General features: G+C 67.2%; 39 protein-coding genes (1 of these 39 running past the window's edge). 20 read left to right on the top strand and 19 right to left on the bottom strand.

Going from position 1 to position 57,671, the window contains the following annotated elements:
• A protein-coding gene (locus ACIQ7H_RS05240) for a hypothetical protein (RefSeq protein ID WP_395789107.1) crosses the window boundary here: on the bottom strand, window positions 1–521 show its 5' portion. The gene continues 73 nt to the left of window position 1, outside the view; the window shows 521 of its 594 coding nt (coding positions 1–521); its start codon is at window positions 519–521; its stop codon lies beyond the left edge, outside the window.
• A gap of 563 nt (window positions 522–1,084) precedes the next feature.
• Between ACIQ7H_RS05240 and ACIQ7H_RS05235 the strand changes: the two genes are divergently transcribed.
• Both ACIQ7H_RS05235 and ACIQ7H_RS05230 read left to right on the top strand, forming a co-directional pair.
• Window positions 1,085–5,677: a hypothetical protein gene (locus tag ACIQ7H_RS05235; protein WP_395789105.1), complete on the top strand. Its 4,593-nt coding sequence runs from the start codon at window positions 1,085–1,087 to the stop codon at window positions 5,675–5,677.
• 58 nt (window positions 5,678–5,735) lie between these two features.
• Window positions 5,736–9,224 carry a hypothetical protein gene (locus ACIQ7H_RS05230; protein ID WP_395789103.1) on the top strand — a complete coding sequence of 1,163 codons (3,489 nt, stop codon included), beginning with the start codon at window positions 5,736–5,738 and terminating at the stop codon, window positions 9,222–9,224.
• A gap of 237 nt (window positions 9,225–9,461) precedes the next feature.
• Here ACIQ7H_RS05230 and ACIQ7H_RS05225 read toward each other — a convergent pair whose 3' ends face one another.
• Complete coding sequence (locus tag ACIQ7H_RS05225; RefSeq protein ID WP_395789101.1) at window positions 9,462–12,569, bottom strand: lamin tail domain-containing protein; 3,108 nt, start codon at window positions 12,567–12,569, stop codon at window positions 9,462–9,464.
• A 147-nt stretch (window positions 12,570–12,716) separates the two neighbouring features.
• Here ACIQ7H_RS05225 and ACIQ7H_RS05220 point away from each other — a divergent pair, with 147 nt between their 5' ends.
• The 7 genes from ACIQ7H_RS05220 to ACIQ7H_RS05190 all read left to right on the top strand — a co-directional run bounded on the left by ACIQ7H_RS05220 (window position 12,717) and on the right by ACIQ7H_RS05190 (window position 22,337).
• The gene (locus ACIQ7H_RS05220; RefSeq protein WP_395789099.1) at window positions 12,717–14,015 is read left to right on the top strand and encodes a TolB family protein; all 1,299 of its coding nucleotides are present in this window, start codon (window positions 12,717–12,719) and stop codon (window positions 14,013–14,015) included.
• A gap of 60 nt (window positions 14,016–14,075) precedes the next feature.
• Window positions 14,076–14,567 carry a hypothetical protein gene (locus ACIQ7H_RS05215; protein WP_395789097.1) on the top strand — a complete coding sequence of 164 codons (492 nt, stop codon included), beginning with the start codon at window positions 14,076–14,078 and terminating at the stop codon, window positions 14,565–14,567.
• Window positions 14,568–14,723: 156 nt separating this feature from the next.
• A complete protein-coding gene (locus tag ACIQ7H_RS05210; RefSeq protein WP_395789095.1) occupies window positions 14,724–15,581 on the top strand; it encodes an SPFH domain-containing protein in 858 nt (285 codons plus the stop codon).
• Window positions 15,582–15,589: 8 nt separating this feature from the next.
• Window positions 15,590–15,772: an Arc family DNA binding domain-containing protein gene (locus ACIQ7H_RS05205; protein WP_395789093.1), complete on the top strand. Its 183-nt coding sequence runs from the start codon at window positions 15,590–15,592 to the stop codon at window positions 15,770–15,772.
• Window positions 15,773–15,892: 120 nt separating this feature from the next.
• On the top strand, window positions 15,893–17,209 hold the full coding sequence (locus ACIQ7H_RS05200) for a uroporphyrinogen-III C-methyltransferase (RefSeq protein WP_395789091.1): 1,317 nt from the start codon (window positions 15,893–15,895) through the stop codon (window positions 17,207–17,209).
• Window positions 17,206–18,468, top strand: a complete 1,263-nt coding sequence (locus ACIQ7H_RS05195; RefSeq protein ID WP_395789089.1) for a heme biosynthesis HemY N-terminal domain-containing protein — start codon at window positions 17,206–17,208, stop codon at window positions 18,466–18,468. The genes ACIQ7H_RS05200 and ACIQ7H_RS05195 overlap by 4 nt, the downstream gene beginning before the upstream one ends.
• A 122-nt stretch (window positions 18,469–18,590) precedes the next feature.
• Window positions 18,591–22,337: a reprolysin-like metallopeptidase gene (locus ACIQ7H_RS05190; RefSeq protein ID WP_395789087.1), complete on the top strand. Its 3,747-nt coding sequence runs from the start codon at window positions 18,591–18,593 to the stop codon at window positions 22,335–22,337.
• 70 nt (window positions 22,338–22,407) lie between these two features.
• Here ACIQ7H_RS05190 and ACIQ7H_RS05185 read toward each other — a convergent pair whose 3' ends face one another.
• The 8 genes from ACIQ7H_RS05185 to ACIQ7H_RS05150 form a co-directional block, all read right to left on the bottom strand.
• Window positions 22,408–22,827, bottom strand: coding sequence for a VOC family protein (locus ACIQ7H_RS05185; protein ID WP_395789085.1), 420 nt, complete (start codon window positions 22,825–22,827; stop codon window positions 22,408–22,410).
• Window positions 22,828–23,077: 250 nt separating this feature from the next.
• Complete coding sequence (locus ACIQ7H_RS05180) at window positions 23,078–23,890, bottom strand: SDR family oxidoreductase (RefSeq protein WP_395789083.1); 813 nt, start codon at window positions 23,888–23,890, stop codon at window positions 23,078–23,080.
• Between the two features lie 229 nt (window positions 23,891–24,119).
• A complete protein-coding gene (locus ACIQ7H_RS05175; RefSeq protein WP_395789081.1) occupies window positions 24,120–27,320 on the bottom strand; it encodes a type I restriction endonuclease subunit R in 3,201 nt (1,066 codons plus the stop codon).
• Entirely contained in the window at window positions 27,320–28,339 is a 1,020-nt protein-coding gene (locus ACIQ7H_RS05170) for a Fic family protein (RefSeq protein WP_395789079.1), read from the bottom strand. The genes ACIQ7H_RS05175 and ACIQ7H_RS05170 overlap by 1 nt, the downstream gene beginning before the upstream one ends.
• Before the next feature lie 127 nt (window positions 28,340–28,466).
• Window positions 28,467–30,179, bottom strand: a complete 1,713-nt coding sequence (locus ACIQ7H_RS05165; RefSeq protein WP_395789077.1) for an ATP-dependent nuclease — start codon at window positions 30,177–30,179, stop codon at window positions 28,467–28,469.
• Window positions 30,176–31,432 (bottom strand): restriction endonuclease subunit S, encoded by a 1,257-nt coding sequence (locus tag ACIQ7H_RS05160; protein WP_395789075.1) that lies wholly within the window; start codon window positions 31,430–31,432, stop codon window positions 30,176–30,178. Before ACIQ7H_RS05160 ends, ACIQ7H_RS05165 begins: the two co-directional genes overlap by 4 nt.
• A gap of 242 nt (window positions 31,433–31,674) precedes the next feature.
• Complete coding sequence (locus ACIQ7H_RS05155) at window positions 31,675–32,202, bottom strand: Fic/DOC family protein (RefSeq protein WP_395789073.1); 528 nt, start codon at window positions 32,200–32,202, stop codon at window positions 31,675–31,677.
• 94 nt (window positions 32,203–32,296) lie between these two features.
• Window positions 32,297–34,021, bottom strand: a complete 1,725-nt coding sequence (locus ACIQ7H_RS05150) for a type I restriction-modification system subunit M (protein WP_395789071.1) — start codon at window positions 34,019–34,021, stop codon at window positions 32,297–32,299.
• Window positions 34,022–34,241: 220 nt separating this feature from the next.
• Between ACIQ7H_RS05150 and ACIQ7H_RS05145 the strand changes: the two genes are divergently transcribed.
• Genes ACIQ7H_RS05145 through ACIQ7H_RS05135 form a run of 3 tightly spaced genes read left to right on the top strand, consistent with a single transcriptional unit; the run spans window position 34,242 to window position 38,561 of the window.
• Window positions 34,242–34,901 carry an ABC transporter ATP-binding protein gene (locus ACIQ7H_RS05145; RefSeq protein WP_395789069.1) on the top strand — a complete coding sequence of 220 codons (660 nt, stop codon included), beginning with the start codon at window positions 34,242–34,244 and terminating at the stop codon, window positions 34,899–34,901.
• Between the two features lie 7 nt (window positions 34,902–34,908).
• Window positions 34,909–37,434 carry an FtsX-like permease family protein gene (locus tag ACIQ7H_RS05140; protein WP_395789067.1) on the top strand — a complete coding sequence of 842 codons (2,526 nt, stop codon included), beginning with the start codon at window positions 34,909–34,911 and terminating at the stop codon, window positions 37,432–37,434.
• Window positions 37,431–38,561, top strand: a complete 1,131-nt coding sequence (locus ACIQ7H_RS05135) for a lipocalin-like domain-containing protein (protein WP_395789065.1) — start codon at window positions 37,431–37,433, stop codon at window positions 38,559–38,561. The genes ACIQ7H_RS05140 and ACIQ7H_RS05135 overlap by 4 nt, the downstream gene beginning before the upstream one ends.
• A 171-nt stretch (window positions 38,562–38,732) precedes the next feature.
• Here the strand turns inward: ACIQ7H_RS05135 and ACIQ7H_RS05130 are convergent, their stop codons facing one another.
• On the bottom strand, window positions 38,733–39,530 hold the full coding sequence (locus ACIQ7H_RS05130) for a hypothetical protein (RefSeq protein ID WP_395789063.1): 798 nt from the start codon (window positions 39,528–39,530) through the stop codon (window positions 38,733–38,735).
• A 138-nt stretch (window positions 39,531–39,668) separates the two neighbouring features.
• Here ACIQ7H_RS05130 and ACIQ7H_RS05125 point away from each other — a divergent pair, with 138 nt between their 5' ends.
• From ACIQ7H_RS05125 to ACIQ7H_RS05110, 4 genes are all read left to right on the top strand, one after another.
• Window positions 39,669–42,557 carry a M16 family metallopeptidase gene (locus tag ACIQ7H_RS05125; protein ID WP_395789061.1) on the top strand — a complete coding sequence of 963 codons (2,889 nt, stop codon included), beginning with the start codon at window positions 39,669–39,671 and terminating at the stop codon, window positions 42,555–42,557.
• A 223-nt stretch (window positions 42,558–42,780) separates the two neighbouring features.
• The gene (locus tag ACIQ7H_RS05120) at window positions 42,781–43,824 is read left to right on the top strand and encodes a helix-turn-helix domain-containing protein (RefSeq protein ID WP_395789059.1); all 1,044 of its coding nucleotides are present in this window, start codon (window positions 42,781–42,783) and stop codon (window positions 43,822–43,824) included.
• A gap of 330 nt (window positions 43,825–44,154) precedes the next feature.
• The gene (locus ACIQ7H_RS05115) at window positions 44,155–44,649 is read left to right on the top strand and encodes a hypothetical protein (protein WP_395789057.1); all 495 of its coding nucleotides are present in this window, start codon (window positions 44,155–44,157) and stop codon (window positions 44,647–44,649) included.
• Window positions 44,646–45,128: a hypothetical protein gene (locus ACIQ7H_RS05110; RefSeq protein WP_395789055.1), complete on the top strand. Its 483-nt coding sequence runs from the start codon at window positions 44,646–44,648 to the stop codon at window positions 45,126–45,128. The genes ACIQ7H_RS05115 and ACIQ7H_RS05110 overlap by 4 nt, the downstream gene beginning before the upstream one ends.
• Window positions 45,129–45,469: 341 nt before the next feature.
• Here ACIQ7H_RS05110 and ACIQ7H_RS05105 read toward each other — a convergent pair whose 3' ends face one another.
• The 3 genes from ACIQ7H_RS05105 to ACIQ7H_RS05095 all read right to left on the bottom strand — a co-directional run bounded on the left by ACIQ7H_RS05105 (window position 45,470) and on the right by ACIQ7H_RS05095 (window position 47,344).
• On the bottom strand, window positions 45,470–46,060 hold the full coding sequence (locus ACIQ7H_RS05105; RefSeq protein WP_395789053.1) for a lysophospholipid acyltransferase family protein: 591 nt from the start codon (window positions 46,058–46,060) through the stop codon (window positions 45,470–45,472).
• Window positions 46,060–46,485, bottom strand: a complete 426-nt coding sequence (gene arfB, locus ACIQ7H_RS05100; RefSeq protein WP_395789051.1) for an alternative ribosome rescue aminoacyl-tRNA hydrolase ArfB — start codon at window positions 46,483–46,485, stop codon at window positions 46,060–46,062. The genes ACIQ7H_RS05105 and arfB overlap by 1 nt, the downstream gene beginning before the upstream one ends.
• Before the next feature lie 139 nt (window positions 46,486–46,624).
• The gene (locus ACIQ7H_RS05095; RefSeq protein WP_395789049.1) at window positions 46,625–47,344 is read right to left on the bottom strand and encodes a pseudouridine synthase; all 720 of its coding nucleotides are present in this window, start codon (window positions 47,342–47,344) and stop codon (window positions 46,625–46,627) included.
• Window positions 47,345–47,418: 74 nt separating this feature from the next.
• Here ACIQ7H_RS05095 and hemF point away from each other — a divergent pair, with 74 nt between their 5' ends.
• Complete coding sequence (gene hemF / locus ACIQ7H_RS05090; RefSeq protein WP_395789047.1) at window positions 47,419–48,357, top strand: oxygen-dependent coproporphyrinogen oxidase; 939 nt, start codon at window positions 47,419–47,421, stop codon at window positions 48,355–48,357.
• A 592-nt stretch (window positions 48,358–48,949) separates the two neighbouring features.
• Here the strand turns inward: hemF and polA are convergent.
• Window positions 48,950–51,682: a DNA polymerase I gene (gene polA / locus ACIQ7H_RS05085; protein WP_395789045.1), complete on the bottom strand. Its 2,733-nt coding sequence runs from the start codon at window positions 51,680–51,682 to the stop codon at window positions 48,950–48,952.
• Window positions 51,683–51,779: 97 nt separating this feature from the next.
• On the opposite strand from polA, the gene ACIQ7H_RS05080 reads away from it, so the two are divergent.
• From ACIQ7H_RS05080 to ACIQ7H_RS05070, 3 genes are all read left to right on the top strand, one after another.
• Window positions 51,780–52,118: a DUF2782 domain-containing protein gene (locus ACIQ7H_RS05080; protein WP_395789043.1), complete on the top strand. Its 339-nt coding sequence runs from the start codon at window positions 51,780–51,782 to the stop codon at window positions 52,116–52,118.
• Window positions 52,119–52,230: 112 nt separating this feature from the next.
• A complete protein-coding gene (locus tag ACIQ7H_RS05075) occupies window positions 52,231–52,839 on the top strand; it encodes a TRAP transporter small permease subunit (protein WP_395789041.1) in 609 nt (202 codons plus the stop codon).
• Complete coding sequence (locus ACIQ7H_RS05070) at window positions 52,836–54,209, top strand: TRAP transporter large permease subunit (protein WP_395789039.1); 1,374 nt, start codon at window positions 52,836–52,838, stop codon at window positions 54,207–54,209. Before ACIQ7H_RS05075 ends, ACIQ7H_RS05070 begins: the two co-directional genes overlap by 4 nt.
• Window positions 54,210–54,374: 165 nt before the next feature.
• Here the strand turns inward: ACIQ7H_RS05070 and ACIQ7H_RS05065 are convergent, their stop codons facing one another.
• The 4 genes from ACIQ7H_RS05065 to ACIQ7H_RS05050 all read right to left on the bottom strand — a co-directional run bounded on the left by ACIQ7H_RS05065 (window position 54,375) and on the right by ACIQ7H_RS05050 (window position 57,297).
• Complete coding sequence (locus ACIQ7H_RS05065) at window positions 54,375–55,235, bottom strand: ParB/RepB/Spo0J family partition protein (RefSeq protein ID WP_395789037.1); 861 nt, start codon at window positions 55,233–55,235, stop codon at window positions 54,375–54,377.
• Entirely contained in the window at window positions 55,232–56,038 is an 807-nt protein-coding gene (locus ACIQ7H_RS05060; RefSeq protein WP_395789035.1) for a ParA family protein, read from the bottom strand. Before ACIQ7H_RS05060 ends, ACIQ7H_RS05065 begins: the two co-directional genes overlap by 4 nt.
• Window positions 56,039–56,097: 59 nt before the next feature.
• Window positions 56,098–56,745 (bottom strand): 16S rRNA (guanine(527)-N(7))-methyltransferase RsmG, encoded by a 648-nt coding sequence (rsmG, locus tag ACIQ7H_RS05055; protein ID WP_395789034.1) that lies wholly within the window; start codon window positions 56,743–56,745, stop codon window positions 56,098–56,100.
• Between the two features lie 102 nt (window positions 56,746–56,847).
• A complete protein-coding gene (locus ACIQ7H_RS05050) occupies window positions 56,848–57,297 on the bottom strand; it encodes an SPFH domain-containing protein (RefSeq protein ID WP_395789032.1) in 450 nt (149 codons plus the stop codon).
• Window positions 57,298–57,671: the final 374 nt, after the last annotated feature.

The following is a 57,671-nucleotide window of genomic DNA, read 5'->3' as shown; positions in this document are numbered from 1 at the left end:
TCGTCATAGCGAATCACGATGCACCCAAGGCCGTTCTCTGCGCGAAGATCGACACCTGAAACTGTCGCTGTGCGCCCCCAGGGATCGCGAACTCGGCTGCCAATCGGAAGCCCCGGATCTTCTGCCTGCGGTCGACTGAAGAAAGCCTGCACTCGGCGCCAAATAATTCTCGCCGCGGGTTGTGCAGGAGATAAAGGCACTGGCGCTTCGTTGCCGTGGCGGTCGTAACCTTCCCCTTCTTCACCCACGAGTCTCGCTGATAGCAACTCCGCCACTGAGTGCATCTTGGAGATCATGGCCTTGGTCGGGTGCTTTGATTCGAGATTTCCGCTTTCCCAGGTAAGCCACGACGTGTCGGCCTCACTGGAGTCGGCGAACACCGCAAAATGCTCGCCAAGAACCGGCTCCCAGCGCAAATCAAGATCAGACTCGACCAATGAAAACCACTCGCGGAGCGCGATTTCCGGACCGCTGGGGTCCGACCAATCCTCACGACGCGTGATGTAGAGTGAATAGCCCATTTGGAATCAAACACCTGAGTTAAGCCGGGCCGCGAAGCGGCTTCGGCTTGAAGGATCGAATGGACTCCTCCCGCCTCACCGCTCGGTTTCGCTGAGCCAGACTGAGGGCCCATAGCCTTCAGTCGTCGGGATCGCACGAGGAGTCTGCCATGCAGACTACTGCCAACTGCCCAACCACCGCGAGCACACCCGCCACGCGCGTCGCGGGCCGTGCCAGTGCGGAGGCTCCAAGGGCTGGGTATGCGCAGCGGACACACGAAGTATCGAGTGGTCCGGCTACTGGGGCAGGTCACAGGCAAGTCCGAGCTACCGCATGCGGTACCTGTCAGATCCGACAGTGACCACGGATTGCGAACTGCGTCACGCTAATCGAGCAATGCAGATCCCTGAATAGTCCTATGGGTAACAGATCCAGCCTGCCCGCTCGCACGTAGCCAAGCGCCACATCAGCTCAGCCGCGCGCAGACCCTCTTTGGGATGCCGCCGCTTGGAATCGCTAGAGCCTGCCGGGCAGCTGACAACCTGCCGCTAAGGAGAGAATTCGCATAGCCGCTGATCTCCCGTTGTCGCGCAATGTCCTCGACACGTTGTTTCCAGCAGGCGTGCTGAAGACCGACACGCCTCCTACCGCAGTGCACACGTTGTTCGATCACGCCGCCGGCGATCTCGCCGCGTTGCTGCCTGCTGGCGCCGATGACGAACCGACCCGCAGCGCGATGCACGCCCTCAGCGCTTACCTGCACCGAGCCGAGGCGACGGGGGCCGACAACGCGCCGCCGCTGCGGGTGGGCGATGTGATAGCGGTGTTGCGGCGGCATCCGATCGCGAGCACCCGGCTCGACGGCGCGCGATGGAGCACCGGTCTGGAAGCGAGTCGACACATCGGACCGATCCACGATCGGCTCGGCCGCCCCCTGTGGGTCGATCTGTATCGGAGCGTGCGCCAGTTGCGCTTCGTGCGCAGCCCTGGCGGCGCGCCGTTCCTCGCGCTTCCGATCGCGCAGGTCGGCCCGGCGCTGATCAGCACGACCCTGCGCGCGGGCCAGCCGCTGCAGCTGAGCGCCGGCAGCCTGTGGTTCGCCACCGGGCTGGTCTCGACGGCACCGGCCGGCATCCATACCGGCGTTCGCATCGGCGGCGGTAGCCTCGTGTTCGGCGCGGACATCGCCCTGGGCGGCGAAGAAGTGGTGGTCCCGGCGGGGGTATCGATTGATCTGCGGGTGGAGCTCGATCCGCCTGTGCCCGCCGCTGCGACCGGTGCATTCGCCTCGACCCGGTTTGAAGCCCCGAAAGGCCTCGCGCTGTCGATCCGCGCCGCGGCGGCGACGATCGAAGTCGTCGGTAACGCCGGCCTGCGCGTGTGGGGCGACACCGTCGAACTCGCCCCCGCGCCCGGTCCAGCGCAGTACCGCGCCGATCTCAACCGTCTGATCGTGCCGATGACTGCTGTGCCGGAGGGGGCGGCGGCACCTGGTCTGGCCGTGCGCGATTCAGATTCGAAGCTGTTCATTGCGAGCGGCGAAGCCGAAATCGGGGCGGCCGGTCTGGCGCTGCCGGCGGCGAGCATCGCGCCCGCCGACCTCGGCATCGCCAGCGGCGTGGGCGCCCTGATGCTGACGCTCAGGCGCGGCCTGCACGCGCGCTGGACAGGCGAAGCCGCCAAGGCGGATCTCGGCGAAGCGGTGCTGCTGCTCGACGAATCGAGACTCGCGTTCAGCGCCGGCGCCGCCTTGGCCAACGGCCGCGCGACGCGACCCGTTCTGGTGCATGCGTCGGCGCCGGCGGAATGGGTCATGTCGCGGCGCGATCGTGCGCCAGTGCATTACTTCGCCGGTGCGGACGGGGCTGAACTGGTGATCCAGAGCGTCGACGCCGAACTGCGCCTTCCGATGCCGGTGGACGTGACCGGCAATCGGGTCGCCGCACGGCTGCCGTCGGCGCAATCGATGATCCTGTTACATGCCGACGGCAATCGCGACATGCTGATCGGCGGCCTGTGCGTCGTCGCCAAGCCGCCGCGACCGCTCGCGTTCGGTCTGACCAACGCTGTGCTGCGCGCGACCGCGCCGCTGGCGGCGGTGCTGATCGGCCGGCTCGGCGAAGACGATGCGATCGTCAACGGCCGCGCGATCCTGGCGTACGGCCTGGCCAGCGTCCTGCCGTCCCTGCCCGATCCCTATGCCGCCAATCTCGGCCTCGGCCAGCGCAGCAGCGATGGCCTGCAGGGCGTCCTGCTGAGCAACTACGGCTTCTCGCCGACCGGCGAGAAGCTGGAATTCGTTCTCCCGCCCGGCGCCGCAGTGGATCCATCAGCACTGCAGAGCGCACAGGCGGCGACCGATATCGCAGCGGCGCCGAACCGCGCGAGCGCGTTCGGCGCGGAGCGCGGAACGTCGATATCGGCGATCAACGACCGGCTCGGCGATGTGCTGGATTTCGAGCGTCAGCCGAAGATCGTGCTGCTCGATGTATCGAGCAACGCCAGCCGCTTCGGAGTGGCGATGCGTCCGCCCAACGCCGACGCGCGCGAGAGCATCGCGCAGCAGCCCTTGAAACCGACCGCGGTGCGCGACCTCGATCTGTCGGTCGACGGCCGACTGCTGGTGCTGCTGACCCTGCCCGCGGTGCAGTGGGAACCGGTGCGCTCGCAGCCGGGCCCCGAACCCTTCCCGGACGAAGTGCGCTTCGCGAACAGCGGCGTGCCGACGATCATCGATGTGCCGAGCGTGAACCTGGTGCCGATGAATCCGCTCACCGCTTACCAGACGATTGTCGACAACTTCGCGGAGGCCGCGCCACGGCCCGCGAACGCGCGCTTTACCTTGCCCTTCGGCATGCTCGCCAGGACCCGACTCGCCGCGCCGGTCGGTGGCGGTCGCGGCGCCAAGGTCGGCGAGGTGCGTCCGGTCGCCGACGATCTGTTGGGCGCGCACCAGTTGAGTCTCGAAGCGCGGCACCCCGCCCTGCCCGCCGGCGAAACCCCCGCGCTGCCCGGCTATGCGCTGCAATTGCCGGTCGCGCTGCCGACCGACGGTTCGCCGGCGACCAGCATCCTCGGCCCTTCGGTCACCATGATCTTCAATGGTTACCTCGGCCCAGGCGAACCGACCGCACTGGTCCCGGTGACCCGAATCGACCTGTCCGGACATGGCGAAAGCCTGTTCAGCGACTGGAAGAATCCGGACGACCCGGAAACCGGCGTCTCCAAGGCCGAATTCCAGGTCCTCAACGGCCGCGCCGCGCATGAGGTCGTGCAGGTCAAGAGCATCCTGCTGCCGTACTTCATCCCGGTGGTGCGCACGATCACGCTCGAACGCCGCGGCAATGCGGTGTTCACCCGTCAGGACAGCGGCTGGGTCGCGGTGCGCGACGGCGCGTACCGCGCCACCCCCGGCAGCGGCATCGCCACCCATCCGGGGCTGGTCCTGCGCGCGACCAGGATCGGCAACATCCGCGAGACCGGTACCAGTTTCAGCGTCGCCGGCGGCGAATTCGTAGCCGCCTATTTCGACACTGACCTGATCGTCGATGGCGCTGCCGCGCCGGTACCGGCGCGGCGCCAGATCGGCTACGTCAAGCTCTCGATTCCGGCGCTGACCCCGCCGATGTACGCGGCCCTGATCGAGAAGGTCGGACCGATGGGCGGCGCCATCGACGCTACGATCGCGATCGCTGGCGGGCGCCACCGCATGCGTCTGCACCGGGTCGGCATCGGCATCGCCGGGCCGGAATTCGCGATGGCGGCCTGGGGCAGTCTCGCCTTTCCGGGCGGAGGCGAATGGTCCGTGCTGGAGACAGAAAACGCGCTCGATGCGCCGGCGCCGGTCGCGGCCGACCGCGGCCTGCCGATCATCCGCCAGGGCGCCGCCGGCGCACCGGCGATCGGGCCTTACCGCTTCGCCGATCCAGAGGATTTGTTCGACGTCGCCAACCCGGGTCGCGACTACGGCATCCTGCATTCGATGGGCACCCAGCGGGCGTTCTTTCGGCGCCCGCGGATCGAAGCGGCCAGCCCGCACCGGATCGTTTCCAGCGAACGTCCGGTGATCGCCGATCCGCTGATCCTCGCCACCGCGATCGGGCCCTTCCCGCGCCAGGCCGATGCGATCCCGCTGCCTTCGGCGGCGTTCGCGCTCGAGGTGCGCCCCGACCAGTCCTGGCGGCTGGATGCGCCCGCCACTTTCCCCGCAGCGATCCCGCGGCGCACGGTCCGCAGTGCCGGCACCGTGCGCAGCGACATCGACTACAGCGGCGCGACCGTCACCTACACCTTCGACACCGCGGCGCCGGTGCCGTGGCGGTTTGCGCTGGAAAACGCGCTGAAGATCATGGCCCACACCTCGATGGGCGACCTGATGTCGATGGTCGCCAACATCGACGCGGAGGCCGGCCGCGCGACCCGCTTCGCCGATCCCGGACTGCGTCTCGGTGGCCCGTTCGACATCGTCCAGGATCTGCTGACGATCATGCAGGATCTCGGCATCCCGGCGAAACCCGATGTGCGGATGACCAACGGCTGGTCGCTCAAGGTCGGACTGAAGGTGCCGTTCGTCGATGCCATGGGAGATGACTTCGAGGTCATCCCCGGCGAACCCTTGCCGACGATCATCTTCGCCGACACCGGTGTGAAGGTCGAACTGGCGGTCGCGCCCGACGCAGACGAAGCCGAACTGGAAGTCGCCGGCTCGCCGATGTTCGGGATCAAGTCGGTGCCTGGGCTGTACGTGGTCGCGATCATCAAGTTCAAGCTCAAGCTCTCGACCAAGAGCGGCACCACCTACGGCGTGCTGATCGGGGTTGGCGTCGCCTACAAGTTCCCGAAGCTGGGTCCGATCGAGTTCAAGGCGATGTTCGCCCTGACCTTCTTTGCGGTGTTCGGCGACACGGTGCTCGGCTACGGCGTCGGCTTCCTGCTCAAGGCCTCCGCCGAAATCCCGCCGATCGTCTCGGTCGACATCTCGCTGGAAGGCAAGCTCGCACGACTCATCGTGCAGAAGGATCTGCCCGACGAGACCGTGTTCCAGATCGCCAAGCTGGCCTTTGCCGTCGAAATCTCGGTGTTCCTGATCTTCAGCATCTCGGTCGAGTACGAAACCAAGAAGATCGAAGTGATCCGGGGACCGCTGTTGGAAAGCGACGCGCCCGACGTGCTCTGAACCGCCCCGCGCACCGCTTGTCCCCTTCACCGACGCGATCCACAGAACGGAGGCTCCCATGTCACTGCCGATCCGCCTGATGCTGCTGCCCTTCCTGCAAAGCTTCGACGGGACACGTCTGAACCTGCGCCTGCTGGTCGCCCCGCAGACCGACCCGACCTCGGCGCCAGCCGCGGGGCTCGATCCCTACGCCAGCACCGATTTCGATTTCGAGCTGCGCTTCGTCGCTGATCCCTCGCAGTTGCCGACCTTCAGCTCCCCGGCGACGACGTTCGCGCAGCACTCGCCGACGCCACCGGACACGATGCGCATCTGCAAGGCGCTGAACATCGAGTTCGGCATCGACGCCAGCGTCGGCCCGATCGACGGCCGGATCGGTGCGCCGAGAATCGTCAAATACGCGCCGCCCGCCTATCGCAAGGCCACCGGCTACGGCGGCGGCAATCCGTTTCTGTTCGCCGACGACAGCTATCGCTGCGCGATCAAGGCCCCGATTGCGCCAGGCACCTCGCTGAAAGTCGAGCCGCCGGTGATGTCCTGGGGCAAGGTGCTGGCGCAGGCGCTGCGTCAACCTCTGCTGGCCGAAACCCTCGGCCTGGTCCGCGAGTTCGCGACCAAGCCACCGCCGGAGATCCTCGCCGACGGCGGCTGGCTGTACGTCACCCTCAAGCCCGGCAGCGCCTGGAGCGCACTGATCGGCACCCCCGGCGCACTGCGCGTCTATGCCGCACGGATCGCTCCGCTGGACGGCCCGCGCGCGTTGTTCAGCCCGGTGCTGTTTCCGGTGACCGCGGTCGCTGGCGGCGGCAGCGGTTGGGACGGCGTCTTCCGCGAATCGATCGAATACGACGACGGGTTCGCGAAGGCGGTGTACGGCCGCCAACCGCATCAGGCCGATCCGATCGCGGACGACGACGGCGAGCGCCCGCCCGAGGATCGCGGCATCCAGCTCGGCTGGGACGACGAACAGATCGTGAGCTGGTTCAACCGTCAAGTGGACAGCAGCGCCGGCGCGGTCGATGCGCCGCTGGGCGTCATGGGCTATCGGGTGGATGTGCGCGCAGCCGACGAAGCGAGCTGGGAATCGCTGGTGCTGGCGCGCACCGCGGTCACGCTGCAGGGCGACGCGATCGGCAATCGCGAGACCGACTGGCGGATCGAGGTCGCACCCAACCGGCTGCTCGGCGACGATTCCGGACGCAGTTGGTTGCCGAGCTATATGACCGCGTGGTCCGGACCGTCACTGATCGGCATCGACCCGCTGGTGTCGGAACTGCGCGGCCTGCCGCCTCCGGCCGGCCCGGTGCAGGGTGTCGATCCCGCGACCGCATTGCGCTATGGCCGGCGCTACGAGTTCCGCGTGCGTTTCACCGACCTCACCGGCGGCGGCCCTGACGCGGCGGCCGAGCCGCGCAACGGCGGCCCGCAGCCGGTGGCCAGCATCGACTTCCGTCGCCACGTGCGTCCGGTGGGCGTGCAGATCGATCCGCGGCTGCCGCTCGATCCCGATCCGGCCAACCCGCCCGCTTCAATCCAGGTCAGCCGCCCGCTGCTCGGCTATCCAGCCTGCCTGATGGCCGGAGGTTCGGCCGCGGAACTGCAGGCCGACATTGCTGCGGCCAAGCTTGCCGGCCGCCCGCCTGGGCTGCCTGATCCGGATGTTGATGTGCTGGAAATCGCGGTCGAAGTCGCAACGCCCGAACCGGGCGCCGCCAGTCGCTATCGCCGGCTGTACACCACCACGCGCGCCTATCCGCCCAGCGGCACGCTGACCCTCGACTTCGAGTGGAGCGATCAGGCGGACGCCACCGACACCCCAGTCGCGCCCGCCGGGCCGATCGCGCTGCCGACCTCGCGCAACGTCCGCTTGCAACTCACACCCGTCGCCGCGGCGAAAGCCGACTATTTCGCTGGCGAGGACGTGCGCCGCGGCCAGACCAGGATGGTGATGGTGCGCGCACCCGCGAGCGACGAGCGCAATCTGTTGCGTCAAGGCGGCGGTTCGTTGATCGAAGGTTTCTTCCTGCAGCCGGCCGAACCGATCTCGCCGGCGATGGTCGCCGCGCAGCGTGCTGCCGGCCAGGGTGCATTGATCGCCGAGGATCCGCTCGGTCGGCTCGCTGCCGCGCTTGATCTCGACCGCAAGGACACCATGCTCCGGGCGCGGCGCGGACGCCGGGTGATGTTCGGCGTCAATTCGCTGCTGCGCCACGTCATCGGCCCCGACGGGGCGAGCGTGAATTTCGCGACCGCCAATGAAATGACCCGGCTGTGGCTGGTCGCGACCGTGCTGGAATTGCAGCGAGACTGGAGCTGGGACGGTCTGGATCATGTGCGCATCGAACGCGACGGCCGCGAAGTCGGCCGGATCGCGGCCAGTACCAGCGCCGGTCACGAAGCCGAAGGCGACGCCGAGCGCGACAGCTCGACCCTGGTCTTCCTCGATGCGATCGATCCCAAACCCCAAGCGGGCAGCTTCCCCAGGCCGCTGCGTCCGGATTACACGATCGTTCCCGTGTTCCGGGTCGTGCCGGATTCGAAGGACGATCCGCTCGAAGCCTCGATTGTGCTGCCGGTGACCACGCCGCCCGCGCAGGTGCCGAAACTGGTCTCCGCCGGTCTCGCGCTCTCGCCCTATCGGCGCGATCCGTCCTACGCGTCGACCGAGGAACGGCGCAAGGCCGTCTGGCTGGAATTCGACCGCGCACCGGACGATCCGGAAGACCGCTACTACGCCCGCGTGCTGACCAGCGCACCCGACCCGGTGCTCACCGATGTCGTCGGCGACGTGCCGGAGATTCCAGACCTGCCGCTTCCGATCGATCCCGAACCCATCCGCCGGATCGTGCCGGGGCAAGGCGACGACCGCGCCGGCCAGGGCAGCATGCAGATGTTGCTGCCGACCTCCAGCCCGCGTCACTTCCTGCTGCCGCTGCCGCCCGGCCTGACCGACAACGCGCCGGAGCTGTTCGGATTCTTCGCCTACGAGTTCCGCGTCGGTCATTTCGGCGTCTGGAGCACCGCGCAGGGTTTCCCTGGACGCGCGCTGCGCGTGGGTGGCATCCAGCACGCGCCGCCGCCACTGAGCTGCGCGGTGACTCGCACCCGGACCCGGCTCACGGTCAGCGCCGCGTTCGCCGATCCGGTGCACGAGGGACGCTCGCTGCGTCCCGCACAACCCGTCACCGAACTGTGGGTCCTGCTCTACGCCCGCGTGCACCAGGCCGATGACGCCGACCGCCGCAACATCCTGCTCGGCCGTCGCCGCCTCGACCCGCCCCGCCGGCAAAAACCGACCCGCGGCGATCGACACGGCGCCTACGCGGGCGACGCGCAAGCGCGTGCTGACGGCAAGACCGACTGGTCGCACGCCGAAATCGTCGCGAGTCTCGCCCAGCTCACGCTGGGCCCGGATGCACCGCTGAGTTGTCTGGTGGTGGAAACCCTGCCCGGCGAGAGCCCCTATGCCGATCCGGTCGCAGGCAATCTCGGCTACGAACGCTTCCTGAGAACGTCACCGCTGACTTCAGTGCCGGATGTCTGCTGATTGTTTGCAGCGGGCATCGCAGATTGCGGTGCACTGGGTGGAGCGCGCCATCGCACAGATGCTGGTGAGACCGTGGGCGTTTTCGCTTGCGGTCTCCCCGCAGGTGCTGCTGGCTGTTGTGGAGTTCAACGGATTGCCCCGAGTACTCCAACACCACGCCTGATCAGCCATCCATGGCTTGTGCGAGGCGGCGCGGGTCCCATCGCACCGTCTCGCCTGCGCTCGGTCACTCGCGTCTCAGCGCACCTCGACCTCGAACCCGTTGCCGAAGATCGCCGGCCCGGGCACCTGCACGAGCAGGCTGCGGAACTTGGCGAAGCGGCGCTCGCTGAGTTCCTTGGCGATGGTGCCGTCGGCGTAGTAGACGGCGTCGCCGTTGTCGACCAGCAGCTGCACGCTACCGCCCTGCTCAGCCAGATCGGGATCCGCTGCGACAATCGCCTCGAAGCTGCCGCTGGCGTTCAGCGCGGACAGCTGCACCGGCAGCAGCGCCGGCGCTGCGTTGGGGTCGCCACTCCAGACGAACAGGCGGAAGTCGGATGGCGCGATCTCGGTGGCGTAGTCGGCCGGGCCAGCCACGATCAGATAGACGCCATCGCTGCCGCGTTCGATGCTGCGGATCGAACGGCCGCCCAGATCCAGAAAGATCGGCGCACCGAAGCTCGCGGCACCCTGCGGCCGCGAGCCGGGCTGGCCGTCGACCACCAGGCTGTCGAAGTTCAGCACCGGAACCAGCAGCGCGGGCGTGGCCGCACCGCGCGGACGCAGCGGCGCACGGAACGCCAGCCAGGCGGTGCTGCCGTCGGGCGCCATGCTCAGGCCTTCGACATTGAAGCCCGCGGCGGTGTCGGCTTCCACGCCGGCAGCGGTGGCAGCGGTGAAGTTCAGCGCATCGGCGCCGAGGCCGTGGCCGTTGGCGGCATCCCAGGCGATCAGGTCCTGACGCAGGAAGTCGTAGCGGTCGACAAAGCTCAGCTCGGGCTGGCCTGCCGGCAGGGTCAGCTGGGTCGCGAACACGCGGTTGCGGTTTGGCCGCAGCGCGCCGCTGCGGTTGTTGCCGAGCGAGCCGAGCCAGTACAGACGATCACCGATCCTGGCTGAGGCCTCGATGTCGACTTCATCCGGGCTGGCGCCACCGGCGAGGTCCAGGCTGCTGGTGAAATCGGAACCGCCCAGCGGCAGGCCGGAGGCGCTGCGGTCGTACAGGCGCAGATTCTGGTTTTCGTCATCGGCCACCAGCATCAACTGGCTGCCGATCGTGAGCGCGGTCGAAGCATCGCTGGCGCCGGTATGAAACACCGTGGTGGCGGGCGCGGCGGCCGCTGCCGAAGCGGCATAGCTGATCAGGTATTGCGCCTGCCCAGCGGCTGCGTTCACCACCGTGACCCGCAGCGTGCTGTAGCCGACCCCGATCGGGCTGATCCGCAGCTGCCGGATCGCGCCGCTGCCGCTCAGGCTCAGGCCCTCCGGCGGCACCACCGCCGGGTTGCTGCTGCTGACGGTGACGGTGAGCTGCTCGGGCGCGGCAAGCGCATCGCCGATCAGCAGGCCGATGCCCGTGCTTGCCGCCGGATCGCTGGGGTCATCGATCACGCCGCTGACGCTACCGCCGTTTGTGCCCAGCTGCAGGAAGGGGCTGGTGGTTTCCAGCGCCAGCACGATGGTCGGCAGCCCGGGCTGGGGCACGCAGGGATCAAAGCTGATGGCGGCACGCGTGCTGCGGCCGGGGCTGCCGATATCGCCGCCGGTCGAGGCGTATGAGCCTTCCGGATCGTTCGGCATCGCCAGCATCCAGCCCATGTGCAGGTTGGCGCCAAGCGCGTTCGGCTGCGGCCAGGCAGCAATCGCCTGCGTGCGCGGGCCGCCCAGGGTCTGATCGTCGTAGGTCAGACGGTCGACGCGGCGGTCGAAGGCGTCGTACAGGTTGATCTCGTCGGCGCGGCCGATCCCCGGCTGCGAGCCGCCGATCAGCTTCTGCCCGGCGCACAGGTTCCAGGCCTCGCGAAATGTCTCGGCCACCGATTCGGTGACCACCACGGATTCACCCGGCTGCAGCACGCCGGCGGCCGACAGATCGAAACTGCCGGGCACTCGGCCGCTGTCGTGGAAGCTCCAGCCGCTGAGGTCGGCCGGCGCGTCGCCGATGTTGCTGAACTCCATGAACTCGCCGTTGGCGCCCTGATACATGTACTCGGTCAGACGCAGCCGCGAACCGGCCTGTGGGCAGGCCTCGAACAGCACGCGCGTGCGGGTGGACGCGCCGGGGCTGGCGACAAATCCGGCCGGCGTGGTGGCGCTGCGGCTGCCTTCCTGATCGCCCGCGCTGGACAGCGTCCAGGCGACGGGATCGTTGTTGCCGAGGCCAGCAGCGTTGACCCAGGCCGAGGCGGTGTCGGTGCGCGGGCTGCCCGGGAAGGCCTGGTCGTTGTAGACCAGCTGGTCGACCCGCAGGCCGCTGGCGTCGTACAGGTTGATCGCGTCGCTGCGGCCGAGGTTCTGGGTGTTGTCGCCGATGACCTTCTGCGCCCCGCACAGGCCGAAGCGGCTGCGGAACTCGGCGGCCGGCAGCTCGGACACGATCACCGCTTCGCCGGCCGCCACCGAGCCAAACGCGGACAGGCTGAAGCTGCCCGGCAGGTTGCTGCTGTCGTCGAAGCTCCAACCGGTCAGGTCGATCGTCTGCTCGCCGACATTGGCGAACTCGACGAACTCGATGCCGCTGTAGGCGAACTCGCTGATCCGCAGGTCGGCGCGCTGCGGCCCGGCGCAGGGGTTGAAGGCCGGGCTGGCGAGGCTGCTGCGGCCGGGGCTGGCCGGATAGCCATTACTGGACACGGCCGAGGCCTCGGCGTCGCCCGGTGCCGACAGCGTCCACGCAGTCGGGCTGTTGCTGCCGACACCGGCGGCGCTGACCCAGGCGCTGGCGTTCTGCGCGCGCGGCCCGCCCAAGGTGGCGTCGTCGTAGGTGAGCCGATCGACCAGCTGCCCCTGGGCGTCGTACAGGTTGATCTCATCGGCGCGGCCGAGCGCGTGCGCACTGTTGCCACCGATCACTTTGAGCCCGGCGCACAGGCCGTACACCTCGCGGAAGGTGTCCGCGCCGCGTTCGCTGATGATCACCGACTCGCCGGCCGCCACCATGCCGAACCCGGTCAGCGGCAGGCTGCCCGGCACGCGGCTGTTGTCATCGAAGCTCCAGCCGGTGAAGTCGACCGGATTCGCGCCGAGGTTGCTCAACTCGATGAACTCCTCGCCGGAGTACATGTACTCGGTGATCCGTACCTGGGCCTGGGCCGGCAACGCGGTGAGCAGGAGAACAGCGATACAGCCATTGCGCAGCGACATGGTCAGAACTCGGGAAGGCGTCAGCCTGCAAGACTGTCGACGCGCCATTTCCGGGGCATGACGTCCACATGACGCCGGTGACACGAACCGCCAGCGCAGCGCGTTACACGCGACGAGACCAGCCCCACGCGCTGGTGGAGACGCCCCATGCACGGCACATCGCAACGCACCGCCAGCGCCCTGCTGCTGGCACTGTCGGCCGCCCTCTGTGCGCCAGCGGCGGCCGGTGATATCGGCCGGTTCCGGATCACCGGCAGCAGCGGCAACCAGGCCAACGGCGACGTGCTCGACCCGGCCGTGTCGGACTCGGCCCTGGTGCTGGCCTACTCGACCAATGCGCGCAATCTCGGTATCGATCACGGCACCGGCGCGGCGCAGATCTTCGTGCAGGATGCGCTGACCGATGCGATCGATATCGTCAGCCGCGGCGTCGGCGGTGAGTTCTCCAACGGCAACTGCTATCAGCCCAGCCTGTCGGCGGACGCGCGCTTTGTCGCCTTCATCTGCAATGGCACCAATCTGGTCGCTGGCGAGGCGCCCGGGGTGTTCGCGGTGTATCGACGGGACCGCCAGAGCGGCCTCACCCAGCGGGTCAGCAATGGCATCGGCGCGGTCATCAACGGCCAGGCGCGCTACCCGACCCTGTCGGCCGACGGCCGCTACGTCGCCTACTACTCGGCGGCCAGCATCCAGATCCCCGGTGACACCAATGGCTTCAGCGACCTGCTGCTCACCGACATGCAAACCGGCGCCAGCGAGCGGCTTTCGGTCAGTGCCACCGGCGCGCAGTCGCCGCAGGGCGCGATCGAACACTGGATGCCGGCGCTGTCGGCCGATGCGCGCTTCGCGGTGTTCGCCTCCGCCAGCACCAATCTGGTGCCCAGCCCCAGCGTCGGCAGCATCCAGGTCTATCTGCGTGACCGTCAGCTCGGCAGCACCCAGTTGCTCAGCGTGAATGCGCAGGGCCAGGCTGCCAGCAGCCAGACCGATTCGCCCTCGATCTCGGCCAATGGCCGCTACGTGGTCTACCGCAGCTTCGCTACCAATCTGGTCGCCGGTGCCACCAGCGGTGTCTATCGTCTGGATCGCAGCATCGGCAGCCTGCTGGCCCTGCCGACGCCGCCGAACGCGTTCAACTGCAGCCTGCCGACGGTCAGCAGCCGCGGCGATGTCAGCTACCTGTGTTCGGATTCCGGCAACGGCCTGCGCCAGGCCTGGCTGTTCCAGCCGCCGTCCGGGCTGTTCATGCTCAGCGAGTCGGTCACCGCCGCGGCGTCGAACGGCAGTGTCGAAACTCAGCACGCGCTGGGCGCGAACGGCAGCCTGATGGCCTTCGCCTCGACCGCCACCGATATCGTCAGCGGCGATACCAATGGCGAGACCGACACCTTCGTCGCGGTCGATGTGGGCCGGCTCAGCGGGCTGTTCGCTGACGGCTTCGAGTAGGCGTGGTCGCGGATGGGGTCATCGCAACGTGTCAGGCTGATGTCCAACCCGGAGACAGCCATGACCCGCACCGTTCTGACCCTGAGCACACTCGCTCTGCTGCTGGCCCTGCCGGCCGCCGCATTTGAACCGGCCGCCGACATGCAGAGCGAGGCCGAACGCGCCGCCGAGCAGGCGCCTGGCGTGTGGCATGGGCAATGGGAAATCAGCCGCGATCACCCGGCGCTGCGCACCCGCGGCAGCGCCCGCGCGGTGGACCTGGAGATCTGGCACGGCGACGGCAGCAGCAGCGCCCAGGTGCACTGGAGCACCGGCCCCGGAATCTGCCCGGAGATATCTATCGACGAGCCCTGCGAGTGGGTCGGCGTCGATGGCGTCAGCGAGGCCGGCATCGTCGACGGGCATCTGTACTTCGCCCTGCCGGTTTCAGCCGACAGCGAGGACCCGCTGTTCCTGCATCTGCCCCTGCCGGCCGACCGGGTCGGCCGCGGCGCCGCCGCCAACGCGCGCGGCGGGATCGCGTTTCCGATCGAGGTGCAGCGACGCGAATAGGCGGCCGCGATTCCGCTGGCGATTGCGCGCGGGCCGCGGCGGCGACGCGGCGGGGACGCTGCGATCGGGCCGGGGGCGGGGGCGGGGCGAAGTCCCGTCGCTCTTGTCACATTGATATCAGATTGATATCTTCTCTCCGCACCCACGGAGAACGCCATGAAAGAACTCGCGCTGAAATCGTTGCCCGGAATCCCCACCCTGCTGGCGATCCTCGCCGGCATGCTCGCCATCATCGCGCTGGGTGTGCTCGGCCTGCGCACCGGGCCGATCGGGGTGGTCATGGGGCTGAGCTTCCTTGGCCTCGCCTTCGCTCTATTCGGCCTGTACATGGTCGAGCCCAACCAGGCCGCGGTGATCAGCCTGTTCGGCCGCTACGTCGGCACGGTGAAGGACGCCGGCCTGCGTTGGAACAATCCGTTCTTCACCAAGCGCAAGGTCTCGCTGCGGGTGCGCAACTTCGAGAGCGGCAAGCTCAAGGTCAACGAGCTCGAAGGCAGCCCGATCGAGATCGCCGCGGTGATCGTGTGGCAGGTGGTCGACTCGGCCGAAGCGGTCTTCAACGTCGACGACTACGAGAGTTTCGTGCACATCCAGTCGGAATCGGCCCTGCGCGCGATGGCCAGCAGCTATCCCTACGAGCCGCATGCCGAAGGCGACATCGCCCTGCGCAGCCACGCGGCGGAGGTGTCCAAGCACCTCACCGAGGAGATTCAGGCGCGGCTGGACCAGGCCGGGGTGCGGGTGATCGAGGCGCGCATCAGCCACCTTGCCTACGCCGCTGAAATCGCCCAGGCGATGCTGCAGCGCCAGCAGGCCAATGCGGTGATCGCGGCGCGGACGCGGATCGTCGAAGGCGCGGTCAGCATGGTCGAGATGGCGCTGGACAAGCTCTCCGAGCGCAAGATCGTCAAGCTCGACGACGAGCGCCGCGCATCGATGGTCAGCAATCTGCTGATCGTGCTCTGCGGCGACCGCGGCCCGCAGCCGGTGCTGAACACCGGCAGCCTGTACTGAGCGCGCCCGTGGCCGAGCGCAAAGCCTATCCGCTGCGGATCAATGGCGAGGTGCTGGACGCTATGCAGCGCTGGTCCGACGACGAGCTGCGCTCACTGAATGCGCAGATCGAATACGTCCTCCGTGAGGCGCTGCGCCGCGCCGGACGACTGAAAACGCCGCCGGCCGCAGCGCCGGACGACGAAGGCTGAAATGCCCGTTCCACTTGGGACGATCGCGAACCGCGGCGGCTGCGTGAAAGCCCCGCCGCGGGAGCGCGGGCTACACTGTGCGCCCCCGCACTTCGTGCGCGCGCTGAACGAGAGCCCCGCGTGATTGAGCCCGAGCCGACCACCGTCAACGCCGTTGTCGACACAGCCGGTGCGCGCCCGCGCCGCCACCTGGGCCGCTGGGTCGCGCTGTTCGCATTGCTGCTGGTGGGCCTGACCGGCGTGTACCTGTGGACCGAACTCGAACGCGCGCGCAGCACCGCCGCCTCCGGCGAAGCCTGGCGGCTGGAGGCGGAGTCGCTCAGCGCCCGGCTGGACGCGCTGGACCGCCGGATCGACCAGGTCAGCGTCGGCCAGCGCAGCGTCGACGGCCGCATCGGTGAGATCGTCGGCGGCCAGCGGGTGATCCGCCAGGAGCTGCTCGGCATCGGCGAGCGCGCGGCGACTATCGAAGACGCGGTCGCGCGGCTGTCGGATCAACGCCTGCGCGGCGAGACCACACTCAAACTCAACGAGATCGAAGCCCTTCTGGTGCTGGCCGAACAGCGTCTGCAGCTGGCGCGCGATCCCGCCGGCGCGCGGTTGGCGCTGAGCCTCGCCGCCTCGGCCGTCGAGAACATCGACGACCCGCTCTACGCCGGCTTGGCGCTGCCGCTGCGGCAGGAGCGCGAGCTGCTGCAGAACCTGCCTGCCGATCCGCTGCCCGCCCTGCGCACCACTCTTGCCGATACGCTCGCCACCCTGCCCGAGCTGCCGCGCCGTCTGCCGCGCTCCAGCACCGACGCCGCCAACGGAAGCATCGGCAGCCGTCTGCAGCAGGCGCTGTCCGGCCTGGTGACGGTGCGCAAGCGCGCCGCTGCCGACCTGGAGCTGGCCGGCAGCGCGCGTGATGCCGCACTCGAAGCCCTGCGAATGGACCTGCGCACGGCCTTGGCCGCCGCCGAAGCGCGCGATGCCGCCGGCGTCGCGGTCGCACTGCAACGGCTGCGGCCGCTGTTCGAGGCCTTGTTCGATCCGCAGTCGCAGCCGGTGCGCCAGCTCGGCGAGCGCCTGCAGCAGCTCGATCCGTCCACCTTGCAACAGGCCCTGCCCGCACTCGGCCTGAGCTTGAGCGAACTGCGCGCGCTGCGCGGCAGCCGGCAGCGCTTGCCGCCAGCCGCTGAAATCGACATCGAGCCGCAGATTCCGCTCGAACCTGAGGCCGAGCCCAGGATCGAAGCGGAGCCAGCGCCCGCCGCTGCAGCACCCGCATTGCCAGCTTCGCCCGCGTCTGCGCCAACCGCCGAGCCCGAGCCCGAGCTGCCTGCAGTCGAGCCCGAGCTTGAGTTGGAACCCGAGCGTGCGCCCGAGCCCGAAACTGAGCCCGCCAGCGAGCGCGCAGCGGCACTGGAGCCCACCCGCCCGGCGATTCGCGCATGAAAGCCTTCCGCCTGCTGCTGTGGGTACTTGGCCTGGCCGCCCTGGGCGCGCTGATTTACAGCGTGCTGGCGGACGATCCGGGCTACCTGCTGATCGAATGGCGCGGCTACAGCCTCGAAGCCACCCTGGTAACTGCACTCGGCCTGTTGCTGGCGACCTGGGTGCTGTTCCGGCTCATGCTGGCCCTGCTGCTGTGGCCGCTGCGCGCCTGGCGCAGGCACGGCGAGCGCAGCGCGCGGCGGCGTCTGGCCGATGGCCTGCGCGCGCTGCAGCGCGGCGAACACGCGCTCGCGCTGAAACTGTGCAGCCGCGCCGCCCGTCGTGAGCGCCTGCGAGTGCCGGCGCTGGTCGCGGCGGTGCAGGCCGCGCGCGCGCTGGGCGATGACAGCAGCGCCGGTGCATTGCTGCTGCAGCTCGATGCGGCCGATGCCGAAGCCGCCCGCCAGGCGCGGGCCGAAGGCCTGCTGCAGACCGGCCAGATCGGCGCCGCGCGCAGCCTGCTGCACGAGGCGGTCGAACCGCTGTCACCGGCGCTGCGGCGGCTGCGCATCGAGGCAGCCCTGCGCGATGCCGAGCCCAGTGCCGCGGCGACCGATCTGCGCGTGCTGAAGCCCGCTCTCACCGCCAGCGTGTATGCCGAACTCGAACAGCGCGTGCAGATCGCCCTGCTCAGCCACAGCAGCGATCTCTCCCTGCTGCGTCAGCGCTTTGCCGAACTGCCCAAGAGCGCGCGCAGCGAGGCCGGCGTGGTCACCGCGTTCTGTCACGCCGCACGCGCGCTCGGCGGCGCCAGCGATGCCGACGATGCGCTCGAACATGTGCTGCGGCGCAGCTGGCACGAATCACTCGCCGCCGACTACGGGCGTGCCGCCGAGGCTCCACAGCGTGATCGCATCCGCCGGGTTGAGGCCTGGCTGGAAGAACGCCCTGACAGCCCGGCGCTGCAGCTCGCGCTGGGCCGGCTGTGCCGGATCGACGGCCTGTGGGGCAAGGCCGAGAGTCATCTGCTGCGCGCCAGCCACGGTCCGTATGCGGCCGCCGCCTGGGAGGAACTGGGCCTCGCCCTCAGCGCCCAGGGTGAAGACGCGCGCGCGCGGCAAGCGCTGCAGAACGCACTCGCCAGCGCCCGCGGCCAGGCCAGCACCGCGCTGGCACCGCGCCAGCGCGCCCTGCGCGGCGGCGAGTCGCAGGCGATCGAGCGCCGCAGCTCGATGGGCGTGCCCCTGTTGGCCGACGGCAGCGCGCCCGAAGCCCCCTGATCGACGCGCCGCGGCGTTGTTGCCACCAACGCCGCGTCCAGCAGCCCCCGCGTTGTCAGCCCGGCCAAGGTCGGCGATGCTTGCCGACTTTCCGGAGCGATCCGGATTCACCCGGGGGCGTCATGACATCCTGCAATTCCAGCCCGCGCGTGCGGCGCGCGCTGTTCGCACTTCTGCTCGGCCTAAGCGCCAGCGCATCGGCCCAGCAGGCCTCGCCTGACGGCCTCTGGAGCGTGATCGACGAGGCCGCGGTGCAGCGTTCGGCTGCGCCGCGGCAGATTGTTCCGCAGCGTTATCTCACCGTCCAGCTCGACCGCGCGCCGCTGCAAAACCTGCTGCAGTCGACACCGCTGGAAACCACCGGCGCACTCGACCGCAGCGCCAGCGAACTCAGCCTGCCGCTGCCGGACGGCCGCTTCGAGCGCTTCCGCATCGTCGAGTCGCCGATCATGGAGCCGGCGCTGGCGGCGAAGTATCCGCAGCTCCGCACCTATCTCGGCCAGGGCATCGACGACCCCAGTGCGAGCCTGCGTTTCGACCTCACCCCGCTCGGCTTCCGCGCGCAGGTGATCTCATGGCGTGGCACCCACTACATCGACCCCTACCAGCCGGGCGACCTCGACACCTACGTGGTCTATCGCAAGGCCGATGCGCCGGATGATGGCGAGCGCATCGTCTGTGCCGTCACCGGCCAAGCGCTGCCGAAGGACCTGCCGAACTTCCAGAAAATGAACGCCGCGCCGAAGCTCAGCTCCGGCACGGTGCGCCGCACCTACCGCGCGGCGATTGCCGCCACCGGCGAATACACCGCGTTCCACGGCGGCAGCGTCATTGACGGGCTGGCCGCGGTGGTGACCACGCTCAATCGCGTCAATGGCGTGTACGAGCGCGAGCTGTCGGTGCGGATGGTGCTGGTCGCGAACAATGATCTGATCATCTACACCGACGGCGGCACCGACCCGTACACCAACAACAGCGGGTCGACCATGCTCGGCGAGAACCAGAGCAACCTGAGCACCGTGATCGGCGGCGCCAACTACGACATCGGCCACGTGGTCAGCACCGGCGGTGGCGGCGTCGCCGTCCTGGGTTCGGTTTGCTCGGCGAGCAACAAGGCGCGCGGGGTCACCGGCTCAGCCTCACCGGTCGGTGACGCCTTCGATGTCGACTACGTCGCCCACGAGATCGGCCACCAGTTCCGCGGCAACCACACCTTCAATGGCTCCGGCAACAGCTGCTCCGGCGGCAACCGCAATGGCAGCACCGCCTACGAGCCGGGCAGCGGCATCAGCATCCAGGCCTATGCCGGCATCTGTGGCGCCGACAACACCCAGCCCAACAGCGAGGATTATTTCCAGCGCGTCAGCCTGAACGAGATGCTGGCCTTCACCACCACCGGCAGCGGTGCCAACTGCGGCACCACCAATTCCACCGGCAACACGCCACCGGCAGTCAGCACCGCCGCCAGCTGGATCATTCCGGCGCGCACACCGTTCGAGCTTGGTGCCACCGGCAGTGATGCCAATGGCGACACTCTGACCTACCTGTGGGAGCAGTTCGATCTCGGCGCCGCCAACGCGCCCGGCGTGCTGACCGATACCGGCAGCGGCCCGCTGTTCCGTTCGTTCGCGCCCTCGCTGTCGGCGAACCGTGTGTTTCCGAGCCTGCGCTACATCCTCAACAACGCCAACGTGGCGCCGGCCACCGCGCCCTTGCCCGGCACCACCAGCCCGAGCTGGTTTACCGCCGAGGTGCTGCCGACCACCAGCCGCACGCTCAACTTCCGCGTCACTGCGCGCGACAATCGCGCCGGCGGCGGCGGCACCAACGAAGCGCTGACCGCTGTCGCGGTTCGCGCGGCGGCCGGGCCGTTCGCGATCACCGCGCCGAACGCGGCAGTGAGCTGGGCCGCGGGCAGCACTCAGACGGTCAGCTGGAACGTGGCCGGCACCACCGCCAACGACATCAATACTGCCAATGTGCGGATCACCCTGTCGCTGGACGGTGGCAACACCTGGCCGATCGAGCTGGCCGCCAGCACCGCCAATGACGGCAGCGAGATGGTGACGATCCCCGCCGGCACGCCTGCCAGCGCGCAGGCGCGGATTCGGGTGCAGGCGGTGGGCAACATCTTCTTCGACATCAATGACGCCAACTTCAGCATCACCGGCGCCAACACCCCGCCGAGCGTCAACGTCACCGGGGCGCTGAGCACCCGCCAGGGCAGTCCGACCGCGACCGCAAACGTCGCCACGGTCAGCGATACGCAGGATGCGGCCGGCAGCCTCGCCGTAGCCGTCAGCGGCGCCCCGCCAGAGCTTGCGGTCAGCGTGCAGAACAACGCCGGCACCGTCGCGTTGTCCGCCACCGCCAGCTGCGAACTGGTGGCGCCCAGCGGCACCCGCGCCTATCCGCTGCAGCTCAGCGTGACCGACGGCGCCGGCGCCAGCACGCTGGCCCAGGTGGTGGTCAACGTCTCGCGCAACCTGACGCCGACGCTGGGCACCTACGCCAACCAGACCCTGGCGCGCGGTGCCTCGACCACGGTTGCGCCCTCGGCGGCGCCCGCCGACGGCAACAGCAATCTGCTGGGCCTCAGCGTCAGCCCGACCACGCTGGCGGGCGGCGGCAGCGTCAGCGTCGCCGCGAACGGCCAGGTCACGATCAACGTCGGCGCCAGCACGCCGTTCGCCACCTATCCAATCGAGGTCGAGGTGGCCGACAGCTGCGGCGCCGTCGAGCGCCGAAGCTTCAATCTGGTGGTCGATGGCGTGCCGCCGGAGGTGCTGCTGACGCAGAGCGGCGGCACGACCGATGTCACGGAGAACGGAACGGTCGACGGCTATACCGTTGCGCTGAGCGAGGCCCCCAGCGCGACCGTGACATTTACCGCAACGCCTGATGCTCAGCTGGAGGTGAGCCCGTCCACGCTGCAGTTCACCACCGACAACTGGGCCACGCCGCAGGGCATCACGGTCAGCGCGGCCGCCGACAGCGTGGTCGAAGGCCCACATACCGGTGTCATCACCCATGCAGTCAGCGGTGGCGGCTACACCGGCAGCAGCGTGCCGCCCATTTCCGTCAGCATCGTCGACAACGACTTCGCCACCTTGAGGACCGAGCCGGTGTTGATGGCCGAAGGCGACAGCGGCAACACGCCACTGACCTTCGTTCTCCAGCTGGACGGCCAAGTCGCCGGGGGCTTCAGTGTCACCTACACCACACGCGCCGACAGTGCGGCGGCGGGCGAGGACTTCGTGGCTGCCAGCGGCAGCGTGAGCTTCGACGCCAGCTTGAATCCCAGTCGCACGGTGACCGTACAGGTGATCGGCGACACCGTCGCCGAAGCCGAGGAGCGCTTCTTCCTCGATCTCTCAAGCAGCCAGCCCAGTCTGTTCCTGAGCCCGGGATCAGCCACCGGCGAAATCATCAACGACGATTTCTTCGCCGACCTGCGGCTGCGCCTGTCGCGGGCGCCGGGTGTGGTCACGGCCGGCGGGACCCTCACCTATCGCGTCGAGATCGAGAACAGCAGCACGGTGGTCCGGGTGCCGCAGGTGAACCTGGACTTCATCCTGCCGCCGCAGCTGCAGGATGTGACCTGGACATGCGGGGTGCCCGTGAGCTCTTTCTGTTCAGCTGCAAGCGGCAGCGGCGCGCTGCCGACGCTGAATCTGGCGCCTGGCGCGTTCGCCTACCTTGAGGTCACTGCGACCGTGGCGCCCGGAACGGCAGTTGGAACACGCTTGGTCAGCAACCTTCAGGTTGACGTGGAAGCGCCGTATTCGGATCCCGTGATGGGGGACAACAGCGCCGCCGTCGTCGTCCGGGTGGGCACAGACAGCGTCTTCGAGGACGGCTTCGAATAATCCTGGACGTATGCGGAAAACAAGAAGGGCAGGCCGCAGGGCCTGCCCTTCTTCAATTGCGACGAGTTGATCACCAGCTGCCGACGTTCGGCATCGATAGCCAGGGTTCGACCGGCGTCAAGGCTTCGCCCTTCTGCAGCAGCTCGACCGAGATCAGATCCGGGCTGCGCACAAAGGCCATCCGGCCATCGCGCGGCGGCCGATTGATGGTGATGCCCTGCGCCTGCAGGTGCGCGCAGGTGGCGTGGATATCGTCGACGGCGAAGGCGAGATGCCCGAAGTTGCGCGCCGAGCCGTAGGTCTCGTCGTCGTAGTTGAAGGTCAGCTCGATCTCGGCCTCGGAGTTCTCCGGCGCACCGAGATAGACCAGGGTGAAGCGGCCCTGCGGATAGTCCCGTCGCCGGTTCTCGACCAGGCCAAGGCCTTGGCACCAGAACTTGAGCGAGGCGTCGAGATCACGGACGCGGACCATGGCGTGGAGGTATTTCATGGGATTCGGGATTCGGGATTCGGGATTCGGGATTCGGGATTCGAGAGTAGCTCATCGCGAGAGCACTGACCCGGGCCACCCGTTGGGCCGCAGGAGAGCGAAACCACGCCTCAGGAGGATCGCCCCGCGAGTAAAGCGGCTCAAGGAACTCGCTCCACTCGCGGCACCGACTGGCTGCTCTGGCTCGGGCTCTGCGAGGTTCCGGCTCCTGCTTATGCGAATCCCAATTCCCGAATCCCGACTCCCGGCTTCAAAGAAACAAATCGTCCATCAGCGCATGCCCCGGCTTCACCGCATAGCGCTCGAAATCGGTCACGCCGCGCGCGCGCAGCAGGGTCTCGTCGATCAGGAACTGGCCGCTCAGCTCACGTGCGGGCGTGGTCAGTGCGGCATGGGCGGCATCGGCGACGATCTCCGGCGTGCGGCAGCCCTCGAGGTCAACGCCCGGGATCATGTTGAGCGCATCGGTGCGGATCACCGTGCGCGGCCACAGTGCATTCACCGCCACACCCTGCGGGCCGAACTCAGCCGCGAGGCCCAGCGTGGCCATGCTCATGCCGTACTTGGCCATGGTGTAGGCGGTGTGCGGCGCGAACCACTTCGGGTCGAGATTGAGCGGCGGCGCCAGGGTCAGGATGTGCGGATTGCTGGCCTTGAGCAGATGCGGCAGGCAGGCCTGACTGCACAGAAAGGTGCCACGTGCATTGACGCCGTGCATCAGGTCATAGCGCTTCATCGGCGTATCCAGCGCACCGCGCAGCCAGATCGCGCTGGCGTTGTTCACCAGGATATCGATCCCGCCGAAGCGCTCCACCGCCGCTGCGACAGCCGCCCGCACCTCGTCCTCCTCGCGGATATCGCACTGCACCGCCAGCGCCTGACCGCCCGCGGCCTCGACCTCGGCCGCCGCACTGTGGATCGTGCCCGGCAGTTTCGGATTCGGCACCGAAGACTTCGCCGCAATCACCACATTCGCCCCATCGCGCGCCGCCCGCAGCGCGATCGCCAGCCCGATACCGCGCGAGGCACCGGTGATGAACAGGGTTTTGCCGTTGAGGGACATGGGTTGGTGCTCCGTGGGTCGGGTGAAGGGCTTGGAGTGTAGGGCGCGCGCTGTCGGACGGGCGTGGTCTTGGGGATTCGGGATTCGGGATTCGTCAGAGCATCGCGCATCGGCAGTCTTGGGGCGTTCGCACCCTGCATGCGCCCGACACCCAAGGTAGGTTGGGCCAAGCGCACTGCGGCCGAACGGCCGAGCGCAGGTCCCGACCACAGCAACTCGCGAATTGCCCTCAGCCCGTTTGCCAAAGGGCAGACAGCGCCTCGGCCTGCTGCAGTACAGTCTGCACCGCGACATCCTGCAGGTCGGGCGGATAGCCGTACCTGCGCAGAATGCGCTTGACGAGTACACGCATCCGCGCACGCGCGGATTCGCGATGGGCCCAATCCACGGTCACGTTCTCCCGCAGGCTGACCAACAGCTCGTGCGCGATCACCCGCAGGTTCTGATCCCCCATCAACTGTCGCGCCGACTCGTTCTCCGCCAGCGCGTCGTAGAAGGCGATTTCGTCGTTGCTGAGCCCCAAGGCCTCACCGCGGCTGCGGGCAGCGCGGATGTCCTTCGCCAGCGTGATCAGCTCGTGTAGAACTTCTGTCGTGGTAATGGCATTGGCGTGGTAGCGGGCGATGGCGTCCGCCAGCCGCTCGCTGAAAGCGCGGCTCTCCACCACATTGCTGCGGCTGCGCGAGCGGATGCTGTCGCCCAGCAGTTTGCGCAGCGCCTCCATCGCCAGGTTCTTCTTGTCCATCTGCTGCACTTCGAGCAGAAACTCGTCGGAGAGGATGGAGATGTCAGGCGACTGGACCCCGGCGGCCGCGAGAATATCGATGATCTCGGTCGAGACCACCGCACGGCTGACGATCTGCTGGATCGCAAGGTCGCGATCCTGGCGGGTGTCGGAGTGGTCGGCGGATGACTTCACCAGCGCGGATCGAATGGCCTGGAAGAATCCGACTTCCTCGCGCAGCGCGCGCGCCTCATCGCTGCTGGAGGCCAGTGCGAACGCCTTCGACAACCCGAGCACCGCGTCCGCAAAGCGCCGCTGCGCCAGCTTTTTGCCTTCGGCGCTACGCTCCGTTGCCGCCCATTGCTGTTGTCGATCGAGAATCCATTCGATGGCAGCGGCCATCATCGCCAAGCGCTCGCCCGGCGAGCCTGCCAAGGCGGCCTGATAGTCGAAACAATGGAACATGCCGCGCAGGATCTCGACCTTTTCCAGCAGCAGGGCGATCGCCTCGCGTTCATCAATTCCGGTCTTGTCCTGATCGGGCTTGGAGTACTGCGCCAGGGCGGATTTCAGGTTCTGGGCGATACCGATGTAGTCCACGATCAAGCCGGCCGGCTTGTCCTGGAACACCCGGTTGACGCGTGCGATCGCCTGCATCAAGCCGTGGCCTCGCATCGGCTTGTCGATGTACATGGTGTGCATGCTGGGAGCGTCGAAGCCGGTCAGCCACATGTCACGCACGATCACCATCCGCAGCGGGTCCGTCGCATTGCGCGCGCGCTTCGCGAGTGCGTCACGGCGCGTCTTGTTGCCGATGTGCTGTTGCCAGTGCGGCGGATCGCTGGCCGCGCCTGTCATCACTATCTTGATACTGCCGGCCTCATCGTCATCGCTGTGCCAATCCGGACGCAGCCGAACGATCTCCTCATACAGCGCCACGCAGATGCGTCGGCTCATGCACACGACCATCGCCTTGCCGTGCAGAGCGAGCACGCGATCTTCGAAGTGCTGCACCAGGTCGCGCGCAATCAAGGCGACGCGCTTGTCGCTGCCGACCAAGGCCTCGACCGTGGACCACTTTTGTTTGGCGCGCTCGGCGCGGGTGCTGTCCTCGTCTTCCAGCAGGGCCTCGATCTCGGCATCGATCTGCGGCCGCTCGTCCGCATCAAGCTCAATCCGCGCCAATCGCGACTCGTAGTAGATCGGCACGGTGGCGCCGTCTTCCACCGCGCGGCTGATGTCGTAGATGTCGATGTAGTGGCCGAACACCGCCGGCGTGTTCACGTCGGTGGCCTCGATCGGCGTACCAGTGAAACCGATGAACGACGCGTTCGGCAAAGCGTCACGCAGGTGCTTGGCAAATCCGTAGGCGATCTCGCCGGTCTTGACCTCCACCCGCGCCTTGAACCCGTACTGGCTGCGATGCGCCTCGTCGGCGATCACCACCACATTGGAGCGTGAGGTCAGCGAGGGGAAATCGGCTTCGTCGGCTGCGGGCGAGAACTTCTGCAGGGTGGTGAACACCACGCCGCCCGAGGCCCGGCTCAACAGCGACCGCAGGTGCTCGCGGTTCTCGGCCTGAACGGGTGTTTGTCGCAGCAGGTCCTTGCACATCGCGAAGGTCGCGAACAATTGATCGTCGAGGTCATTGCGATCGGTGAGCACCACCAGGGTGGGGTTGACCATGCTCGGGTCGAACACCAGCAAGCCCGCGTAGAACGCCATCAGCAGGCTTTTGCCCGAGCCCTGGGTATGCCAGATCACGCCTGCCTTGCGATCGCCCGCAGGCTGGCGGCTGACGCTGGGCAAGCCGTACTCCGCCGGGTCTTCGGCCTGCCAATGCGTTCGGCTGGCACGCAGGGTCGAGGCCACCGCCCGCCGCACCGCGTGGAACTGGTGATAGCCCGCGATGATCTTGACCAACCCGTCGCCACGCTCGCCGAACACGGTGAAATGGCGCAGCAGATCGAGGAAACGTCCACGCTCGAACACGCCGTCGATCAGGGTGGCCATCTCGGGCAAGCCCTTGGGCTCAATGCGGGTGCCATCCGTGGTGCGCCATGGCATGAAGCGCTCGGCGTCGGCCGACAGCGAGCCCACCCGTGCCGCCAGGCCATCGGAGGTCACCAGCAGCACATTGCTGCGGAACAGTGCAGGAATCTGCTGTTTGTAGGTCTGCAGCTGGTTGTAGGCCCCGGCCAGGGTCGCGTTCTCGCTGCCCGGCGCTTTGAGCTCGATCACCGCCATGGCCAGACCATTGACGAACACCACCGCATCGGGCCGACGCCTGTTCTGGCCGGCGATCACGGTGAACTGCTGCACCACCAGCCAGTCATTGCGGGCCGGCTGCTCGAAGTCGATCAGCCGCACTTTGCCGGCTGTCAGCACGCCGTCTTCGGCGTAGTACTCGACATCAGCGCCGTCGGTCAGCACACGGTGTATGCGGCGGTTCTCCTCCAGCAGGTTCGGCAGTTCCGACTGGGTCAGCCGACGCACGGCATCCGCCTGCGCCGCGGCGGGCAGGCCCGGGTTCAAACGCTCCACGGCCGCAACCAGCCGTCCCTTCAGCACCACGGTGTCGTAGGCCTCACGCTCAGGGTGCCGGCCATCCGGGCCAATGGTCTCATCCGAGGTGCAGGCGTAGCCGAGCCCCGCCAATTGCTCCAACAGCGCGGTTTCCAATTGGGCTTCGGAGATGAAGGCCATCAGTGGGTCTCCTTGGGCATGTGGGGGCCGAGCACCCGCCAGTGCCCGCCTTTGTCCGGACCCACGCGCAGCAGGCGTCCTGCTTCGCGCAGCTTGCGGATGGCGCGCTCGATGGCGCTCTCGGACTTGCCGATGTGTTGCGCCAGCTCGGGAATCGACAGGGCGGGGGTGTCGGCAAGCAGGGCCAGAATGCGCTCGGGCGTTTTCCCCGGCGTTTTCACCCGCGTTTTCCCCGGCGTTTCGTGGTCCTGCAGCGGCCGGATGGCTTCCTGCAGGCTCTCTTCGATCGCGGTCAGGATGAACTCGATGAACCCTGAGCAGTCGACTCGGGCATCGGCCGCCGCCAACTGGTCATAGTAGGCCTGCTGGCGCTGCTTGATCACGGTCTCTACCGGCAGGTAGGCCAACACGGGCTGCCAGCGGCTCAGGATCAGGCTCTGCCACAGCCGCCCCATGCGGCCGTTGCCATCGCTGAACGGGTGAATGAACTCGAACTCGTAGTGGAACACTGCGCTTGCGATCAACGGATGGGAATCAGTGGTCGCCAGCCAGCCCAGCAACTGCTCCATCAGCAGCGGCACCCGCTGGGCGGGCGGCGCTATGTGAATCACCTGATCCCCCGCCATCACCCCCACCCCGCCGCCGCGCCACTTGCCGCAATCGTCGATCAAGCCCGCCATCAAGGTGTGATGTGCCGCCAGCAGGTCCGCTGCGGACTCTGGCTTCCACTGCGCCAGCCGGTCGTAGGCTGTAATCGCGTTGCGCGCCTCCTGGATTTCGCGCGGCGGCGCGATCACCCGCTTGCCATCGAGAATGGCGCTGATCTGCGCCTCGCTCAGCGTATTGCCCTCGATGGCCAGCGAGCCCTGGATGGTGCGGATGCGGTTGATACGGCGCAGGCGCAGATCCCGCGCATCCCCCAGCCGCACCGACAGCTGACCGACCGCCTCGGCAATGCGCGCGATCAGCGTCACGGTGCGTGGGGAGAGGGTGTAGGGGGGCTGGTAGGGTGAGGTCATACGGGCAAGGGCGCGCCGAGGTGCATATCAAAACGCTGCGCGCGCGCCCCCTGCCCCTCCTGCCTACCTGACTGGCAGGCGCACTCAAGTGCCCAAGTCACCAGCTCGGGGGAGACGGGGACGCGGGTCATGGTGTGTCTTCCTTCGTTGCGAAGCAGGATCGCACCAGCTCGCAGAATGCAGTCAGCTTCGCATTGTCAATTCTATTGGTAGCGTAGTAATAAAGCAGGTGTTGGGGCTTTCTGTGGGGGGAGCCCGCTGACACTACACCGAGGTAGTCTTCTAGATCCTTCGGTATTGTCGTGACCGAGTGCGTGAAGTCCGCGCTCTTCGAGTCCGCCACCAGTTGATTAAGTTCCTGATGCTCGTTCGCATTGTTGTCGTCATCGTGTAGCACCGCATGAAACACGCCAAGTCCACTGAGCAGATTCATGAAGCGGTGTATGTTGTACTTGCCGAGACAGTCGAGGACATAGGTTCCTTGAGGTAACGCGATTCTGCCATCGTCCAACAATCGGTTGATTAAGGCCGTCTCGCTGGGGCCTTCGACGAGCAACACATTCTGTGCGAACAGCATTCCCGCGCGGTCTGGATTGAGCCACAAGAAGTACTTCACCGACTCCATTTCAGGCTTTTGGTCATCAGCCTCCATGGTTTTTTTTACCTTTGGGTACTTGGCTGAAACCTGCTGTATGGCGTGATTGGAGTCAACAATACTGTTCCATCGCGCATCGTCGATCTGGAAGATGGACACGACCCCGGCCGCCCTACGTGCCCGAATGATGGCGGGAATTCGCATGGCATTTCTGCTCACGAAGTGCGCAGAGTGGGTAGAGCAGATAATCTGCCAATCGGTGGCTTCGCTGACCTTGACCAGACTACGAGCCAAATCCTCCTGTTGCGGCGGGTGCAGGAATGCCTCAGGTTCTTCGAAAAGCACCAAGTTCAATGAGGGCGCGAAGTCTTTCGCTTTCTTCGAAGCTCTCTGTGGCACGTACTTCGCGCCCAGTTGAATCAGCGAGTAGATGAAATGTCGCTGGAAGCCAGAGCCAAAGTACTCAACACCTTGCGGCGCCTCGTGATCATTGTCCCGAATGTCCCATCCAAGCATGGACTTGATAATATCCGCCGTGGATGGCGCAGTGAACTTGAGATTGAAGTTCGTCTGCCATGGAGCAAGCAGTGCGTTCAGGTCACTCTCGAAATTCGACAGCGAGCGTTTATCCTCGGTCTCGATGGCACGAACGCTATCGGCAAAAGTTGCAACGCTGTTGGTCAGCTCCTTGTAAGCAAGGCTCCCTTCCACCACATCCGACATGATGTTAGTGATCAGATCGCGCAGGGCCGATGGCCCGCTGAGCTTGGTGTGTTCATCAATCTTGCTAATGGCCGGGATATAGATCACATCGCCGAATTTGCCACTCTGGACGTTTCTCGCGCCGTAGAAGGGTTCGTTCGACAGGGTTCCGTCAGTCTTGTAACCAAGAATTGATCCGGCCGCACCTTTTCCGTCAAGCAGCTTTTCGCTCGTCTGGAAATATTTCCGAACCTTCAGCGACTTGTTATCGGTCTTGTATTCCCCTTTCAGTGATTCGTGTTCATCGTCGACGAGGGCGAAAGTTAGCTCAATCCACGACTCCTGGTCTGCCGCCCCCTTGAGCGGAAAGTCAGCTTCCTTTCTGAACCTGAAACCGTCCTTCTCATAGAAAGCGCGGATGCAGTCGATGATTGTGCTCTTGCCGGAGTTGTTGGCGCCAACAACGAGCGCGTATGGCTGGAACGCCATAGAAGCGTCAATAATGCCTCGGAAGTTGTGTACGGAAATGTGTGTCAGTTTCATGCAATGGCCCCAACAAATTTCTCGGCATCCTTAGCGCGCAGCTCGCCGGAGATCAGTTTGGGTAGTAGGGTGTCGCGGAGCTGGGCGAGAAAATCGCATTCATCTTCGTTCTTCTTCTGTGCCCCACGCATTGGGATGGCTTGCTCATCGAAAGCGTCGATCAGGTTCCGAGGAGGAAGAACAATCGGCAAATTATGAACATGGTTTCGGTTGAGCGTCGGCACGGCGGAACCTGCGTTGAACATCTCGAAGTCCAGGCCACGAAGGAGTTCAAAGGCGTAGTACGGCGAAACTCTCTTGAACTCCTTTACCCAGAGCGAAGTGTTCAGTGGCCAAAAATCGCTATGAACCAGAAATACGCGACCAAGAACGCCGCTTCGCCCCGTAGTGACGCCAGGCCCCTTGACCATATGCGTGTCGTGGAAGCCGTTGATTCCGCTGGCAGCCATGACGGGATACGCACCGTGAGTTCGAGCTGAGGCTGGCAAGTCAAACCCTCTCTGCAAGACGAGCGCATCGTCCAGGCGACCAGCCTCCCACCCTTCCGGCTTGCCGTCATCATCAAGGCGGTCGGGGAAGAGCTGCCAGAGGTCGACGGGGAGGTAGGACTCGCGGCCTTCCATCTTGGCGCGGACGGGGCCGAAGTCGACGAACCAGTCCTTGAACAGGGCGCGGGCCATGGCCTCCAGGGTCTGGTTGCGGCGGCGGTTGAGTTCGATCTTGTCGTCCAGCATGCCGAGGATGTGGGCGATGGCGCGTTGTTCGGAAAGCGGAGGAAGCAGAAGCTCGAAGGATCGAAGTTGCCCAAGGTTGAATCCAGGGACTGAGCTACCAATTCCGCGATTAAGGATTTCGGATCGAATCCTGGGCGAAGAGAACAGATAGTAGAGAAACAAGCTGTCCGCAACGGCTTCATCAGGAGAAAGAAGCATCTGCTTATTGGAAACTATGTAGCGCGAGTATCGAGAGCTTTTGTCAATCAGGCCGACCTGATCGATTGTCCCCCAGCAAGTAAATACCAAGTCGCCCCGATACGCCGCCGATCGCGAGAACTCGGAGGCTTTGTCTTCGGCCAGGAAGACCATGCCTTCGTCTACCAAGCGAAGGCCAATGTCCTGGCTAAGGTTGCTACCCCGAATGACAGGCACCCCGGCGGGCAGAAAATGCTTCGAGCTGATCGAAGATCCGAACGGCCCGGTGGCTGCTCGCCTCGCGATGTTCTCCACCTTTACTTGACGCCACTCACCCGTCATGACCTAGCTCCCTCATGCTCTCCTCAACCCCGACATCCAGCCGCACCGAACTCGGTAGACTCTCGCCAGCCCCTACGTTAAGCCGCCCATGAACGCCCAAACCCACCCCAAAGCTCCCAGCCGCCAAGCCATTGTTCGCGCCGTGGCCAGTTCCACCGCTATCGAAACCGGCCAGCGGATTGCTGAGATCGAGGCCATGCTGCAAGGCGGTCGGAAATCGTTTCCTCATCTGTCTCTCGCCCTCAAGCCCGCGCCGAAGCCAGCGCGCGGATGACAAGGTCCTGCATGGGCGCGTAGTCCCTGCCCATGCCGCGTTGAATCGCGGCGAAGTAGGCGGGGGTGTCGGCATCCCAGGCGCTGTAGTCGAGCGGGCCGCGCCCCGCCTGTACGGCCATCACGTCTGCCAGCAGGCGCGCGAGCCGGCCGTTGCCCTCGCGAAATGGGTGGACGAGGATCAGCTCGACATGACACACCGCGATGGCCTCGGCCAGCGCGTCGCCGCCCAGGTCCTCGCAGGGCGTGTAGCGATGCACGCAGTCGCGCTCAAACTCTGTCAGCAGGCGCGGAACCTGCGCCGCCGCCGCGAAGTGAAAATCGCCCTTGGCGATGTTGACGCTGCGCTCCTCCCCGGCCCAGTCGTACACGTTACCCAGCCACAGGCGGTGCCATTCCTTCAGATCGGCTGCCTGCAGACGGCGCGCAGGGAAGTGCTCTTCGCTCAGCACGTGCTCGTAGAGCTGCAGCAGCAGTTGCAGCTCGACCTCGTCCATCTGCGCCGGATCGCTGATGCCCTGAAGGTTGCGCAGCACTTGCTCACCCGAACCCGGCTGCCATTCACCTTGTGCGCCGCTAGCCTGGTAGCGATCAGCCGCCATACCCAAGCTCCCTCAGGTTGGCCTCAATCGCCGCATCCAGCCGCGCCGCTTCCTGCTGCTGCTCGCGCCACTGGGCGCTGAGCCGCCGCATCTTGTCCGTGAAGGCCTCGCCGTCGTCCTCGGCGGCTTGCGCGCCGACGTAGCGGCCGGGCGTGAGTACGTGGCCGTGTTTGCGGATCTCGTCGAGCGTGGCGGATTTGCAGAAGCCGGGGATGTCTTGGTAGGGGTGGGGCGAGTGCGCCCCCTCTCCCCGGCCCTCTCCCGCGAGGGGAGAGGGGGAAAGGCCGGCGCTGCGCCAGGCGTGGTAGGTGTCGGCGATCCGTTGGATGTCGGCCTCGGAGAGTTCGCGCCGGGTGCGGTCGACCAGGGTGCCCAGGTTGCGGGCGTCGATGAAGAGGACTTGGCCGCGGCGATCGCGCAAGGCTGCCCCCTCTACCCTGGCCGCTCTCCCGCGGGTGGAGAGGGGCGAACGGCCCGACTTGTCGCGGGCGAGGAACCACAGGCAGGCGGGGATTTGCGTCGAGTAGAACAGCTGGCCGGGCAAGGCGACCATGCAATCGACGGCGTCGGCCTCGACCATGGCCTTGCGGATCTCGCCTTCGCCGCTCTGGTTCGAACTCATGGAGCCATTCGCCAGCACTACGCCAGCGGTGCCGAACGGCGCAAGGTGCCAGTGGATGTGCTGCAGCCAGGCGTAGTTGGCATTGCCCGCGGGCGGTACGCCGAAGGTCCAGCGTGGGTCTTCGCGCAGGCGCTCGCCGCCCCAGTCGGAGATGTTGAAGGGCGGGTTGGCCAGGATGTGGTCGAAGCGCAGGTCGCGCAGTTCGTTCTTGTGGAAGCTGCCTTCGTTGTTCCAGCGGATATCGCTGTCGATACCGCGCACGGCGAGGTTCATCTTGGCCAGGCGCCAGGTGGTGTAGTTGCTCTCCTGGCCGTAGATGGCGATGTCGCCGATGCGGCCGCCGTGCTCCAGCACGAACTTCTCGCTCTGCACGAACATGCCACCGCTGCCGCAGCACGGGTCGTAGATGCGGCCGCTGTAGGGTTCGAGCATCTGCACCAGCACCTGCACCACCGAGCGCGGCGTATAGAACTCGCCGCCGCGCTTGCCTTCGGCGCCCGCGAACTGGCTCAGGAAGTATTCGTAGACGCGGCCGAGGATGTCGTGCGATCCGGCGGTTCGCTCCGCCCGAGCCCTCTCCCCCGCCCCCTCTCCCGGCGGGAGAGGGGAGGCAGGCGTGGCGCCGTCCGCAGGGGCGGCCGGGTTCATGGCGATGCCGGAGATCAGGTCGATCAGCTCGCCCAGCATGAGTTTGTTGAGCGCAGGGCGGGCGTAGTCCTTGGGCAGCACCCCTTTAAGCGATTCGTTGTCCTTCTCGATCGCGCGCATGGCGTCGTCGATCAGGCTGCCGATCTCGGGGCGCTTGGCGTTGGCTTTCAGGTGCGACCAGCGCGCGTCCTTCGGCACCCAGAACACGTTGTCGGCCAGGTATTCGTCTTTGTCCTCGGCGATGTAGGGGTCTTCGCTCAGCAGTTCGAGGTGTCTGCGCTCAAAGGCGTCGGAGATGTACTTGAGAAAGATCAGCCCGAGCGCGACGTGCTTGTAGTCGCTGGGCTCCATATTGCCGCGCAGTTTGTCGGCGGTCTTGAACAGCTCGGCCTCAAAGCCGAGCTGGGCGCTGCTGCGTTGGGTGCGGGGTGTGCTGCTGGACATGGTGTTTCCGGTGTGTCGACAAGGCGGTGGATCACGCTGGCCGCGCCAGTGAATGAAGGCGCGGCCGGTGAGGGTATCGCCAAGTACGCGCGGCGTGTCGGAATCCGCTGCGGGCTGGGCCGCCGACGGGTTTGGGCGTGGTCGCGAGTGCCGCGCGCTCGAAAACAAGGCACGGCCACACCAATCCCAAATTCACCCAGCGCACCGCACACTGCGCCCCATGAAAATCACTGTCCGCGGACTCACCCGCCGCTACGCCGACACCGCCGTGCTCGACCAGCTCGATCTCGACGTCGAGCCCGGCGAGTGTGTGGCCCTGGTCGGGCGCAGCGGGGCGGGCAAGTCGACCTTGCTGCATCTGCTGGCGGGGATCGATCAGGCGGAGGCCGGCAGCATCGCGTTTGATGGGCTGCGCATCGACACGCTGGATGAGGCGGCGCGCACGCGCTTTCGGCGTCAGCATCTGGGGCTGGTGTTCCAGAGCTGGAACCTGGTGCCGAGCCTGTCGGCGCTCGACAACCTGCGCCTGCCGCTGGAGCTGATCGGCCTGCGCGGTGACGAAGCGCGCGGCCGGGCGCAGGCGCTGCTGGAGCGGCTGGGGCTGGGCGATCTGGCGCATCGTTTTGCGGATGAACTGTCGGGTGGACAGCAGCAGCGGGTGGCGGTGGCGCGGGCCTTGGTGCATGCGCCTTCGGTGCTGCTGGCCGATGAGCCGACCGGCAGCCTGGATGCCGACAGTGCGGCGGCGGTGATGCGGCTGTTGATTGGTGCCTGTCGCGAGGCCGGCGCCAGCCTGGTGCTGGTGACCCATGCGGCCGAGGTGATGGGCCAGGCCGATCGCCTGCTGCGGGTGGAGGCCGGCCGGCTGCGGCCGGCCTGAGCGAAGGATGATCCCGACCCGGCTGGTTCGTGCGCTGTGGAACGCGCATCGGCGCGCGCCGGCACAGGCGCTGCTGATGCTGCTGGGCCTGGCCTTGAGCGTGGCCGTGGTGGTGGCGATCGATCTGGCGGTGGATTCAGCGCGCGGTGCGTTTCTGGACTCGCGCCGCGCGCTGTCGGGCGCGGCCACGCATCAGCTGATTGCCGACGGCGGCGAGGTGCCGGTGGCGCAGCTGGTGGCATTGCGCGCGCAGGGGCTGTGGCGCTCGGCGCCGCTGATCGAGCGCGAGGCGCTGCACACGGAGTCGGGCACGCGGTTGCGCCTGCTCGGCATCGATGCGCTGAGCGAAGCCGCGCTACGGCCGTGGCTGGCTGGGCGCGTCGGGGCTGCGGGTGATGCGTCCGCAAGCATCAACCCTGCCGCCCTGATCGGACGTGCGGATGCCGCCCTGCTGGCGCAGCCGCTGGCGGCACGACTGGGGCTCAACGCCGGCGATTCGTTCACGCTGCGCATCGATGGTCGCAGCATCGGGTTTGTTGTGCTGGCGACGCTAACGGCCGAGCGCTTGCCGGCCGGCAGTGGCGCCTGGGTGCTGGTCGATATCGCCGCCGCGCAGCGCGCGACCGGGCTCAGTGGATACAGCCGGATCGATCTGGTGACCGATGCCGAACGCGCGCAGGCCTTGGCCGCGCAGCTGCCGCTGGGCCTGCGCATCGTCGCCACCGCTGAGCAGGACAGCGAGCTCGCAGCAATGAGCGGCGCGTTCGAGATCAACCTGAAGGCGCTGAGCCTGCTGGCCCTGCTGGTCGGCGTGTTCGTGGTGTTCCAGACCTTGAGCTTTCTGGCCCTGCAGCGGCGCCGTCTGCTCGGCCTGCTGCGCGCACTGGGCGTGCAGCGCAGCGAGGTCGCGCGCCTGTTGCTGGGCGAAGCGGCCGTGGTCGGTCTGCTGGCCGGTGCGCTGGGTATCGCGCTCGGCATCGGCCTCGGCAGTGCGCTGCTGCAGGGCCTGGCGCGCAGCTACAGCGAGCTGTTCTACCGGGTCGAAGTCAGCGCGCTGGCGCTGTCGGGCTTCACCCTGCTGAAAGCCGCAGCGCTGGCCCTGGGCGGCGCCCTGGTGGCGGCGCTGCTGCCGCTGCGCGATGCCTTGAGCGTGCCGGTGCTGGATGCGCTCGGCCGGCCCAGCGCAGCGCTGCGCGAACCCGATGCACGGCTGCGGGCGCTGTTGTGGCCGTCCGTGCTGCTGTTCGCCGCGGGGCTGGCGCTGATCCGCTACGCGCCGCAGGGTTTGTTCTGGGGCTTCGCAGGTTTGTTCGCCTGCCTGATCGCCGGCCTCGGCCTGATTCCCTGGGCCGCGCGACATCTGCTGCGCGCGCTGGAGTGGCGTTTGCGCGCCGCACCGGTGCTGATGCAGTGGCTGGTCGCCGGCAGCCGACGCACGCTCGGCCGCACCGGCATCGCGCTGGCGGCGCTGAGCCTGGCGATCGCCACCGTGATCGGCATGAGCAGCATGATCCACAGCTTCCGCGTCGCCCTGAACGGCTGGATCGAACGCAGCCTGCAGGCCGAGGTGTACCTGTCGGCCGGCGGCCGCAGCGCGCTGCCGGCCGAACTGGTCGAGCGCTCGTCCATGCTGGACGGCGTACTCGGCGTCGGCCTGACCCGCCGCAGCCAGCGCTTGCCGCCTTCAGGCCCGCTCGAGGTGGTCGGTATGCAGCTGCCGCCGCGCGGACGCGCCGGTTTCGAGATTCTGGCCGGCGATGCCGATAGCCTGTGGACGGCATTCGAAGCCGGTGACGCGCTGATCAGCGAGCCGCTGGCGACACGGCTGCGGCTGGGCGTGGGCGATGCGCTCAGCCTGCCCACGGCACAGGGCGCGCGCGATTTCCGTATCGCCGCGATCTACCGCGACTACAGCAGCCCGCAGGGCGTGGTCACCCTGGCCCTGCCGCACTACCGGCGCGCGTTCGCCGACGAAGCCGTCGGCGCGCTGGGCCTGTACGCCGAAGCCGAGGACGCCGCGGCGCTCGCGACCACACTGCGCGGCTGGGCCAAGGACGATCCAACGCTGCAGGTGGTCACTGCGGCCGAGATCCGCGCGGTCAGCCTGGAGGTGTTCGCGCGCACCTTCGCGATCACCGACGTGCTGCGCTTTCTGGCCGGGTTGATCGCGGTGGTGGCGGTGCTGGGCGCGCTGTCGGCGCTGGCGATCGAGCGTCAGCGCGAGTTCGCCCTGCTGCGCGCGATCGGCCTCACCCCCGCCCAGCTGCAGCGTTTGCAGCTGCTGCAGGGCGGCGCGCTGGGCCTGCTGGCCGGCGTGTGCGCGCTGCCGCTGGGGCTGGGCCTGGCAGTGTTGCTGATCGAAGTGATCAACCGCCGCAGCTTCGGCTGGAGCATGCGGCTGGATCTGCCCTGGGGCCAGATTCTGACCGCGCTGGCGGTGTCGACATTGGCGGCACTGCTGGCCGCCTGGTGGCCGGCGCGGCGCGCGGTCGGCGCCAGCCTGGTGAAACAGCTGCGCGGGGGCGGGCCATGAAGCGCACGGGTTTTGTTCTGCTGCTGGCGCTTGTGCTGGCGGCGTGTACGCCACCGATCGAAGAAATCACATCGGCGCCCGCACCGCTGGCGCGCACGCTCGCACTCGGTGCCGACAGCGCCGGCTTCGAACAGGTCGTACCGCGCAGCCTGGTGTTTCCGGCCGACCACGGCGCGCATCCGCGCTTCCGCATCGAGTGGTGGTATCTGACTGCACGCCTGCGTGACGCCGACGGTCGCCGCTTCGGCGCGCAGTTCGCGCTGTTCCGCTTCGCCCTGCGGCCGGAGGCGGAGGCCGCGCGGTCGGACTGGCAGGGCGCGCAGGTCTATATGGTCCACGCGGCCCTGAGTGAGCTCGATGGTGGCGGCTTTCGTCACATCGAGCGCTTCGCGCGCGGTGCCGGCGGACTGGCTGGCGTCGAGCTGGATCCGTATCGTGCCTGGCTGGGCGACTGCCGCGCAGAAGCGGCCACGCGCGAGGCTCTGCTGCCCATGACGCTCGACTGCGGCGGTGAGGAGTTCCGTTATCGGCTGGAACTGTCGGCCAGCGGCCCGCGGGTGCTGCATGGCGAAGCCGGCTACAGCCGCAAGTCGGAACTGGCCGGTGCGGCCAGCCACTACTACGCCTACCCGTTCATCCAGGCGCGCGGTGAGATCACTCGGGCAGGCGAGACCCACGCCGTGGCCGGCCAGGCCTGGTACGACCACGAGTGGACATCCAGCCTGCTGGGCGAGAATCAGGTCGGCTGGGACTGGTTCTCGCTGCGCCTGTCCGACGGCAGCGCGCTGATGCTGTTCCACATTCGCGATCGTTCGGGCGCGGTCGTTTCCAGCCGCGGCAGCCTGATCGAAGCCAGCGGCGAAGTGCTCGCGTTTGCAGAGGGCACGGTCGATGCGGAGCCGACCCGCTTCTGGACCAGCCCGAGCAGCGGCGTGCGCTATCCGCTGGGCTGGCGGCTGCGCTCGGCAGCGCTTGATCTCGAACTCGATGTCGACACCGCGCTGGATGCGCAGGAGCTCAATACCAGCGTGCGCTACTGGGAAGGCGCGATCGATGCGCGCGGCCAGCGCGGTGGGAAAGCGGTCAGCGCCGAGGGCTATCTGGAGCTGACCGGTTACGGCGAGTAGGGCGTGCTGACCGCGGTCGCGAGCTCACTTCGCGCCGACATGCCGATTGCCGATTGCTCATGTCGCATGCGCTTTGCTTACGCGACCTACCAAGGCGAACGCAAGGCGCCTGTCGCCGCGGCCGCTGCCGCGGCCAATGTGCGCAGATGATCGAGTGGTGAAGCCCCGCCCTCACCCCGGAATGCGGCAGCTCTGCAGCGGCTCGGCCGCAGCCGCGTCCCAGGCACTGGCCACCTGCGCCACCGGCAGTTCAGGGAACTCGATGTGGGCAACCAGGTTGCGGCTGGCGCTTTCGCGGATATTGGTCAGGCCCTCGAAGCGCACCAGCCAGCGGTCGGCATCGCGGTAGATCACATCGATGTTCGGCGCGAACAGGCCCAGAAATCCACCCAGACTCAGGCGGATGCGGCTGGCCGGCGCGCCGGCAACGACCATGCCCTCGACTTTGCGCAGGCGAAAGCCCAGCGATTCGCCGCGGCTGGGCACGACGAAATCGATCGGTACCGCCTCGCCGGCCTGCAGGGTCTGCCAGTGCTGCTGCACGAAGCGGTCGAAGCCGGCATCGGCGACCAGGGCGGGCACCGCAGCCAGGCTGGATTCCTTCGCCGCGTCACCGACTCCGGCAAAGGTCAGCACCCCGTTGCCGTCGCGGCGCAGGCCTTCGCGATAGTCGACACGCGCGTCGACCAGTTCGAAGCTCGGCGCGAACTCGGCGTCGGCATAGTCGACCCGCTTGCGTGCGAACGCAGTGCCGTCGGCGCAGCGATACAGCACCAATCGCTCGCTGGGCACTTCGTCGCGCTCGCGCACGAGGTGATGCTCGGTGTACATCAGCGCCGCGCTCTCGGGCTGGAGGGCGCGCCCGCTGTAGCCGGTGAGACGCTCGGTGACCGCTGCCGCGGGCGTGGCCAGCACCAAGGGAGCCAGGACGAGTGCAAGTAGCGGCGTGCGAGTGCGGGGCGTTTTCATGCTGCCGACGATACCGGCCAAAACGTAGAACTATGTGCACGAACGGCCGCTGGCGCGCCGCCACCCTGTGCCGACTGGCAGGTAAGCCGCTGAACGATTGGCGGCTATGATCCGGCCTCACCCCTGACGGAGACCGGCATGCGACTGCCGACACCCAAGATTCTCGCGCGGTCGATGCTGGCCGCCCTGCTCGGCGTCACCCTCGCCGCCTGCACGCCGGCCGAGCGCCTGCGCACCGACACCCCTGCGGCGGCCGCCAGCGAGTTCGCCCTGCCGGTCGATATCGCCTACGACAGCTTCACCCTGCCCAATGGCCTGCGCGTGGTGGTGCACACCGATCGCAAGGCGCCGGTGGTGGCGGTGAACGTGTGGTATCACGTCGGCAGCAAGGACGAGCCCGCCGGCAAGACCGGTTTCGCGCATCTATTCGAGCACCTGATGTTCCAGGGCTCGGAGAACTACAAGGACGAGTTCTTCGGTCCGTTCGAGCAGGTCGGCGCCACCGGCCAGAACGGCACCACCAGTACCGACCGCACCAACTATTTCCAGAACGTGCCCACCACCGCGCTCGACATGGCGCTGTGGATGGAGTCCGACCGCATGGGCCACTTCCTCGGTGCGATCGACCAGTCCCTGCTCGACGAGCAGCGCGGCGTGGTGCAGAACGAAAAGCGCCAACGCGAGAACCAGCCCTATGGCCAGGCCTGGGAGCGCATCACCAAGGCCAGCTATCCGCACGGCCATCCGTACAGCTGGAGCGTGATCGGCTCGATGGCCGACCTGAACGCCGCCAACCTCGATGACGTCAAGACCTGGTTCCGCACCTGGTACGGCCCCAACAACGCGGTGCTGGTGCTGTCGGGCGACATCGACCTCGCCACCGCGCGCGAGAAAGTCACCCGCTTCTTCGGTGACATCCCGCCCGGCCCGGTCACCACCCAGCCCAAGGTCGATGTCGCCAAGCGCGAGACTTCAACCCGCGAAACCCTGCCCGACCGTGTGCCGCAGAGCCGGATCTACCGCAGCTGGAATGTGGCCGAATACGGCACTGCCGATGCCGATCGTCTGCAGCTGGTGACCCAGGTGCTGGGCGGAAGCGCGAGCTCGCGGCTGGACCGCCGGCTGGTGCACGCCGACAAGCTGGCCGACGGCGTTTCCAGCTTCCTGCTCGAAGGCCAGTTGGGCAGCCGGCTGCTGGTGTTCGTCGACGTCAAGAGCGGTGTCGACGTGGCCACGGTCGAGCAGGTGCTGGACGAAGAGTTGGCGCGACTGCTCAGCGAAGGCATCAGCGAGACCGAACTGGCGCAGGCGCGCACCGTGTTCGAGGCCGGCTTCATCCGCGGCGTCGAACGCGTGGGCGGCTTCGGCGGCAAGTCCGACATCCTCGCCGAGTGCCTGACCTACACCGACGACGCCGGCTGCTTCCGCAGCTCGATGCGCAATGTGCTGACCGCGAGCGCCGCCGACATCAACTCCACCGCGCAGCGCTGGCTGTCCAGCGGCGACCACACCCTGATCGTCGAACCCGGCGATCGTCCGGCCGCCGAGCCCGATGTGCGCAGTCTGGACGCCGGCGAAAGCGCGGTCGCGCTGGCCGAGCCGATGCCGGCGCCCGGGCTGTCCGCACTGCCCACGGGCGTGGACCGCAGCGGCGGAGTGCCGGTCACCACCGAGTTCCCGCGGCTGAGCTTCCCGGCGCTGGAGCGCGCGAAGCTCGCCAACGGCATCACGGTGGTGCTGGCACAGCGCCACGATGTACCGGTGGTGCAGTTGAACCTGGAGCTGCGCGGCGGCTACACCCTGGACCAGGGCCGCAAGCTTGGCACTGCCGGGTTCACCATGAGCATGCTGGATGAAGGTGCGGGTGATCTGGATGCACTCTCGTTTGGCGACCGCGCCGAAAGCCTCGGCGCGATGGTCGGCGCCGGCGCCAACCTGGACGGCGCCGGTGTCTACCTGTCGGCACTGCGGGCCAATCTCGATCCTTCACTCGCGCTGTGGGCCGACACCATCCTGCGGCCGCGCTTCGACGCTGCCGACATCGAACGCGTGCGGCAGAGCTGGATCGCCGGCATCCGCCAGGAAAAGTCACGCCCGGACAGCATCCCGCAGCGGATTCTGCCGCCGGTCCTGTACGGCGAAGGGCATCCCTACGCGATTCCGTTCAGCGGCAGCGGCACCGAGGAATCGATCGCCGCGCTGAGCCGCGAGGACCTGCTCGATTTCCACCGTACCCAGCTGCACCCCGAACTCGCCACGATCGTTGCCGTGGGTGCGATCAGCCTGGACGAACTGGTGCCACTGCTGAACAAACACCTCGGCGACTGGAAATCCGACCGCGCCGCACCTGCGCTGCCGGCCCTGCCGGTGGTTGAGCTGCCTTCGGGCCAGCGCGTGTTCCTGGTCAATCAGCCCGGCGCGATCCAGGCCAATATCCTGGCGGGCCAGCTGGTGGCCTCAACCGGCGACCCGCGCTCAATCGAGTTCGATGTCGCCAATGGCGTGCTCGGCGGCACCTTCTCGTCCCGGCTCAACATGAACCTGCGCGAAGACAAGAGCTGGTCCTACGGCAGCTACAGTGTCGCGCCCGCTGCGCTGGGCCAGCGGCCGTGGATCGTCTCGGCGCCGGTGCAGCTCGACCGCACCGTGGACTCGATCGCCGAAATCAAGCGCGAGCTGCGCGAGTTCGCCGGCAGCCGCCCGGCCACCGCCGAGGAAGTCGAGAAGATCAAGGCCCGCAACGTCCGCGCCCTTCCCGGCTCGTTCGAGAGTGCCGGCGCGGTGCTCAGCCAGATCGGCGGCATTCTGCGTTTCAACCGGCCCGACGACTGGCCGCTGCAGTATCAGGCGCTGCAGGAAGCGATGAGCCTAGACCAGGTTCGCGCGGCCACGGCAGCGCTCAAACCCGACGCCCTGACCTGGGTGATCGTCGGCGATCTCGAGAAGATCGAAGCGCCAGTACGTGAACTGTTCGGTCCGAACGTACCGGTGCAGGTGCTGGACGCAGACGGTGAAGTGGTGAACTGAGGCTGCGCTGCCGGGTCGACTGCGGTCGAGCGGCTGCGCTGTGGACGACACTTCGGGTTCGGGTTCGATCGCGAGTTCGCACCCGGACCCACGCACTTTCGGATCGTAGCCGGGCGCACCGCCAAAACCGGTGCGCTCGCGGCCTGATCGATATCCCCAAGGCTGGCGCTTGCTGGCAGACCGACGCAGACTCGCGGTCGCCCTCACTGACCTGCCGCGCCGCATGTTTGAACTGCTCCCCCTGCTGGTCGGCTTCTCGATCGGCGCCGCCCTGCTGCTGACGCTGGCCTTCGCCACCGCCTATCGCGATCTCGAACTGCCCTGGCAATCGCGCGTCGCCGGCTACGTGATGCTGGCCGGGCTGGCGCACACCCAATGGGGTCATCTGGAGATCGCGACCTCGACCGCGCCGATGCCGCTGTCGCGCGGGTACGTGCTGGTGTTGTTTCTGCAGTCGCTGGGCTTCTACTGGCTGCTGCTGGGCGCGCTGCGGCCCGCGGATCAATGGCGGCGCTGGGAATGGACGCTGCCGCTGGCGGTGCTGATCGCAGGTGCACTCGTACCGCTGCCCTGGGCAATGCCGCTGGCGTTGGGCATCGGCACCGGCTTCGCCCTGCATCTGGCGAGCCTGCTGTATCGGCTGCGCGCACTGCGCCGCTGGTTCCGCTTGGAGCTGCCGGTGGTGCTGCTGTTCGCATTGATGGGCGCCCTGATCGCCGCGGCCGGGCTGTGGGCACCGTTCGGGCTCGGCTGGGCGCTGTACGCGCAGGTCTACGCCGGGCTGATCGCGCTTGGCTTCATCGGCGTGCTGTGGCTGCTGCTGGCGGTGCCGGATGTCGCCAGCAAGACTCGGGAGGCCGTGGCGCAAAGCTACGCACAGAGCACCCTCGGCCGGATCGATATCGAGGCCAAACTGGCCGAACTGCGGCGCTTGTTCGACTCAGAACGCATCCATCGCGACGAAAGCTTGAGCCTGGCCCGGGTTGCCGAGCTGATGGAGCTGTCCACTCACCAGCTGTCGGAGCTGGTCAATACGCGGCTGCAGGTGGGTTTCTCCAGGCTGGTCCGGCAGGCGCGGGTGCGCGATGCCCAGCGCATGCTGATCGAGGAGCCCAAAGCGTCGGTGCTGTCGGTCGGCCTGGCGGTCGGCTTCGCCTCGCAGTCGACCTTCTACGTCGCGTTCAAGGAGGAGCTCGGCGTGGTGCCGGGGCAGTTCCGGAAGCAGACGCAGCGTACGCAGACCACCGAGATCCAAGCGAGCCCGTAGGTTGGGTCTTGACCCACCGAACCCGGTTCCTCCCCATCGGTGCTGGCATTCCGATCCCGCGCACAGGTGATGTCGCCCCGATACCGACGCCGGCTAGGGTGCGGGGCGCGCCTCCGGGGTGGTCCAGGCTTTGCGGTGCGCCGCAAGCGCCTCACCTTCTGGCGGCTCAGAGCCGGCTCACCTCGGCAAGCATTCGGCTGCGGTGGGCCAAAACCCACCCAATGGCTGCGGGATGATCAATCCGGAAGTCTGCAAGCCATTGATTCGTAGCGCCTGAAAGCCCTGCATGTTCCGGCGTGATCGATCCGGAAGCGGCGGCGGTGGGTGCCCGTGGAATCTGTGGACCACTTCCACAACGAGGGTCCCACCATGCTCAGCCTTGGAGATTTCGTCGCCACCCATGTGGCCTATGCGGTCTATCTGCTCACCTCGATCGGGCTCACCATCTGGGTGGCGCGCGCGCTTTCATCCAGCGGCGAGATGTTCCTGATCCGCTGCTTCGGCCAAGATGAAGAGCTGGCGCGCAGCACCAATCGCCTGCTGGTGATCGGCTTCTATCTCGTCAACCTCGGTTTCGTCTGCTATCGCCTGGCCGGCTGGAACGCCGGCCCCGTCGAGCTGGTGCCAGCGGTTGGATCGAGGGTGGGCGTCACCCTGCTGGTGCTCGGCGGCATGCATTTCTTCAACATGGCGATGATCGCGAGGCTGGGCCACACCGTGAACCGCTGGGTGCGGACGCAGCGCCAGATGGAGGCAGCGGATGCCTTGGCGTCGGCCGCGCAGCCGCCGGAGCTGCCGCGGGGGTTTCTGGAGCCGCGGGCGTGATCGGCGGCGAGCTTGCGCGGGTGCAGATCGGCGCGGCTGGCGATGATTCGCTGTTCGAGCGCGTCTCGCAGCTCCGCTACAGCGAGCTGCTCAGGCGCTGCATCCGGGCCACGTCGGTTTCCGTATTCAGCAGCCCGATGGCTGTAAGCCTGGTGCTGGGGCCGTTCTGGTTCATGTCCGCGGGCATGCCCTTGAGCTGGGAGTGGCTGCTGCTGCCGCTGGCCGCGCTCAAGGTTGGAATCGTCGCCGCGCTGATCGGCATCCTGCCGGCACTGCTGATGTGCGCGCCGCTGTGGGCCCTGCTGCTGCGCTGGCGCGCAGGCGATGTGATCAGCTTCGCCGGCGTTGGTGCTCTGCCCGGAATACTGCTGATGGCCTGGGAGTCGGAAGTCGGTATCGCCTTTCTGCTCTACGGCGTTCCGGCCAGCGCGATGTGCTGGTGGCTTCTTAAGCGCTGGCTACGTTCCGACGGCGTTTGAAGGCTCGACTGGCGCAGACGCATCGAGCCGTTTCGAACACTGCAGCATCCCTCTGTACACAGTCCCTACAAACCCGCAACAAACCCGCAACTGAAGGAACCGGGCCAAGCCCGTAGTCTGTGCAACATCAAGCGCGGCCACCCAAGGCGGCGCGACAGTTCAGGCCTTTGCGCCCTTGTGGGTGCGGCCGACGGGGCCCGGGCGTTCCGGGCGGGTGGTGCAGGTTTGTATTCTTCCGTGTGTGTCGGTGTTCTCTGCGCCCGGTTCGCTTGTGCGAATCGGGCGTTTTCTTTTGAGCTTCGGTGGGTGCCGAACGGCTCGCGAACACTCGGCAGGCACGCTTACAGGGTACCGCGGCGCTTGCCCAGCCACGGCGCGTAGAACGCGCGGATACGCGCCATGTCGTCTTCCAGTGAGGCGGTGGTCTGCACTAGCGGGCCGATGCCGATGATGCGTTCGGGGTAGTGGAAGTAGACGCACAGCACCGGCACATCGGCGGCGCGGGCGATGCGCCAGAAGCCGGATTTCCAGTGTTCAACGCGGCGACGGGTGCCCTCCGGCGCCAGCGCCACCCACAGACGCGGGTGCGCGCGGTAGCGCGCTGCGACCTGCTCGACCACGCCTTCGGTGCTGGCACGATTGACCGGAAAGCCGCCCAGCTTGCGCAGCAGCCAACCCAGCGGCCCGCGGAACAGCTCGCGCTTGCCCATGAAGGCGACATCGAGACCCAGCGCCAGCTTGAGCCCGATGGCCCAGATCGCGTCCCAACCGGACGAATGCGGCGCAACGATGATGATCATGCGCTCGACGTCGGGGAACTCGCCGGTCACACGCCAGCCGCCCAGGCGCAGCACGCAGCGACCGATCCAGCGTGACGCCGGCCCGCCATTGCGCGGTGCGCTGGCAGGCAGCGGCGGGTGCAGGCTGCGCATCAGTCGTAGTCCACTTCTCGCGAGGCGCGCTGGCGTTTGACGCCGGCGCGTTCGCGCTTGCTGATCAGGCGGCGCTCCTGCGCGCCGCGGCTGGGCTTGGTCGCGATGCGCGGCTTCGGCGGCTTCAGCACCGCGAGGATCAAGTTCAGCAGGCGTTCGCGAGCGTCCTCACGGTTGCGGTCCTGACTGCGGAAGCGCTGAGCCTGGATGATGATCACGCCGTCGGCGGTGATGCGCGAATCGCGCCGCGCCAGCAAACGGGTGCGCAGGGCCTCGGGCAGGGCCGGTGAGTTCAATGCATCGAAGCGCAGCTCGACCGCGGTCGCGACCTTGTTGACGTTCTGCCCGCCCGGGCCGGACGAACGCACGAAGCGCTCTTCGAGCTCCTCATCAGGAATGGCGATCGAGGGGGTGATGCGCAGCACGGGGCGGGCCTGGGGACTCGTATGGGCGGCGATTGTAGTGGGGTTGGGGATTCACCGCCGTGGGCGTGGTCGGTGGGCTACGAACAGGAGGGTTCGGGTGCGTCCGGCAGTTCGCTTGCGTGTCGCGCACGGCGAGCGCTCAGACCTCCACGCCCTGCAGCGCATCCAGCCAACCAAAGCCCTCCAGCAGCCGGGTGAACTCGGCATCCAGGCCCGCGGTGAGCGTCATCCGCGTGCCCAGCGCAGGATGTTCGAAGCTGAGTTTGAACGCGTGCAGCAGCATGCGATGGGTGCGGTACTCGACCCGGAACAGCCGGTTGTGGCGGCCGTCGCCGTGGCTGGTGTCGCCGATCAGGTGGTGGTGGATGTGTTTCAGGTGCCGACGCAGCTGGCGGTAGCGGCCGGTCTCGGGTTCGATCGCCAACAGGCTGTAGCGCGCGGTTTCGAAGCCGCTCATCGCGTGTGGCAGTTCGACCGTGGCCAGCCGCGTGTAGTGGCTGAGTGCGGGCTTGGGTTCGGGCTTGCCGGGCGCGTCCAGGGGGTGTTCGATGCTGCCGGCCTCGTCTGTCCAGCCACGCACCACCGCGAGGTAGCTCTTGCGCACGCTGCGGCCCATGAACTGTTCGCCCAGCGCGGCTGCGGTGGGTTTGTCGAACGCCAGCAGCAACGCGCCGCTGGTGGCGCGGTCCAGCCGATGCGCGAGGTAGCAGCGCTGGCCGAGCTGTTCGCGCAATTGATCCAGCAGGAAACGATCTTCATGCGCGGCGATCTGGCTGCGATGGGCAAGCAGACCGGCCGGTTTATTGACCACCGCCAGCGACGCGTCGCGATACAGCAGCTCAAGCGGAGCATCAGACATGGGCGGGCACGGCCGGCAAGGAAATTCGGCCGGCTATCATGCCCGAAGCTTCCGACCACTCAGCGAGTTCAAGCATGCAGCCGATCGACACCGTGGCCGACTACCTGCGCGGCCTGCAGGACCGTATCTGCGCCGCCATTGAAGGCGTCGATGGCGGCGCCCGCTTCAAGCAGGACGACTGGCTGCGCGCCGAGGGCGGCGGTGGCCGCACCCGCGTGCTCAGCGAGGGCGCCGTGTTCGAGCAGGCCGGCATCGGCTTCTCCGATGTGTCCGGCGAACGCCTGCCGCCGTCGGCCAGCGCCGCGCGGCCCGAACTCGCCGGCGCCTCGTGGCGCGCGGTCGGGGTGTCGCTGGTGTTCCATCCGCGCAATCCGTACATCCCGACCACCCACGCCAACGTGCGCCACTTCCGCGCGATCCGCGATGGCGAAGTGGTGGGCTGGTGGTTCGGCGGTGGTTTCGATCTGACGCCGTTCTATCCCTTCGATGAGGACGTGCTGCACTGGCACCGCAGTGCGCGCGCGCTGTGCGAGCCGTTTGGCGGCGAGGCGCGCTATGCCGCGCACAAGCGCTGGTGCGACGAGTACTTCTTCCTCAAGCACCGCGGCGAGACCCGCGGCGTCGGCGGCTTGTTCTTCGATGACCTGCACGAGGATTTCGACCGCGACTTCAGCTATCTGCAGGCGGTCGGTGATGGCTTTCTCGATGCCTATCTACCGATCGTCGAACGCCGCCGCGACACGCCGTTCGGCGAGCGCGAACGCGAGTTCCAGCTGTACCGGCGCGGCCGCTATGTGGAGTTCAACCTGGTCTGGGATCGCGGCACCCTGTTCGGCCTGCAGAGCGGCGGCCGCACCGAATCGATCCTGATGAGCCTGCCGCCGCGGGTGCGCTTCGAGTATGGCTACCAGCCCGAACCGGGTAGCGCCGAGGCACGGCTGGGTGACTACTTGCGGCCGCGGGAGTGGATGTCGGAGCCGGAAATCGGGAATCAGGAGTCGGGAATCGGATAAGCCGGGCGCGCGGCGAGCGCGCCCGATTCTCGCGCCCTGGCAGGCGCTTGCGACCTCTGAGCTTCAAACGATTCCCGACTACCGACCCCCCATTCCCGGCCCAGACAACAAAAACCCCGGGACTGAGGGGGCAGTCCCGGGGTCGGGTGCGGCGGGCGAGGGGGGCGCCCGAAACCGCTACGATTCACTCGAGGGGGAGGGAGTGAACCTTCAACAGTGGCGTTGCACCACCGGGATCAGAGATTGCGTCCGGCGGCTGGAGTTCAAGCAGCAACCCGATTCTGTTCAGCACGGCTTTAGCCAAGGCAGGCTGAGGCAACGGGCGTAGGCTTTCCCAGCGCACAAATAAAACGCCCCGAGAGCCGGGGGGAGCTCTCGGGGCTTGGGGGCCGGAAGGGGGTCGGGGGGAACCGCACCTTCCGTGTATTCACTCAAGGGGGAGGGAGTGAATCAGACCGGCGTTGCGCCAGTCGTGAGGCAGAGTCTACGGATCCAATCTGAAACTCTCGTGACTGTCGCCGAAACGATTGCGCACAATTAAAACTGCGTTCAGTTTGAGCTTCGACAGCGGCGCCAAACCACGCACGCAAGCTCAGTGCGCTTCATCCCAGTTCGCGCCGACGCCCGAATCCACCACCAGCGGCACCCGCAGCTGCACTGCGCCCTGCATGCGCTGCGTAGCCTCGGCCACCAGCGTATCGACGAAGTCTTCGGCGCACTCGAACACCAGTTCGTCGTGGACCTGCAGCACCATCTGCGCCTGGCTCTGGCGACCCTTGAGCCAGGCGTGCAGGTCGAGCATGGCGCGCTTGATGATGTCGGCCGCACTGCCCTGCATCGGCGCGTTCACGGCGGCACGCTCCGCGCCGGCGCGCAGGCCCTGCTGGCGGGCGTGAATGTCGTTCAGGTACAGCCGGCGGCCGAACACGGTTTCGACGTAGCCGTATTCACGCGCCTGCTGGCGAACGCGCTCCATATAGCCCTGCACGCCTGGATAGCGGGCGAAATACAGCGCGATGTAGTCCTGCGCTTCGCCGCGGTCGATACCAAGCTGCTTGGCCAGGCCGAACGCGCTCATGCCGTACATCAGGCCGAAGTTGATCGCCTTGGCGGCGCGGCGCTGATCGGCGCCGACATCTTCCAGTGGCAGGCCGAACACCTCGGCCGCGGTGGCGCGATGCACATCCTGGCCGCCGGCGAAGGCCGACAGCAGGCCGGGGTCTTCGGACAGATGGGCCATGATCCGCAGCTCGATTTGCGAGTAGTCGCAGGCGACGATGCGCCGGCCCGGTGGAGCGATGAAGGCGCGGCGGATGCGTCGACCGTCTTCGGTGCGGATCGGGATGTTCTGCAGGTTCGGGTCCGATGACGACAATCGACCGGTGGCAGCACCGGTCTGGTGAAAGCTGGTGTGGACGCGGCCGGTGCGGGTGTTGATCGCCTCGGGCAGTTTCTCGGTATAGGTGCCGCGCAGCTTGGCCAGGCCGCGGTAGTCAAGGATCAGTTTGGGCAGTTCGTGGCGATCAGCAATCGCCTCCAGCGCCTCTTCATTGGTGCTGGGCGCTCCGCCGGGCGTCTTGACCAGCGCCGGCAGGCCGAGCTCATCGAACAGCAGGGCGCCGAGCTGCTTGGGCGAATCAAGATTGAAGGCGCGCCCGGCCAGCTCGAAGCCCTGCTTCTGCAGCTCCAGCATGCGGCGGCCCAAGTCCTGGCTTTGCCGGCGCAGCTCGTCGGCGTCGATCAGCACGCCGACGGCCTCGATGTCGGCCAGCACCTGCACCAGCGGCAGCTCGATCTCGGCGTAGACCTTGGCCAAGCTGGGCTCGGCCTGCAGGCGCGGCCACAGCGTCCGATGCAGGCGCAGGGTGATGTCGGCGTCTTCGGCCGAGTAGTCGCGGGCGAGGTCGAGGTCGACGTCGGCGAACGAGATTTGCTTGGCGCCCTTGCCGGCGACCTCGCTGTAGGCGATCGGCGTGTAGCCGAGGTAATTCTTGGCCAGCGAATCCATGTCGTGACGGCTGGCGGTGGAGTTCAGCACGAAGCTCTCCAGCATGCTGTCGTGCTGCAGGCCGCGCACCTCAATGCCGTGTTCGCGCAGCACATGGATGTCGTACTTGGCGTTCTGCGCCAGCTTCGGGCGCGTCGGATCCTCCAGTACCGGACGCAGACGCTCCAGCACCAGGCTACGATCGAGCTGGGCCGGAGCACCCGGATAGCGATGGGCCAGCGGCAGGTACACGGCCGCGCCAGCACGAGTGGCGAAGGCGAGCCCGACCAGCTCGGCGCGCAGGGCATCCAGGCTGGTGGTTTCGGTATCGAAGCAGATCAACTCCGCTGCTTCGAGCTCGGCCACCAGCGCATCGAGCTCGGCCTCGCTCAGGATCAGTCGATACAGGCCGCGTTCCTGCGCCAGCGCATCCGGTGACGGCATCGCGGTGGCGACCGAGGTGCCGACCGCGGGCTTCGAGGCACTGCCGCCATTGCCGGTTTCGAGATCGCGCAGCGCGGCATTGAAGCCGTAGCGCGCGTATAGCGCTTTCAAGGCATCCACATCGCGCGCGCGCAGCTGCAGCTCGCGCGGGCCGCGGTCCAGCGCGACATCGGTGACGATGGTGGTGAGCTGACGATTCAGCGGCAGGCGCGGCAGCGCGGCGCGCAGGTTTTCGCCAACCTTGCCGCCGATCTTGTCGGCCGCGGCGATCACGCCATCGAGGCTGCCGTACTCGGCCAACCACTTGGCCGCGGTCTTCGGCCCGCATTTTTCAACGCCGGGAATGTTGTCGACGCTGTCGCCCATCAGGGCCAGGTAGTCGATGATCTGATCGGCGCGCACGCCGAACTTCTCGACCACACCGGCGTCGTCCAGGGTGCTGCCGCTCATGGTGTTGACCAGGCTCAGGCCCGGCCGAACCAGCTGGGCGAAATCCTTGTCGGAGGTCGACACCTTGACCTCGATGCCTTCGGCGGCGGCGCGGATGGCCAGGGTGCCGATCACATCGTCGGCTTCAACGCCGGGCACGCGCAGGATCGGAAAGCCCAGCGCCTCGACGATCGCCATCATCGGCTCGATCTGCGCGCGCAGATCGTCGGGCATGGCCTCTCGATGGGCCTTGTAGTCGGGATACAGCTCATCGCGGAAGGTCGGCCCGGAGGCGTCCATCACGAAGGCCGCGTAATCCGGTGCCTCCTTCAGCGTCGAGCGCAGCATGTTGACCACGCCGAACAGGGCACCGGTCGGCTCGCCAGCGGCGTTCGACAAAGGCGGCAGCGCATGGAAGGCGCGGTAGAGATAGCTGGAACCGTCGATCAGGATGAGCTTTTGCATCCGCGGAGTTTAGTCCGCCGCGCTTCCCGCTGCTGCGTGCGCTGGCTATGCTGACGGCGCCCGCGTCGATCTCGATGCCCGCCCCAAGGAGTTCGCCATGCGCCGTCTGACCTGTCTGCTGCTGCTCGCCGCCTTCGCGCAGGGCGCGTCCGCCCAGACCTCGCCGCAGCCGCGCGAAGAACCCCCGCTGCCGCCCAAGGTGCAGACCCCACCAGGCTTCGACGACGCTCCGGTGGTGAACATCCGCCGCGACGAGACCAGCGGCGATGTGATCGAGGAGTACCGTCAGAGCGGCCGCCTCTACCTGGTCAAGGTGACCCCGCAGCGCGGACCCAGCTACCAGCTGCAGGACACCAATGGCGACGGCAAACTCGACACCCACGATTTCGAGGGCAATGTGCGGCCGGTGTATTGGACTCTGTTCGAGTGGAATTGACGACAACGGGCTGATCGCTCCGGTAGATCGACCAGCCCGCCGTGCGCGCGGCTTGGATTGCGAATAGTCGCACCGTGGGCAGCGCCCGCGAAGCCCAATACTTGAGCCCCACGTGATCGATACCCTGCATGACATCGGCCTTTGGACCGGCAACATCCGTCCGCTCGGCATCGCCCTGCCGCTGTGGATGCTGGCCGCAGCGGCTGTGGCGCTGGTGCTGGTGCCGCGCGCGCTGGATGCCGTGGTTGGCGCGCTCGGCAGCCTGCTGACCGCACTGATGCCGATCGTGGTGCTGCTTTGTTTCGGTCTGGTGGCGGCGCGCTATGGCTTTGGCAAGGGCTCGATCGCGGCGCAGGAGGCGATGCTCTCGCTGCATGCGCTGGTATTCATGCTCGGCGCGGCGTTTGCTCTGCAGCACAACCGGCATGTCCGCGTGGATGTGCTGCAGCAGCGCCTGAGTGCGCGCACTCAAGCGTGGATCGAGGCCGGCGGAATGCTGTTGCTGTTGCTGCCGTTCGCGCTGTTCATGCTGTGGATCAGCCTGGACTACGTCGCCGCCAGCTGGCAGATGCAGGAGTCCTCGCGTGAGCCCGGCGGCCTGCCGGGAGTGTATCTGCTCAAAGCGCTGATTCCGGCCGCGGCATGGCTGCTGGCGGTGCAGGCCTTAGCGCTGATGATCCGTGCCGTCCGCACCGCAGTCGCGCCGGCGCCGCAGGCATGAACACGCTGATGGTGGTGATGCTGGTGCTGGGCCTGTGTGCGGGCCTGCTGCTCGGGTTTCCGGTGGCCTTCACCCTGGGCGGCGTGGCGCTGTTGTTCGCGGGTCTGGGCATGCTGTTGGGAGTGTTCGATCCGTCCTTCCTGCAGGCGTTTCCGAACCGCGTGTTCGGGATCATGGGGAACGAAACCCTGCTGGCGGTGCCTCTGTTCGTGTTCATGGGGGTGATGCTGCAGCGCTCGAAGATGGCCGAGGAACTGCTGGAAACCGTGGCCGCGCAGTTCGGCCGCGCGCGCGGTGGACTGGTGCTGGCGGTGCTGGCGGTGGGCGCGCTGCTGGCGGCGTCGACCGGCATCGTCGGTGCAACCGTGGTGACGCTGGGCCTGATCGCCCTGCCGAGCATGCTGCGGCACGGCTACTGCCCGCGTCTGGCCTCGGGCGCGGTGTGCGCATCCGGCACGCTGGGGCAGATCATCCCGCCGTCGGTGGTGCTGGTGCTGCTCGGCGATCAGCTCGGCTCGGCCTATCAGCAGGCACAGCTGAAGCTGGGAAACTTCTCGCCGCAGGTGGTTTCGGTCGGCGATCTGTTCGCCGGTGCGCTGATCCCCGGCCTGCTGTTGGTGCTGATGTACATGGCCTATGTGGTGTGGATTGCCTGGCGCCAACCGCAGCGCGCGCCAGCCATCGACCCGGCCAGCCTGCCGCAGCGCAGCGGGATGCAGATGCTCGCTGCGGTCATTCCGCCGCTGCTGCTGATCATCTGCGTGCTGGGTTCGATCCTGTTCGGCATCGCCACACCGACCGAAGCCGCCGGCGTCGGTGCGGTGGGCGCCAGTCTGCTGGCCTTGATGCGCGGCCAGCTCGACCTCGCCTGCCTGCGCGAGGTCTCGCGCGAGAGCGTGCTGATCACCGCGATGGTGTTCGCGATCCTGCTCGGCGCGGCGCTGTTCGCCTTGGTCTTTCGCGGCTTCGGCGGCGACGATCTGGTGCATGCACTGCTGACCGGGCTGCCCGGCGGCAAATGGGGCGCCGTCATCGCCGTGATGCTGCTGATGTTCGTGCTCGGCTTCGTGCTCGATTTCATCGAGATCGTGTTCGTGGTGGTGCCGATCGTCGCGCCAGTCCTGTTCCTGCTCGGCGTCGATCCGGTCTGGCTGGGCGTGATGATGGCGGTCAATCTGCAGACCAGCTTCCTGACCCCACCCTTCGGCTTCGCCCTGTTCTACCTGCGCGGCGTGGCTCCGCCCGCGCTGACCACCACCGACCTCTACCGAGGCGTGGCGCCCTTCATCGCGCTGCAGCTCCTGCTGCTGTTGCTGATGGCGATCTGGCCGCAGCTGGCAACGTGGCTGCCTGCTTGGCTGGCGGAGTGAAGGGCTGGGAATCGGAAGCGGGGAATCCGGAATGGTCAGAGCGACGGCGTGCGAGGCTCGGCACACGTTCACGCCGCGGCTGCAGGAGATCGCTACAGCGCGAAACAGTCAGGCGGGCGTGATGTCTCAACCATTCCCGATTCCCCACTCCCGATGCTCCGCCTCTCAGCGCCTTATCCGCTCCAGAATTCCTTCCAGCTCATCCACGCTGAAATACTGCACCACCAGCTTGCCGCGACCTCCGCGGCCGTGCTGCACGGCGACCTTGGCGCTCAGCAGTTCGCCGAGTTCGCGCTCGAGGTTCTGGATGTCCGGGTCGGGCTTTTTCGGCACCGGCGGTGGAGCCGCTTCGCCGCGCTGGATGCCCTGCACGCGGCGCTCGATCTCGCGCACCGACCAGCCCTCGTCGGCGGCCTGGCGGGCCAGGGCCTCGGCCTGCGCCGGCGTCAGCGTCAGCAGCGCGCGCGCGTGACCCATTTCAATCCGGCGTGCTTCGACCAGCTTGCGGATGGCTTCCGGCAGCTCCAGCAAACGCAGCAGGTTGCTGACCGCCGCGCGTGAGCGGCCGACGGCCTCGGCAGTCTGCTGATGGGTCAACTGGAACTCGTCGATCAGACGCTGCAGGGCAAGCGCTTCTTCCAGCGGGTTCAGGTCTTCGCGCTGAATGTTCTCGATCAGCGCCATCGCCAGCGCGGCATGGTCGTCGCTCTCGCGTACAACGCAGGGCACTTCGCGCAGCGATGCCAGCTGGGCGGCCCGCCAGCGGCGCTCGCCAGCGATGATCTCGTAGCGGTCGCGTGCGACGGGGCGGACGATGATCGGCTGGATCAGGCCCTGCGCGCGGATCGAGTCCGCCAACTCCTGCAGGCGGTCGGCATCCATATGGCTGCGCGGCTGGTACTTGCCTGGCTGCAGCGACTCGATCGGCAGTTCGCGCAGGCGCTCCGGCTCGCTCGGACTGCGTTCGGCGCCGCCGCCCAGCAGGGCATCGAGGCCCCGGCCAAGGCCGCGTTTCTTGGTGCTCATGGGTTGGGCTCGATCGAGGATGGTTCGGGCGGCATCGCGGCGTGCTTGTCGCGGCGGATCATTTCGCCGGCAAGGCCGAGGTAGGCGATGCTGCCGCGCGAGGTGCGGTCATATTCGATGATGCTCTGGCCGTGGCTGGGCGCCTCGGCCACGCGCACGTTGCGCGGAATCATGGTGCGGAAGACCTTGTCGCCAAAGTGCTGCATCAGCTGCGCCGACACATCGTTGGCCAGATTGTTGCGCACGTCGTACATGGTGCGCAGGATCCCTTCGACTTCGAGCTGTGGGTTCAGCCGCGCCTTCACTGCGCGGATGGTGTCCATCAGCGCCGACAGGCCTTCCAGTGCGAAGTATTCGCACTGCATCGGCACCAGCACCCCATGGGCGGCGGTCAGCGCATTCAGGGTCAGCAGGTTCAACGAGGGTGGACAGTCGATCAGGACGAAGTGGTAGCGGTCGGCAACCGTTGCCAGACATTCCTTCAGACGCTGCTCGCGGGCGAGAGCGTCCATCAGTTTCACTTCGGCCGCGGTCAGGTCGGCATTGCCAGGCAGCACGTCGAAGCCACCTTTGCAGCCGACGATGGCCTTCTCCAGCGGGACCTCTTCCAGCAGCACTTCGCACCCGCTGTACTCGACCTCGCGCTTGTCGACGCCGCAGGCCATGGTGGCATTGCCCTGCGGGTCCATGTCGACCAGCAGCACGCGCTTGCGCGCCTCTGACAGCGCGGCGGCCAGGTTGACCGCCGTGGTGGTCTTGCCGACGCCGCCCTTCTGGTTGGCGATTGCGATGATCCGGGCCATCTGCGCTCCGTGTTCTGCCCACTCTGCGCCGGGGTGTCCGGGGCGCATGCCGTCGCCGCTCATGTCGCTGTCCTCGCCAGCACCAGCAGGTGGCGCTCGCCTGCGACCTCCGGCACCGACAAACGCGCCGAATCCTGCAGCATCCAGCCCGGTGGAAGCGCGGTCAGCTCCTCGGCGGGCCACTGGCCCTTCATCGCCAGCAGCCTGCCCTCGGCCTTCAACAGATGACCGCCAAAGGCGATCAGCTGGGCAAGACTACCCAAGGCGCGTGCGGAGAGACAGTCGTAGTTGGCAGGCTCGTCGAGCTGTTCGCCGCGACAGGCGTGCACGCGCACATTGTCCAGTTTGAGCTGGCGCACCACTTCGCGCAGAAAGCGCGCCTTCTTGCCGACGGGTTCGACCAGGCTGACCTGCAGCTGCGGCCGCGCTATCGCCAGCGGAATACCGGGAAGGCCGGCGCCACTGCCGATGTCGACCAGTGAATCACCGCTCAGATATGGCAACACGCTCAAAGAATCCAGCAGGTGCAGGCCGAGCATCTGCTCGGGGTCGCGGACTGCGGTCAGGTTGTAGGCACCGTTCCACTGCAGCAGCAGGGCCAGATAGCCCAGCAATGGCTGATCAAGCGCGACGGGCAAACCCAGCGGCAGCAGCCCTTCGCGAAGACGGGGTGCGAGCGCGGCGATGGCGGCAGGTAGGGCTGTCAATTGCGTGGGTGCGCCGTGAACGGGGGCGCAAGTATCGGCAGGGGGCACCCCTTACGCAAACACTCCGACCGCCAGGCCGCTCGTCGTCAGGAGACGGCGGCGCTAAAGGCCGGCCGGCAGAATGCAGCGAACGACGTGCAGGCCGCGGCCGGCGAGCAGGCCATTCAGCTGTTGGCGGAAGCGTTGATCGCGCTTGGTGTCGGCCGATTCGCTTGCCGAAATCTGTCCCAGTGCTTCTCCCGCCGTGCGTGCAACCAGCTGATCGATGGACTCGATGGCGGCACCGGACTGGCGTGGGTCCAGAATCTGGTAGTAGACCGCGCCTTCGCGGCTGCCATCACCCACAGGTACCGCATGTCCGATCAGGCTGACGCGCTGGCCGATCCGCTCGATCATCGGCAGCACGAAGCCGAAGCCTGGCGGCAGCGTGCGCACGTAGCGACCGAACCGGTGCACGGTGTAGGCGCTGCCTTCCGGCACCCGTCGGACACCCGCCACGACGGCCAGCACGAACAGGGCGGCCAGGATGAGGGAGGGGGCAACAATGCTCACGGCTTCAGTGCTTTGTGTTGGATTTCGAGAAAAACTGTGAAGAAGTGCACACAAGCCACTAACGACACAGAGATTAACGCGAAAGTTACAAGCTTGGCCCCCAACAGACAGTGAACCCGTGAGCACTTGCGGCGAACCGCGTCAACGCACTCGCGATTTCGACCGACCTGCAGCTCCCCGGACGCTTAACCAAACACAACGGCGCTCACAGATCGGGTTTCATCGTCAACAAGGCCATGGCAGCGTGCTCGCTTGTAAGCGTCCGCCCACCTCACCTACCTTCCTTACCTGATTCTCCCGACCGTCTCCGGTTTCCCCAACGGAGGACCGGTCGATGGCGTGTTCGGAGGCGTGGCGGTGGCGGGCGCATGTGC

The organism is Aquimonas sp. (assembly GCF_044377145.1).
GTDB lineage: Bacteria > Pseudomonadota > Gammaproteobacteria > Xanthomonadales > Xanthomonadaceae > Aquimonas.
This window is presented reverse-complemented; position numbering and strand designations above follow the sequence as displayed.

What these genes read in the sequence shown, in the direction of transcription:
- ACIQ7H_RS05230 (WP_395789103.1), top strand. Translation starts at nt 5,736, where the DNA reads ATGTCACTGCCGATCCGCCTGATGCTGCTGCCCTTCCTGCAAAGCTTC.
- ACIQ7H_RS05225 (WP_395789101.1), bottom strand. Translation starts at nt 12,569, where the DNA reads ATGTCGCTGCGCAATGGCTGTATCGCTGTTCTCCTGCTCACCGCGTTG.
- ACIQ7H_RS05220 (WP_395789099.1), top strand. Translation starts at nt 12,717, where the DNA reads ATGCACGGCACATCGCAACGCACCGCCAGCGCCCTGCTGCTGGCACTG.
- ACIQ7H_RS05215 (WP_395789097.1), top strand. Translation starts at nt 14,076, where the DNA reads ATGACCCGCACCGTTCTGACCCTGAGCACACTCGCTCTGCTGCTGGCC.
- ACIQ7H_RS05210 (WP_395789095.1), top strand. Translation starts at nt 14,724, where the DNA reads ATGAAAGAACTCGCGCTGAAATCGTTGCCCGGAATCCCCACCCTGCTG.
- ACIQ7H_RS05195 (WP_395789089.1), top strand. Translation starts at nt 17,206, where the DNA reads ATGAAAGCCTTCCGCCTGCTGCTGTGGGTACTTGGCCTGGCCGCCCTG.
- ACIQ7H_RS05190 (WP_395789087.1), top strand. Translation starts at nt 18,591, where the DNA reads ATGACATCCTGCAATTCCAGCCCGCGCGTGCGGCGCGCGCTGTTCGCA.
- ACIQ7H_RS05185 (WP_395789085.1), bottom strand. Translation starts at nt 22,827, where the DNA reads ATGAAATACCTCCACGCCATGGTCCGCGTCCGTGATCTCGACGCCTCG.
- ACIQ7H_RS05180 (WP_395789083.1), bottom strand. Translation starts at nt 23,890, where the DNA reads ATGTCCCTCAACGGCAAAACCCTGTTCATCACCGGTGCCTCGCGCGGT.
- ACIQ7H_RS05175 (WP_395789081.1), bottom strand. Translation starts at nt 27,320, where the DNA reads ATGGCCTTCATCTCCGAAGCCCAATTGGAAACCGCGCTGTTGGAGCAA.
- ACIQ7H_RS05170 (WP_395789079.1), bottom strand. Translation starts at nt 28,339, where the DNA reads ATGACCTCACCCTACCAGCCCCCCTACACCCTCTCCCCACGCACCGTG.
- ACIQ7H_RS05165 (WP_395789077.1), bottom strand. Translation starts at nt 30,179, where the DNA reads ATGAAACTGACACACATTTCCGTACACAACTTCCGAGGCATTATTGAC.
- ACIQ7H_RS05160 (WP_395789075.1), bottom strand. Translation starts at nt 31,432, where the DNA reads ATGACGGGTGAGTGGCGTCAAGTAAAGGTGGAGAACATCGCGAGGCGA.
- ACIQ7H_RS05155 (WP_395789073.1), bottom strand. Translation starts at nt 32,202, where the DNA reads ATGGACGAGGTCGAGCTGCAACTGCTGCTGCAGCTCTACGAGCACGTG.
- ACIQ7H_RS05150 (WP_395789071.1), bottom strand. Translation starts at nt 34,021, where the DNA reads ATGTCCAGCAGCACACCCCGCACCCAACGCAGCAGCGCCCAGCTCGGC.
- ACIQ7H_RS05145 (WP_395789069.1), top strand. Translation starts at nt 34,242, where the DNA reads ATGAAAATCACTGTCCGCGGACTCACCCGCCGCTACGCCGACACCGCC.
- ACIQ7H_RS05140 (WP_395789067.1), top strand. Translation starts at nt 34,909, where the DNA reads ATGATCCCGACCCGGCTGGTTCGTGCGCTGTGGAACGCGCATCGGCGC.
- ACIQ7H_RS05135 (WP_395789065.1), top strand. Translation starts at nt 37,431, where the DNA reads ATGAAGCGCACGGGTTTTGTTCTGCTGCTGGCGCTTGTGCTGGCGGCG.
- ACIQ7H_RS05130 (WP_395789063.1), bottom strand. Translation starts at nt 39,530, where the DNA reads ATGAAAACGCCCCGCACTCGCACGCCGCTACTTGCACTCGTCCTGGCT.
- ACIQ7H_RS05125 (WP_395789061.1), top strand. Translation starts at nt 39,669, where the DNA reads ATGCGACTGCCGACACCCAAGATTCTCGCGCGGTCGATGCTGGCCGCC.
- ACIQ7H_RS05120 (WP_395789059.1), top strand. Translation starts at nt 42,781, where the DNA reads ATGTTTGAACTGCTCCCCCTGCTGGTCGGCTTCTCGATCGGCGCCGCC.
- ACIQ7H_RS05105 (WP_395789053.1), bottom strand. Translation starts at nt 46,060, where the DNA reads ATGCGCAGCCTGCACCCGCCGCTGCCTGCCAGCGCACCGCGCAATGGC.
- ACIQ7H_RS05095 (WP_395789049.1), bottom strand. Translation starts at nt 47,344, where the DNA reads ATGTCTGATGCTCCGCTTGAGCTGCTGTATCGCGACGCGTCGCTGGCG.
- hemF (WP_395789047.1), top strand. Translation starts at nt 47,419, where the DNA reads ATGCAGCCGATCGACACCGTGGCCGACTACCTGCGCGGCCTGCAGGAC.
- polA (WP_395789045.1), bottom strand. Translation starts at nt 51,682, where the DNA reads ATGCAAAAGCTCATCCTGATCGACGGTTCCAGCTATCTCTACCGCGCC.
- ACIQ7H_RS05080 (WP_395789043.1), top strand. Translation starts at nt 51,780, where the DNA reads ATGCGCCGTCTGACCTGTCTGCTGCTGCTCGCCGCCTTCGCGCAGGGC.
- ACIQ7H_RS05070 (WP_395789039.1), top strand. Translation starts at nt 52,836, where the DNA reads ATGAACACGCTGATGGTGGTGATGCTGGTGCTGGGCCTGTGTGCGGGC.
- ACIQ7H_RS05065 (WP_395789037.1), bottom strand. Translation starts at nt 55,235, where the DNA reads ATGAGCACCAAGAAACGCGGCCTTGGCCGGGGCCTCGATGCCCTGCTG.
- ACIQ7H_RS05060 (WP_395789035.1), bottom strand. Translation starts at nt 56,038, where the DNA reads ATGGCCCGGATCATCGCAATCGCCAACCAGAAGGGCGGCGTCGGCAAG.